Source organism: Gluconobacter sp., from assembly GCF_047723935.1.
Taxonomy (GTDB): Bacteria; Pseudomonadota; Alphaproteobacteria; order Acetobacterales; family Acetobacteraceae; genus Gluconobacter.
In genome coordinates, this window is sequence record NZ_JBDOBO010000004.1 from 1 (window position 1) to 57,671 (window position 57,671).

Genomic DNA, 57,671 nt, shown 5'->3' on the forward strand with positions numbered 1-57,671 from the left:
ACCCACATACGCGGATTTGCAGTCCGCTACATCACCATTCTGCCACCGGACCTCGGAGGAGACAGGGGCTATATCGTCTTTCAGGACATTTTGGTCAAGAGAGATATTTCAGTCCCGATGAGGATTTTTCTTCTGGGAGGGATCAGGCTATTAAGGGCTGATTCACGAAACGCTGCGATACAGTGTTCAGATGGCAGGATATCTCATGACTTCAGGATGCAACGGCACAAAGGCTCTATCCGGTCCCCTAGGGCTGGGTCTTCTGAGCTTTCTCCTGAGCGGAACAGCCCTGGCTCAGAAGTATGATGGGAGCGGGTCCCCAACTTTCGTTCCGCATACCCTGCAGGAAGCACTTGCCACTGCCTATCTGACCAACCCCACGCTTCGTGAAGAACGTGCCCACCTGCGCGCAACCGACGAACAGGTTCCGACGGCAATGGCTGGATGGCACCCGACCATTCAGACGTCCATGAATCTGACCTACTACGACGGTCGTACAAATTATGCGGCTTCCGGAGGCTCCCTCGGAAGTGGCTCTACCTATCAAACTCCCGGCTACAACGGGCAAGTGAATATTACCCAACCGCTTTACGAAGGCGGAAAAACAGTCGCCGGTATCCATGCTGCGACCAATCAGGTCATGGCCGAACGCGCCAAACTGATTTCAACTGAACAAAGCGTTTTTACCAGTGTCGTCAATGCCTATGTAGGCGTTGTCGAGGACGAACAACTTCTTCAACTTGCCATTAATAACGAACGAGTTCTCCAGCAACAGGTTCAAGCGACACAAGAACGCTTTCGGGTTGGTGAAATAACGAGAACCGACGTTGCTCAGGCACAGGCCGCACTGGCGAGCGCATCGGCCCAACGCCAACAAGCTGAAGGAACGCTGCAAGGCGCGCAGGCCACATATCTGCAAATTATAGGCATTTCTGCGGCTCCGAATATTGAGCCCCCACAGCCACTTAAACTACCAGTTTCGAGCGAACGCGAGGCAGTTGCCGCGGCTGTGCAGAACAATCCCGACGTCGTTAATGCGCTCTTCACCGAGGCCCAGCAAAAAGACAACATTTCGGTGCAAATCTCGGCGATCATGCCAAAAGTCTCTGCTGACCTCAGCTATCAGCATACTGTCAACCAAGGCTACAGCCGCACGTTGATGGATAACAAGTACGGAATGCTCTCTTTTCAGGTTCCCATTTATCAGGGGGGCTCTGAATATGCGGCTATTCGTGGCGCACGCCAGCAGGCTCAGGCGGCTCATCGCGAAGTGGATGTACAGCGTCGCACTGCACTCCAGAAAGCAGCGTCCAGTTGGCAACAGATGGTAGCGTTCAAGCAGTCCATCAATAGTGACCGGGTGGCGATATCTTCCAACGTGATCGCGCTTGACGGCGTAGAACGTCAGGCTCTGGTCGGAACCAGCACGACACTAGCTGTTCTCCAGCAGCAGCAGACACTCCTGCAGGCCCAGCAGACACTGGTTCAGCACCTATCTAACCTGGTCATCTCCTCGTATGCGGTCGCAGCGTCGATCGGAAGACTGACGGCATCTGACCTCAAACTGGGTGTCCCGCTCTACGATGAAAAAGCCTACTATAATGCGGTCAAGAACAGACTGTGGGGCACCAGCGACTACGCGATCAATCAGCCTGGACGCTAATGCTTTTCCTGTAATGCTCAAGATGCCCCATACGTCATGACCTCTCCATCTCCGGAGCCGCAGCGTGGCTCCGCTGAGGATACAATCGACACCGTCCTTAGCTCGATCCGCCGGAACCTGCATGACGACAAGACTTTGAACACAACAGTGGAGAGCACACTCGTGACGTCAGCTATTGAAAATGACGAACTGACCCTTGAACCATCCATGATGGTGTCGCCTGCAAAGACAGAGCACGGCAACTCCGCGCTGCAGGATGATCTCATGGGCGCACAAACCATTGCTGCTGCAGAGCACTCGCTCAATGACCTGCAGACCGCATTCACCAGTAACGGAAAATCAATCCCGTCTGATACCGTCGTGAGCGGAAGCAGCGGCATGACGATTGAAGACATGGTTCGCACTGAAGTGCGCTCCATGGTACGGACATGGCTGGATGCTCACCTGCCTTCGCTTGTAGAAATTCTGGTGCGCGCCGAGATTGCGCGTCTGCGCCCGAATAACTGATTGCCTTCTTTTACCAACATTTGCCGCTGAACTTTCTGGATTATCATGCTCGAAAAAAGTTTTGTTCCCGCTGATCATGAAACGTCTCTCTACGAAAGCTGGGAGAACAACGGGGCTTTCCGTGCCGACCCGAGTGCACCGGGAACGCCATTTTCGATCATGTTTCCGCCGCCAAATGTCACGGGCACGCTGCATCTTGGCCATGCCCTGACATTTACGCTGCAGGACATTCTGATCCGCTGGAAGCGTCAGGAGGGCTGCAATGTCCTGTGGCAGCCAGGAACTGACCATGCTGGCATCGCTACGCAAATGGTTGTCGAACGCTCGCTCGATAAAGAAGGCGTCAGCAGAACCGCTTTAGGTCGTGAAGGCTTTCTTGAGCGGGTGTGGAAGTGGAAAGAGCAGTCCGGCGGGGAGATCGTCCAGCAGCTTCGCAAACTTGGTGCTTCGGCAGACTGGGACCGCGAACGCTTTACCATGGACGAGGGGCTTTCACGCGCCGTCCGCAAGGTCTTTGTACAGTTACACCAGGAAGGGATCATTTATCGTGATCGCCGACTGGTAAACTGGGATCCGAACTTCCGTTCCGCGATCTCCGACCTTGAGGTTGAGAACCGTGAAACCAAGGGATCCATGTGGTACATCCGTTATCCGATCGAGGACGGACGGACGATAACGGTTGCAACCACGCGCCCTGAAACGATGCTGGCAGACGTTGCCGTTGCCGTTCACCCTGAAGATGAACGCTACGCCGACATGGTGGGCAAGTTTGTTACGCTCCCGCTAACGGGTCGCCGTATTCCTGTTGTGGCAGATCTCTATTCCGACCCTGAAAAGGGAACCGGCGCCGTAAAAATTACGCCTGCTCACGACTTCAATGACTTTGAAGTGGGCAAAAGACACAATCTGTCTGCGCCCACGATGCTGGATGAAACAGCCCATATCTGGCTTGAAGAAATCCGTGCCGAACTGGCTGATGTCGAGGGCCTGGCGTCAGTAGCGTTTGTGGAATCGCTTGCGGGCCTAAGCCGGGAAGAAGGACGTAAGCGCATCGTCGCCGAACTCGAACGCCTTGAGTGGCTTGAAAAAATCGAACCACATAAGCTTCAGGTCCCTTATGCCGAGCGCGGTGGAGCGGTTGTCGAACCGCGCCTGACCCTGCAGTGGTACTGCGATGCAAAAAAGCTTTCAGGCCCAGCAGTAGAGGCCGTGGAAAGTGGTAAAATCGTTTTCGAGCCCAGACAGTGGCAGAATACGTTCTTTGCCTGGATGCGAGACATTCAGCCATGGTGCATCAGCCGCCAGCTCTGGTGGGGGCATCGTATTCCGGCCTGGTATGGGCCGGATGGCAGCACATATGTCGCTAATACCGAAGCTGAGGCTCAGGCGCAGGCCGGTGATGGCGTTCCACTGACGCAGGACGAAGATGTTCTCGACACGTGGTTTAGCTCTGGCCTCTGGCCCTTCACAACTCTCGGCTGGCCGGACAAGACGCCCGAGCTTGCGCACTACTACCCGACGAGCGTCCTCGTCACGGGCTTTGATATTATCTTCTTCTGGGTTGCCCGGATGATGATGATGGGCCTGCATTTCATGGACGACGTGCCTTTCCGAACGGTCCTGATCCACGGCCTTGTCAGGGACGAAAAAGGCCAAAAAATGTCCAAGTCCAAGGGGAATGGGCTGGATCCTCTGGACCTCATTGCAGAGTTTGGTGCTGATGCAACGCGCCTGGCAATCTGTGCGGGCACAGGCCCAGGCCGCGATATCAAGCTCGGTCGCAAGCGCGTTGAAGAGCACCGTGCATTCGTCACGAAACTCTGGAATGCATCCCGCTTCCTCGAGATGAATGGTGCACGGCCGGTCGCGAACTTTGACCCAACGACTGTGCAGAGCAGCTTGGGGCGCTGGATCCTTTCAGAAGCGAACACTGCAATTGCGGACGCACAGCAGGCTCTCTCGAACTATCGGTTCGATGAGTACGCTAACTGTTGTTATCGCTTCGTCTGGAGCTGCTTCTGCGACTGGTTCGTAGAGTTCTCCAAGCCCGTCTTCGCGGCCGAAAATGATGAGACAATCGAACTCCGCGCCGTCAGTGCCCATGTTTTAGGACTGATTCTGCGCCTCATGCAGCCTGTGACACCATTTGTAACAGCCACTCTCTGGAAAGAACTGGGTTATTCGGGGGACTTCACCTCAATCCGCTGGCCTGAAAAGATGCCTGTCCAAAACGCAGAGGAAGCCCGTGCAGAACTGGATTGGGTTGTACGCCTGATCAGCGAAGTTCGTACGCTGCGCTCTGAAATGAACATCCCCCCGGCACAGAAAGCACCGCTGATTTTCCGCGATGTTTCGCCCGAAAATCTCACTCGTGCAAAGACATGGGCTGAAGCCATCGGCCGCATGGCGCGTGTCTCTGAAGTCGATATTTTCCAGGGGGAGATACCAAAGAATGCCGCTCAGATCGTGCTTGATGAAGCGACAATCTTTATCCCGCTGGAGGGCCTGATTGATCTCGATGCAGAACGGGGGCGCCTTGCAAAAGAGATCAGCAAGAACGAAAGTGAAATCATCAAGGTCCGTCGCAAACTGGACAACGCTGATTTTGTTGCACGTGCAAAGCCGGAAGTGGTTGAAGAAAACCGTCAGCGTCTTGAGACCTTCGAGCATGATCTCGAACGCCTCAAGGCAGCCCTTGCGCGGCTTGGCTAAGCCTCCAAAGCTTTTCCTGATTGCTCTGGCAATGGTGGTCTCACAGATCCCCATTGCCAGAGCCACAGAACTTCCTGTCGGATCGAGCTCTCAGAAAGCCACTCTGTATGGTCGATCTCTGGACATAGACACGTTCCGACCAGCCGATTGCCGTCTACGTGTCATCCTGTTCGTAATGGCCGCCAAAGACCGTGATAACGAGGCATATCGCGATCAAAGTATTCCGCTTGCACGCGCAGTCTGCGGAGTTGTCTTTGCGCCGTCTTTTCCTCTGAAGCAGTTTCCTACTTGGCAATATCAGCGCGGTGGTTTTCCTGTACGCCAAGGCGAACTGCCCGCAGCGACCCTGATCAAGCCCATGGAACAATGGGCATGGGACGAAACCCAGCAGCCCAATCTTCCCATCATTCTGATCGGACATTCAGCCGGCGCACAGTTTCTGGACCGTGTGGCGGCATATGCTCCGGCAAATGAAGTCGAAATCATCCTCATGAATCCGGCAACATATGTAGAGCCGGAAGCTGAGAGCCCGGTCCCTTATGGGTTCAATGGCTGGCCGGAAAATACTCAACAGCAATCCATCAAGCGTTATCTGGCTGAGCACCTCACCATTTTGCTTGGCTCGGATGATGTGGAAACGACTCTTGAAGCTGGTCGTATTGCAGAGGCCATGGGTCAGGGCCGCAACCGCCTGGAGAGAGGGCAATGGGCCTATGCCCAAGCCAGAGAAGAAGCCTACAGGCTTGATGTCCCGTTTAACTGGGACATCGATATCGTACCCAACACAGGGCATGACGGGCCAAAAATGTTGGCCTCTCCCGAATTGAGAGAGGCCGTAGAGCGGGTTATCAGCCGCGTGTCTTCACGATGATCTGAGAAAGATCACGAACAGCACCGTTGGCAGCACTTGTTGTCATCGCTGCATAAGCCTGCAAGGCACGGGATACAACGCGCGTACGGTTCGGCTTCCAGGCATTTTCGCCACGATTATTCATAGCCTCGCGACGGCTCGAGATTTCGGCATCTGAAATATCAAGACGCATCGTCCGGTTTGGAATGTCGATCACGATGCGATCACCATCTTCTACCAAGCCGATCACACCGCCTTCAGCAGCCTCCGGCGAGACATGCCCAATGGAGAGGCCTGAGCTACCACCCGAGAAACGGCCATCCGTCACCAGAGCGCAGACTTCAGCCAACCCTTTGGATTTTAGATAGCTGGTCGGGTACAGCATTTCCTGCATCCCTGGACCACCGCGCGGCCCCTCGTAGCGGATAACAACGACATCGCCAGCAACGATCTTGTTCCCAAGAACAGCGGCAACAGCATCGTCCTGACTTTCAAATACACGCGCCGTACCCGTGAAGGTCAGAATGTCTTTGGCCACGCTGGCAGTTTTCACAATCGCGCCGTCTTCCGCGAGGTTGCCGTACAGAACGGCCAGCCCACCATCCTGCGAGAAGGCATGAGCACGGCTTCGCAGGACGCCATTCTCACGATCCGTATCCAGTTCATGGTACTGGCTGGACTGTGAGAAGGCATGAACGGTGCGCACTCCGCCAGGAGCAGCCTTGAACATTTTAACCGCTTCTTCGCCGCCATTCATGATGTCCCACTTCTGAAGGGCATCGGCCAATGTGGAAGCATGAACGGTTGGAAGAGATGTTTGCAACAGCCCTGCGCGATCGAGTTCGCCCAGAATGGCTGGAACACCACCCGCACGATGCACGTCTTCCATGTGAACGTCTGCTTTGGCAGGCGCGACTTTGCAAAGATGCGGCACCTTGCGGGACAGACGATCAATGTCTGCCATGTGGAAATCCACTTCACCTTCGCGGGCAGCAGCCAGCAGATGCAATACGGTATTCGTTGATCCACCCATGGCAATATCCAGCGCCATGGCATTTTCAAACGCACTCCGGGTTGCGATGCTACGCGGCAGAACGGAGGCATCGTCCTGCTCATACCAGCGACGTGCCAGCTCAACTGAGAGACGACCCGCCCTCAGGAACAGATCGCGACGGTCAGCGTGCGTTGCCAGCAGAGACCCGTTACCAGGCAGCGCAAGACCCAGCGCCTCTACAAGGCAATTCATGGAATTGGCCGTAAACATACCAGAGCATGAGCCACAGGTCGGGCAAGCTGAGCGCTCGATCTGTTCAGATTCACTGTCCGTCACGTTCGGGTTCGCCGCAGCAACCATCGAATCTACAAGATCCAGCTTACGCTCAACACCTGGCCCATTGAGCTTGCCCGCTTCCATGGGGCCACCAGACACGAACACAACAGGAATGTTCAGTCGCAGGGAGGCCATCAACATGCCCGGCGTGATTTTGTCGCAGTTGCTGATGCAGACGATGGCATCCGCACAGTGCGCGTTCACCATATACTCAACGGAGTCAGCAATCAGCTCTCGTGAGGGCAGGGAATACAGCATTCCGCCGTGTCCCATGGCGATGCCGTCATCCACAGCGATCGTGTTGAATTCTTTAGCGACGCCACCGGCTTCCTCAATGGCGGAAGCTACGAGAGAGCCCATATCTTTCAGATGCACATGCCCGGGAACAAACTGGGTGAAAGAGTTGGCAATCGCGATAATAGGCTTTCCGAAGTCACCGTCCTTCATCCCCGTTGCGCGCCAGAGCGCACGCGCGCCAGCCATGTTGCGGCCATGGGTCGTAGTGCGGGAACGATAGGCAGGCATCAGAACAGAACTTTCATAACAGAAGGAGCCATGCTCCATAGCGAATCAAATAAAAAAAGACCAGATCAGGAAAGATATGAAAAGCATTCTCTCCCGCTCTTGCTAGATGGGAACACACAAGGCCAAAATCCATCCAAAGATCAGGAGCCTTTTGTGAAACGTTATCTTCTCAGCCTTGGAACGGCTCTTTCCATTGCCTGTATCCCTGCCGCACTGGCTGCCCCGGCATCTGCTGGACCCGCCGTAACGCCAGACATGATCCAGACCGGAAACGACATTCCAGCTCATGCCGCCCTGCCAACTGATCAGCAGGACTACATCAAGCGTGACATCATGATTCCCATGCGGGACGGAGTGAAGCTCCATACCGTGATTGTCATTCCCAAGGGAGCAAAAAACGCACCAATCCTGCTCACGCGCACACCATATCATGCCAGTGAGCGCCTGAACCGAATTCCCAACGCGCCAACCATGCGTGAAATTTGCCCTCAGGGCGACGGTGTCTTCGTCGAGGAAGGATATATCCGCGTTTTCCAGGATATTCGTGGAAAGTACGGGTCCCAGGGCGACTACATCATGACCCGTCCGCCGATCGGGCCCCTCAATCCCACCAAGACAGACGACACCACCGATGCGTGGGACACGATCGACTGGCTCGTGAAAAACCTTCCCGAAAGCAACGGTCGTGTTGGCATGACTGGCTCTTCGTATGAAGGCTGGACCGTTGTGATGGCATTGCTGGACCCGCATCCAGCCCTCAAAGTGGCCGCTCCGGAAAGCCCGATGGTCGATGGCTGGATGGGTGACGACTGGTTCCACTATGGCGCGTTCCGTCAGCCTGGCCTCGACTATTTCACCATGCAGATGAGCGAAGCCGGCGAGGGGCCGACAATTCCTCGCGCAGATGCCGACGATTACACCAATTTTCTGCAGGCTGGCTCAACGGGGGCATTTGCAACCAAAGCAGGGCTGAACCAGTATCCGTGGTGGAACCGCCTGAAAGCACACCCATCTTACGATGCGTTTTGGCAGGAACAGGCGCTTGACCAGATCCTTGTCCGTAAGCCTCTGAAGGTCCCGACAATCTGGGAACAGGGCCTGTGGGATCAGGAAGACATGTGGGGGGCGATCCATTCCTGGATGAACCTCAAGGCTCACCACACACAGGTCCCGAATGTTCTCGTTATGGGACCATGGCGCCATAGTGGCGTTAATTATGACGGATCGACGCTAGGTCCACTTCACTTTGAAGGTGACACGGCCCTTTGGTACCGCTCCAACGTCATGCGTCCATTCTTCGATCATTATCTGAAGGATGGCGCTGACCCGCATCTTGATGAAGCGATTATCTACAACACGGGCGAAAATCACTGGGATCATTTCCGCAACTGGCTTGCAGAGTGTGACACGACCTGCATGATGCGTGGGGAGCGTCTCTATCTTCAGCCTGACCACGGCCTGTCATTCAAGCGGACGCTGCCTGGAACGGATGCTTATATCTCTGATCCTGCTCATCCTGTTCCTTTCATGCCGCGCCCCTACAACGCAGGGGATTCACGCTGGAAAGCATGGCTTGTTACGGACCAGCGCTTTGCCGAGAGCCGCCCGGACGTTCTGACTTACGAAACTCCCGTTCTGGACGCGCCCGTCCGTGTGTCAGGCGTCCCGACCGCCGATATTTTTGCTTCCACGACCGGCACGGACGCCGACTGGGTTGTAAAAATCATCGACGTGCAGCCTGGCGTTACGCCGGATCGTCCGGAAATGGGCGGGTATGAGCTTCCAGTTTCGATGGACATCTTCCGTGGGCGCTATCGCAATGACTTCGCGCACCCATCGGCCATACCCGCAGGACAGATTCAGGAATACAAGTTCACGCTGCCGGCGGTGAACCATGTTTTCCAGAAGGGCCATCGGATTCAAATCCAGATCCAGTCCAGCTGGTTCCCGCTTTATGACCGCAATCCGCAAAGCTTCGTTCAGAATATCTTCGACGCGAAAGCGTCGGACTATCACTCTGCAACCCAGACCATTCATCGCGGCGGCAATGCTGCAAGCGCAATCTGGTTACCAGTGGTGAAATAAGGAAGAGGCCTCCCCATATGGGGAGGCTATCGTCTCAGGAGACTCAGTTTATGAGTGCACACTCTTCCATTCTTCTTGGTGCAGGCTGTTTCTGGTGCGTGGAAGCCGTCTATACCGGCCTGCGCGGCATTATCTCGGCAGACCCGGGATACGCAGGCGGTCATGTCGATAATCCGTCCTACGAAGCTGTTTGCACCGGGAATACCGGACATGCAGAGGTCGTGAAGGTCGTGTTTGATCCAGCGGAAATTTCTCTGGCAGATGTCCTGCGGGTCTTTTTCACGACCCATGATCCCACGCAGCTCAATCGGCAGGGCAATGATGTCGGGACGCAGTATCGCTCTGTTATTTTCGGAGACGCGGACCAACAGCGTGTTGCACAGGAGGTAAAGGCCGAGATCACCGAAGAGCAGATCTGGCCCGCACCGATTGTCACGTCCATTGAAGGCCCGGCGCATTTCTGGCGCGCCGAGGAAAAGCACCTCGACTATTTCGCCCGCAATCCGGAAACGGCCTATTGTGCGGCTGTTGTCGCGCCCAAAGTTGCCAAGGCGCGCAAGCTATACCGGGACCGTCTCAAGACACCGGCCTGAAGGGTTTTCTGCTTCTGCTGAAGGGCAGAAGCAGATCCTATTCTTCCGTTTCCAGATGAAAGCGGTCTGACTCTTCATCATAATCGAACAGTTCAGCATACCGTGCCCAGCCGATAGCTGTTGTCAGTGTCTGCTGGGCATAATCGGGAGACATGTTCTCTTCGAGAGCTTTGCGAAAGCGATTGGCATCCACCACATGATTCGGCCGCTCATCCAACGTGCTTCGAATGACGCGAAGGAGCGGCAGATAATGCAGGAGCGCCGTGCGCATAATATCCCTGCGGGCATCGGCGTCTCCCTCGACGAATGATCGCCCATCATCCGTGAGAAGAATGTCTCCATCTTCCAGTTCTGCAAGATCAAGCAGTTGCAGGGACTCTCCCAGCGGCAGAAGATCATCGAGCGTCATCTGCAAACGCTGACCAAGTTCCGGAAGATCCGCGCGGCCTGAGAGCGGCTCTCCACTCAGAACTTCCATAAGACCAACCAGCACTTCAATCTGAAGGTCTGGCAATACAATGGACAGAGGCGGCAACGCAGCAGCCGACACACCGACCGTAGTATCGACTTCCGAGACAATCGGGGCGCGCCGTGTCATGAGGGTATAGATCTGATCCACGAAGCTTCGAAAATCAGCGCCTTCTCGATTTCGCGGATGAGGGAATGGAACGGAAATTTCGTGCGTCACTCGCCCTGGGCTGGACGAGAAAATCAGGATCCGGTCACACATCAGCACGGCTTCTTCAATACCATGCGTCGCGAGTATCATCGCATTGAGCGACGACAAGCGCTTTTCGGCCCAGAGTTCAATCAGGTCCGTTCTTAGATTTTCCGCACTCAGAACGTCGAGGGCCGAAAACGGCTCATCCAGCATGAGAAGAGAAGGTTGAAGCGCCAGTGCCCGTGCAAACGAGGCACGTTGGCTGAGGGCTTCAGATAACTCCTTGGGATAGGCGTTTTCGTATCCCTCAAGTCCCATGACCTCAATTGCGGCACTGGCACGCGTTTCCCGCTCGGACCGTGACAGACGCTGCGCTTCAAGCCCCAGCAGCACATTCTGTCGAAGGGTCAGCCATGGAAACATTGCACCCGACTGAAAAACTGTCGCCACCTTTTCCAATGGGCCGGCTACAGGCTTGCCCTCCCAATAAACCTTTCCCTCTACGGGAGGCGTTTGTCCGGACATGATCCGCAGGAGGGAAGACTTTCCGGAACCAGACCGGCCAAGAAGCCCAAGGATTTCACCAGGACGCACATCGAAACTGACCTGATCAAGCACCACAAGATCAGCATTGCTGTCCTTCTGGTAAATCTGGCGGCAGTCCTGAAGGCTAAGCAGGGAACAGATCATCGGATTGCATATTTCTGTGCGGCGTAAACCGCGAGGGGCTGAAGAACAAGACGATCAAGCAGCATGGAAAGAAGCGTGAGAAGCATAAGAATAACGATCTGTGCGCCGATTTGCCCCTGAAGCATATCGGCCAGGAGCGTCGCACCCAGTCCGCTATCAGAAGGCACAAACGCCTCAGCCACCATCACGGCATCCCAGATTGGAACAGCGGCCAAAAGCAGGCCTCCACACAGATCAGGTGCAATGGCTGGTAAGATCAGGCGCTTCCACAGCAGAACGCCTTTAAGCCGCAGTCCGCGCGCAACCTGCCTGAACGGCGCCGGAATAGCCTGAATGGCATCCAGTACCGTCCCACCCGTGAGCCAATGCGCACCAAGGAACAGAAGAACAGCGGTGGGAACGACATCCAGCCCACGGAAAGCAGGATAAAGAAGAACGGCCGGGAAAAGCGAGCCTGCCAGAATAATCATTCTGCTGCCCCGAAAAATACCGGCTCCAGCATCAAAGAAAAATAGAGCCAGCGGTAACCAGAGCACGATGCACAGAATAAGAGCCCCGCAAACATGCAGAAGCGTCAGAACACTCTCAAGCACATCATAGGGCAGACGTGTCGCCAGATGGCTCTGCGCAATGGCGAGACCCAGAAAGAGTAGGGAGGCCGCAGGAATAAGCCAGCCAGGCACCGGTAGGGATTCCGGGGAGGAGGGTTGAACGTAGCGCACCGTCCGGCCGATCCGGCAGTTACCGATCCCGCTAATGAGCGTGTGCAAACTCACGCTAACACCGTTCAGAAGACCTGTTTCTCTCCAGAACTGAAGCATCCAGGAGTGGGTACGTTTTTTCTGTGGCTGAGGACCATCCAGCCTGTACCGCTGCGCCCATCCGGTCATAGGTCTGATCAGACACTGGTCCATGATTACGATCAGAAGAACCGCGCAGACACCAGCCTCCAGAAACCAGCTCAGATGATGGGTTTCAAGCGCGATTAAAGCCTGCGCCCCGCACCCTCCGACGTCCCGCCGCATCAGAAGGGTCATAAGCCCCTCCACACACAGCAGGCGAAACCATAACCCCGGAATGGCCTGCACAGCACGGAACGTCACCAGTGGGATGGCAACCGGAACCTGCAACCGCCAGAAGTGCTGCCAGCCCGTCATACGCAGGCCTGTGGCGACTTCTTCAAGTTCGGCAGGAAGAGTGTCCTGAGCATCCAGAAGAGCTGTCAGAACGCGCCAGATCATGTTGAAAGCTGTTGCAGCCACAATCACCGCAAGGGGGGGTAAAAACAGCAGTAGAAGTCCCGTCAGACCAAGGCCCGGAACCGCACGCGCAACAGAGAGGGAAGGCACCAGAATGTTGCGAAACCGCGGAAACTGTCGTGCCATACCAGCCAGCACGAGCGAGACAATAACCACAGTTACTAGAGCAAGAGCAGCGTGAAGAACTGTCCACGCGACTTCCTGCCATATTGGGAATGCGGGATTGGTCGGAAGCGACAGGGTACCAGGAACCCAGACTGCGCTCTTCAGCAGGAAAAGACACAGACCCGTCATGGCAAACAGAATTGATAACTCTACGCCACTCATACGCTGTCGCCAGCGATGCATAACGCGAATGGGCATGGCCAGCGGGCTGCCCGTCATGATGACTGTTGTCCTCCCGGTTTCATGATGACCGAGAGTAAGGAAGGTTCTTCCGGAGGCTCAAGTGTTTTCTGCATGTCCTAAAGCGTCTCAGTGGCCTGTGCTGCCAAAACCGCGTGCACCGCGATTCGTTTCATCCAGAGAAGAAACTTCCTGCCACTTCAAACGGGACACCGGCGCCAAAACCCCCTGAGCAATGCGGGTGCCACGCTCTACCGTGAAGGGCTCACTCCCGGCATTCATGACAATAATACCAATTTCCCCGCGATAATCTTCATCAATCGTGCCAGGAGAATTTGGGAGTGTAATGCCGTGCTTCAGAGCCAGGCCAGAACGAGGGCGGATCTGAAGCTCGTAGGCAGAGGGCAGGGCAATGCATAATCCTGTGGGAACAAGTGCACGACCACCCGGTGCGATGACAAGCGGTTCTGCAATCGCAGCAACAAAGTCGAAACCAGCGGCACCAGAGGTGGCGTAAGCTGGCAGAGGCAGGCCCTCGGAATGAGGAAGGCGTGTAATCCGTACATCAATAAGATCGGTCATCATGAGGCCTTTCTTATCTTGGATTTTCAGGGGATTGAAGAGACGAAGACGTCAGAAATCCGCTGTACCAGTTTCCCGGCAACCTGAGACTTGTCCATTTCAGGCCAGGTTTCGATGCCCGTCTCAGTGATCAGGCTGACCAAATTTCTGTCTGCTCCAAAGACACCGCGACGCACATCATTGGCCACCAGCCAGTCACACCCCTTGCGCTCACGCTTGGCAACAGCATTGTCGAGCACGTCATCAGTCTCAGCGGCGAAGCCGACGATCAGTTTCGGCCTATTTGCCAGTCGACAGAGAGTTGCAAGGATATCCGGGTTTTCCACCAGTTCGAGAACAGGCGGCCCCTCATTGGTCTTTTTGATTTTACCCTGAGCCGCTGCCTTTGCGCGCCAGTCACTGACCGCGGCGGTGCAAACGGCGATTTCAGCAGGAAGCGCGGCTTCACACGCCCCTAACATCTCACGTGCTGTCTGAACCTTTACACAGACGACACCTGACGGGACGGGCAGAGCAACCGGACCACTGACAAGCGTTACTTTTGCGCCTCGCGCCGCAAGAGCGGCGGCAATCGCGTAGCCCTGCTTGCCAGAAGAGTGATTGGAGAGAAACCTGACAGGATCTAGGGGTTCAACTGTTGGTCCCGCAGTAACGAGAGCATGCCTGCCAGCCAAAGAATGATCGGACGCCAGCGCCTCCAGAATTGCGTCCCGAATGACGTCAGGTTGACTCAGACGGCCCGGACCAAACTCCCCACACGCCATATTGCCTTCATCGGGGCCTACGACCCGCACGCCACGCTCTTTCAGAAGGGCGAGGTTGGCCTGTGTCGCGGGATGCTCCCACATGCGCACATTCATGGCGGGCGCCAGCAGTATAGGCGTCGTGGTGGCTAAAAGGAGCGTTGTGGCCAGATCATCGGCCATGCCATGCGCCATACGGGCCATGAGATTAGCTGTAGCCGGGCAGACTACGACAAGATCTGCGCTGCGTGCCAGAGCGATATGGCCAATCTCGCTCTCCTGCGTGGGAGCAAAGAGCGCATCATGCACCCGCTCCCCAGACAGAGCTTCAAGGCTAAGAGGTGTAATGAATGCTTTTGCCGCATCCGTCATAACCGGTGTCACGGAAACATTGTCTGCTTTTAGCAGGCGCACCAGCTCCAGCGCCCGATAAGCAGCAATTCCTCCGCCAACAATCAGCAGAACGCGGCGCATCAATTACAGACGCCAACCGGAGTGAATGGCAGCAATACCGCCAGACAGGTTGCGATACTGAACACGCTCCAGACCTGCATTCCGCATCATCTGAGCAAGTGTTTCCTGGTCCGGGAACATACGGATGCTCTCGGCAAGATACTGGTAGCTCTCAGCGTCCTTGGCGATCAACTGTCCCATCTTGGGGAGAACCTTGAAAGACCACGTATCATAGACAGGCGAAAGAGCCGCAATTTCGACACGAGAAAATTCAAGACAGAAGAAGCGTCCACCGGGCTTCAGAACCCGACGCGCTTCACGAAGCACTGCATCCTTGTCGGTGCAGTTCCGCAGACCAAAAGCGATGGTCACGCGATCAACAGAACAGTCGGGCAGGGGAATCGCTTCGGCGTCGACGACACACACTTCAATCTGGCCGATCAGACCAGCCTTAATTGCGCGATCACGCCCAACGGACAACATCGCCGAGTTAATGTCAGAGAGAATAGCCGGGCCACCGCCTGCACGAAGCCAGCCGAATGTGATGTCACCTGTACCGCCAGCCAGATCCAGCAGCTTCATGTTCGGACGGGCACCGAGCATGCCCACGAAAATCCGCTTCCAGACGCGATGGATCCCCAGCGACATGACGTCATTCATGATGTCATATTTGCCAGCGACACTCTCGAACACCTCCCTGACCATGGTCTTCTTCTGGTTCCGCGGGACATTGCGGTAACCAAAATCCGTGGTGTCTCCGGTCTGCTCGGAAGACGGGAAGGGCGGGACGTTATGTTCAGCGCTATCGGTCATGGGGCAATCGATATATCTTTGTGACCAGTCATGCCAGAGCTTCCAGAAGTCGAAACCGTCATGCGTGGGTTCCAGGATGCCTTTCAGGGGCAGAGGATCCGTCACGTTACTGTCAACCGCCCTGACCTGAGGTGGCCATTTCCCTTGGATCTCCGGGAAAGGCTTGAAGGGCAGACAGTGCTCTCCTTTCATCGTCGCGCCAAGTATATCCTGATGCGCGTCGAGAACGGATGGAGCATGATGCTGCATCTGGGGATGTCCGGCAGACTGCTCCTTGGGCAGTCAGGCATGAATACGACTCCGCCAAAACATGAGCACCTTGTCCTGCAGACGGAAAACGGGGCACGCGCTGGCCTGGTTGACCCACGCAGGTTCGGCATGGTGGATGTGGTTCCCACACATCAGGAAAACGCACATCGCCTTCTGAACGGCCTGGGAATCGAGCCCTTATCCACGAATATGACTGGCACGTATCTTCATACGGTCATGCAAGGTCGCCGCACGCCGATCAAAACAGCGCTTCTGGACCAGAAGCTGATTGTGGGCCTCGGCAATATCTATGTGTGTGAGGCCCTCTTCCGAAGCCATATTCACCCCGCACGCGCGGCCACGACGCTGACAGAGGCAGAAGCCGACAGTCTTGCAAATGCCATTCGAACTGTTCTGGAAGAGGCCATCGCGTCAGGAGGCTCCTCTTTAAGAGACTACGTGCAGGCTGACGGGACGAAAGGGGGATTTCAGGATCTCCACCTTGTTTATGGGCGGGAAGGCGAGACATGCCGCCAGTGTGGGGCAGGCTCCACCATTTCACGCATCACCCAAGCGGGGCGTTCGACATTTTTCTGCGCAAACTGCCAGAAATAGTGGCCTCCGCCCTATTGGTGGCAGTGTGTATAAAATGTGTAAAACGCTTGACGCCGCCGCTCATGACGGGTAGAGGGCGCCAATCATTTTCCGCGACAAGACCGCTAACTGAACCGAAAGATCCATGGCAAATACAGCTTCTGCCCGTAAGCGCATCCGTCAAAACGAACGTCGCCGCGAGCGCAACGTCGCCCGCATGTCCCGTATGCGTACCTTCATCAAGAAGGTCGAACAGGCCATTCAGTCCGGTGACAAGACGGCTGCTGCCGAAGCATACAAGGTTGCACAGCCTGAAATGCAGCGCGCTGCCGGTAAGGGTGTCGTTGCAAAGAACACGATCAGCCGCAAGCTGTCCCGTCTTTCTGCCCGCATCAAGTCTCTCGCCACGGCCTGAGACCCTTTGCAGGGTTTGAACTGAAGAACGCGCTCTCTCACGGGAGCGCGTTCTTTTTTGACTATATGGCAACACCCCTCTGCAGCACTTCTGAACCTTTCGTGTTCCAGCTTGCTTCGGTCTGACCAGAAGCCTATCCTGACAGATCAAGTCAGTGCCAGAGGCTCTGTTTTCTCCGGGAAGCGTCAGCTTTTTCTGAAGCGCCATGCAGCTTGTGTGGTCACTTCCCGTTGAGGACGTATTCACCCTGCGCGCAGGGAATCAAGACAGACGCCCCGCAATTCCCGGGGCCGAAATGAAAGGGGGTACCATAGGTGGAAAACGCTCAGTATCTGGACGCCAGCGCCTCCGCCCCCGGCTCGTCGAGCCCGCTGGAAACTTCCTGGCACAGGGTTCGCGAGAAGCTGAAGGGCGAGGTCGGTGAAGTTGAATACCGCACCTGGCTTCGTCAGATCGTTCTTGGCCCACTGGAGGATGGTGAACTCATCCTTTATCTGCCGACGCGCTTTCTGAGAGACTGGGTTCGCAGCCAATACGAAGAGCGTCTCCAGACCCTGTGGCGCACCGAACGGCAGGACGTGCAGGGCATTGAACTGCAGGTCAAACGCGGCCTACCCGAAGTCCTTCCATCAGCTGAGACGGACGGTGACAGCGTCATCGAGGAAGTGACAGCGCAGGTCGCGACCAGTCATGAGGTTCGCAGCGATCTTGCTGTTCCGCTGGACCCACGCTTTTCTTTCGATACGTTCATCGTCGGCAAGCCAAATGAATTTGCATATGCCTGCGCACGTCGTGTGGCCGAAAAGCCATCCAGCCCAGGTTTTAATCCGCTCTTCCTGTATGGTGGCGTCGGCCTCGGCAAAACGCATCTTATGCATGCCATTGGGTCTGAACTGACGAAAACGGGCAATGTCTCGGTTGCCTATATGTCAGCTGAGAAGTTCATGTACCGCTTCATCGCGGCGATCCGTTCGCAGTCCACCATGGAGTTCAAGGAACAGCTTCGTTCCGTGGACGTGCTGATGATCGACGATCTTCAGTTCCTGATCGGCAAGGACAATACGCAGGAAGAGTTCTTCCATACGTTCAATGCCCTTGTTGATGCCGGACGTCAGATCATCGTCAGCGCCGATAAAAGTCCGTCTGATCTGTCGGGGCTTGAAGACCGCCTGAGAACGAGGCTCGGCTGCGGCATGGTCGCAGATATTCATGCCACCACCTTTGAATTGCGTATTTCCATTCTGGAAGCCAAGGCGAAAGCGTCAGGCACGCATGTTCCGTCAAAGGTGCTTGAATATCTTGCCCACAAGATCACATCGAACGTTCGTGAGCTTGAAGGCGCACTGAATCGCCTTGTCGCGCACGCCGATCTGGTCGGGCGCCCTGTCACACTGGATACGACGCAGGATGTCCTCAAGGACATGCTAAAAGCGCATGATCGTCGCGTCACAATCGAGGAAATCCAGCGCAAGGTTGCCGAGCACTGGAATATCCGCCTGACGGACATGTCCTCCGCGCGCCGAGCACGTGCTGTTGCTCGCCCACGGCAGGTGGCAATGTTCCTCGCAAAGCAGCTTACAAGCCGCTCTCTTCCCGAGATCGGACGCAAGTTTGGCAATCGTGATCACACAACCGTCATGCATGCGGTCAATCGCGTTGGTGAACTGATGGAGCAGGATCCGTCCTTTGCAGAAGACGTCGAACTTCTGCGTCGGATGCTCGAAGGCTAAGGAAGACGACAAGTCGCCTTCGGTGCCTTTCACCGGAGGCGGCTGTCTGCTAAGAAACGGCAAAACTTAAAGATTGCCGACCCAGGGAAAAAAACGATGAAATTCAAGGTTGACCGCACCCTGCTGCAACGGGCCCTGGCGCATATTCATGGCGTTGCAGAAAAGCGGAACACCATTCCCATTCTGGCGAATGTTCTCTTGTCCTATGAAGGCGATGTGCTTCGCCTCACGGCCACGGATATGGAAATTGCGGTCGTCGAAGACGTTCCGGCAGCAGGTGAGCGTCTGGGTTCCACCACAGTCCCCGCAGCCGTACTTTTCGAAATCGTACGCAAGCTGCCAGACGGCGTGGAAATCGAGTTCGATCATCCGGAGAGCGACGCGCCCCTCGCATTGCGTGCGGGCCGTTACGCGACGAGCCTCAACGTTCTTCCAGTTGATGATTTCCCGGCCATGGTTGCTGGCGACCTCCCGCACCGCTTCCGCATTCCTGCGGGAACGCTACGTGGCCTGATCGACCGGACGAAATTTGCGATTTCCAACGAAGAAACGCGTTACTACCTGAACGGCATCTATCTGCACGTTACCGAAAGCGGCACCATCCCGATGCTCCGCGCCGTCGCAACGGATGGACATCGCCTTGCGCGCGTCGAGACCGAGCTTCCGGAAGGCGCACGTGGCATGCCGGGCGTTATTATCCCGCGCAAGACCGTTGCTGAACTTCGCAAGCTGCTGGACGAAGGCGCTGCGGATCTGGAGGTTTCCCTTTCGGATACGCGTATTCAGTTTCAGGCTGGACCTGTCCTGCTGACGTCCAAGCTGATTGACGGCACGTTCCCGGAATATGAGCGCGTGATCCCCAAGGGCAATGACCGCATCCTGCGCATCACGAAGAAGGACTTCGCTGCTGCAGTAGGTCGCGTTGCTGCCATCAGCCAAGAGCGCTCCCGCCCAGTCAAGCTCTCTGTCACGCACAACATGCTGACATTGTCGGCCATCAGCCCCGATCAGGGCGTGGCACAGGAAGAGTTGGACGACAGCACGGTCACGTATGACGCGCCTCCGATCGAAATTGGCTTTCAGGCACGGTACCTGACGGACATTACGGATCAGATCGATGTTGAAGTCGAATTTGCGTTTGCAGACAGCTCAGCTCCAACGCTGGTTCGTGACACAGCATCACCTTCTGCATTGTATGTTCTGATGCCGATGCGGGTCTGATCGGTCCGCATTGAGACTAACGCGCCTTGCCCTGACGGATTTCCGGAATTACCGGCACTCCGTCTGGAAGCCTGAGACAAATATCTCCGTCCTGACCGGCCAGAACGGCTCCGGAAAGACCAATCTTCTGGAAGCCGTTTCTCTCTTGGCTCCTGGGCGAGGCCTGCGAGGCGCGCCTCTTCAAGCGCTGTGCCGCACAGATGCCGCTCACTGGGGCGTTGCTGCAACGCTTTCTCACGGGATCGACCAGACTATTCTCGGGACTGGAGCAAACCTTTCCGAAAACGGCCGGCGTTCATTTCAACTTGATGGCGCCTCAGTTCGGTCTCAGGCAGAAATTGCTCAAATCTTCTCCTGCGTCTGGTTAACGCCACAGATGGATCGGATTTTTCTTGAAGGCGCGGGCGGCAGGCGGCGCTTCCTTGACCGTCTGGTCATGGCGCTTTCTCCAGATCATGCCCGGCAAATGACCGCTCACGAGCGATCAGTTTCCAGTCGTAACCGCTTGCTGTCGGAAAGACCGGACGAGGGGCTCTGGCTCACGTCGCTGGAAGATTCCATTGCCCGTCATGCGGTCGCCGCATCAGCCGCTCGGCTGGCGCTTATGGAAAGCATGAATACGCACCCCTTCGACAGTTCCGATTTTCCAAAAAGCCGCCTGCATCTGGATTGCGACATCACCCAGCAACTGATGGTCAGTCCTGCCTTGCAGGTAGAAGACTGGCTTCGGGCACGATTAAAGGATAGCCGACGAGAAGACCGTCTTAAAGGCAGCACGTCTTTAGGTGCCCACAAAGCGGATTTTCTTCTTTTTGATCAGACCACAGGACGCTCTGCCGAACTCTCAAGCAGCGGGCAACAAAAAGCCATGCTTTTGGGGGTCGTTCTGTGCCATGCTGCATTGATCGAACAGAGCAGGGGTGATGCACCTGCCATTTTGCTGGACGAACCACTTCTTCATCTGGATGAGCCCAGACGGGACGCGCTTCTGTCCAGTCTAAGCAAGCTGAAAACGCCGGTTCTCCTGACCGGAACAGATCCTGATCCGTTTTCCAGCCTGATCGAAAAAGCGGGCTTTTTCAGTGTTCAGGATGGCCATATCCAGCCCGTATGATGTGTGTGCTCTGGCCTCACGGCCTGTGACACGCTATAGTCATACAACAGTTTTTCAGAGTTCCACGGAGACCGCCTCGCGCATGTCAGAGACCCAGAACCAGCCGGAGATTCCAGGCGCAGACGGTGACGATTACGGCGCCTCCTCGATCTCGGTACTGAAGGGACTGGACGCTGTCCGCAAACGCCCCGGCATGTATATCGGTGACACCGATGATGGCTCCGGCCTGCACCACATGGTGTTCGAAATCATCGATAATGCCGTTGACGAAGCCCAGGCCGGACACGCCACCCGCTGCATCCTGACACTCAACGGAGACGGCTCCGTTTCCGTACGTGATGATGGCCGCGGCATCCCAACAGACATGCACGCGGAAGAGGGCATCAGCGCTGCTGAAGTCGTGCTGACCAAGCTGCATGCTGGCGGCAAGTTCAACCAGAATTCCTATAAGGTTTCCGGCGGCCTGCATGGCGTGGGCGCGGCCGTGGTGAATGCTCTGTCCGAATGGATGGAAGTTCGCATCTGGCGGAATGGTCTGGAGCACAAAATCCGCTTCCAGCACGGTGAACGCGATGAAGCCCTGACGGTTGTTGGACCGTCAGACGAGCCACGCGGTACACTGGTGACATTCAAGCCGAGCAAGCAGACCTTTACAAAGGTCGATTTCGAGCTTTCCATTCTGGAACGTCGCGTTCGCGAACTGGCATTCCTGAATTCGGGGCTGGAAATCATCCTGCGCGATGAGCGTCACGCTGAAAGCAAGGAACTTCGGTTCTTCTACGAAGGCGGCCTGAGTGCTTTCGCGGAATGGCTTGATGCTTCCAAGACGTCCATTGTTAACCCGCCGATCACCGGCCTCATTGACCATACTGAAAGCGGTATCCGCGTCGAGTTCGCTCTGACGTGGAACGACAGCTATCACGAGACAATGCTGTGCTTCACCAACAACATTCCGCAGAGAGACGGCGGCACCCATCTGGCTGGGTTCCGTCAGGCACTGACGCGTGTTGTTGGCAAATATGCAGAAAGTGTTGCCAAGCGTGAAGCAGGCTCGCTGACGGGTGAGGACATGCGTGAAGGCATGACCGCCATCCTGTCCGTCAAGGTTCCGGACCCGAAGTTCTCGTCCCAGACGAAGGACAAGCTGGTGTCGTCCGAGGTTCAGCCGGTCGTTCACGCAACGGCAGCTGACTCGATTTCGCATTGGTTTGAGACGCACCCCAAGGAAGCCAAGGCGATTGTCGCCAAGATCATTGACGCAGCCAGCGCCCGTGAGGCTGCCCGTCGTGCGCGTGAACTGACGCGCCGTAAGGGTGTGCTCGACGTTTCTTCGCTGCCTGGCAAGCTGGCTGACTGTCAGGAGCGTGATGCGTCCAAAGCAGAAATCTTCATCGTTGAGGGTGACTCTGCAGGTGGCACAGCCAAGCAGGGGCGTGACCGTCGCTTCCAGGCCATCCTACCGCTGCGCGGCAAGATCCTGAACGTTGAGCGCGCGCGTTTCGACAGAATGCTTGGGTCTGCGGAAATTGGCACACTCATCACGGCGCTCGGTACGGGCATTGGTCGTGGTGAAGTCGATCAGGGTGGCTTCTCGGCTGCCAAACTGCGCTACCACAAGATCGTCATCATGACAGACGCCGACGTGGATGGTTCCCACATTCGGACGCTGCTTCTGACGTTCTTCTTCCGCCAGATGCCAGAGCTGATTGAACACGGGTATCTTTACATCGCCCAGCCGCCACTCTACCGGGCCAAGCGCGGCCAGGAAGAGCGCTATCTGAAGGATGATGCTGCGCTGGAGCAGTATCTGCTCGACAAGGCCCTGGCAAATGCTTCGCTACGCTTCGGTGACGGCCTTGAGCTCACGGGAGAAGAGCTTCGTGAAGAAGTCCGCTTCCTGATTGCAGCGGCACAGAATCTGAAAAATATCGCAACCAAAATCCCAGTGTGGATTTTGGAGCAGGCGGCTGTATCCCGCGTACTTGATATTGATCCAGCAGCTATCAGCGATCGTATTCCAGAGTTCCAGCGCCACCTGGAAGAAGCGTCGCCTGCCAATGAACGTGGCTGGAAAGTTTCACTCTCCAGCACGGGCATTGAGTGTGCGCGCTCTGTTCGTGGCGTCAGCGAGATCTACCGTCTGGAGCAGAGCATTCTAAAATCTGCTGAAGCACGCTGGCTTGCTTCGGAAGGTGAGCGTCTGGCACGTGACTTCATGACGCCAGCCATACTGCGTCTGGACACGCAGGAGTATCCGCTGTTTGGCCCGTCCAATGTCATGGACCGGATTTTTGCTCAGGGTCGTCGTGGCCTGACAATCAATCGGTTCAAGGGCCTTGGCGAAATGAATGATGAGCAGCTCTGGCACACCACACTTGATCCGTCGACCCGCACCCTGCTGCAGGTCAAGGTTGGAGATGTCGAAGAAGCGGGCCAGGTGTTCTCCACGCTGATGGGCGACGTGGTCGAGCCACGCCGAGACTTCATTGTGGGTAATGCCCTCAAGGTTGCCAACCTTGACGTTTAAGGGCCTCCGCGCGCTGGCCGCAGCAGGAATGCTGCTGGCTGGCTTCGCGCCTGCAGCCCAGGCGGCTGGGCAGGTCAACACAACGTTCGCTATTTATATGCGCGGACTTCATGTGCTTGACGCAGATGCCTCGTATCAAATCGAGCCCTGGGGCTACGGCGGAACGACGCATATCAGACCGGCAGGCCTGATCAGTTGGTTCGTGACGATGGACATTCATTCCCGCGTCGAGGGCGACTTCGTTCCGGGCGGAAATGTCAAACCCATCCGTTATGACAGCGGTGGGCTATCCCGGGGCCAACATCGGCGCGTCCTGCTAACCTACAATGGCAACACACCACATGTAGACATTCTGGAGCCTGCGGAAACCGATCGCGACCCTGTCTCGGACAGTAATCTGCCCCACACCATTGATACGCTCAGCGGAATGGCCCGACTTCTTGAAACCCTGACGCAGACGAAAAGCTGTGAAGGGTCCGCTGTGATCTTTGATGGTATTCGCCTGACAAGAATGACGGTCCATGGTCCGACCACATCCGACATTCCCCAAACCCACAAGCAGGCCTATTCCGGTCCGGCACTTCGGTGCGACTTTGTCGGACAGCAGATTGCAGGATTTGTAAAAGATTCTCCAAATCGTGCAAAAATGGCCGCACCACAGCCCGGGTCAGCCTGGTTTAAAGAGATCGATGGTGTTGGACTTGTCCCGGTGCGGATCGAATTCAATCATCCTAAGCTCGGGCATGTCACTGTTGTCATGCAACAACCACTTCCACCGTCGAAATCAGCCGCGGTCATTTCGCAATAAATGGCAATCGGAAGTGATGGAGCCTAACTCAACCATCGTTTGACGGATTGGCGTGGTTTGGATACCCGGAACGGAACATGACCAATACCGCACGCCACACCACAGCCATCATCCTTGCAGCGGGCCTCGGCACGCGGATGAAATCACGTCTTCCCAAGGCTTTGCATCGCCTTGGAAACCGCCCGATGATCACACATCTCATCGATACGGCCCGAGAAATCTTTGACGACGTCGTTGTAGTCGTCGGACCGGATATGGCTGAACTGGAAAAAGCCGTTCAGCCATATCGAACAGTCGTTCAGACCGAACGTCTGGGCACCGCACACGCGACCAATACTGCAAAAGACCTGTTCGGAGACGGCGACATCGCAGTTCTCTACGCAGACAACCCGCTGATCACAGCCGATACAATGCGTCGTCTGACGGTAGCCCGGCAAGACGGAGCGAGCCTCGCACTTCTTGGGATGCGCCCGGCTGATCCAGGTCGTTATGGACGTATTGTTGAAGAGCAGGACCGCGTCAGCCGAATTGTAGAATACAAAGACGCAAACGAGCAGGAACGTGAAATCGCACTCTGCAATGCAGGCGTCATGTGCGCAGGTGCCGCAGATTTCCGACGGTGGCTGGCCGCTGTTGGCAACGACAATGCGCAGGGTGAGTATTATCTGACCGATGTTGTCGCAATGGCCGCGTCAGAGGGACGGGTCCAGTGCGTAGAAGCGCCGGAGACTGAGCTGGCTGGGGTCAATTCACGTGTAGAGCTTGCCCAGGCAGAAGCCACGCTTCAGCAGCGCCTGCGCATTTCTGCGATGGAAGGCGGCGTCACACTTGTCTCCCCAGAAACCACATTCTTCAGCACCGACACCTGCCTGGAGCCGGATGTCGTCGTTGAACCAAATGTCTTTTTTGGACCAGGCGTCACGGTTCGCAGCGGTGCCTTGATCCGTGCATTCTCTCATCTTGAAGGCTGCACGGTGGGCGAGGGCGCCATGATCGGCCCCTATGCGCGACTAAGACCCGGAACAATCTGCGCTGCTGATACCCATGTCGGTAATTTCGTGGAACTGAAGAATGTCGATCTAGGCCCTGGCGCAAAAGCCAATCACCTGACCTATCTGGGTGACGCCTCCGTCGGTGCACAAACCAATGTCGGAGCAGGGACCGTTACCTGCAACTACGATGGATACTTCAAGCATCGCACGACGATCGGCGCCCGCAATTTTATCGGCTCTGATGCCATTTTGGTGGCCCCTGTCACAATTGGCGATGACGCGTTGATCGCTGCGGGAAGCACCATCACGGAAGACGTTCCGGCCGGAGCACTTGCTTTTGGGCGCGCTCGCCAGACAATCAAGCCAGACCGCGGACTTAAAATCAAACAGACCCTTAAAGCCAAAAAGGAGCAGGGCTGATGTGTGGAATTTGTGGCGTTGTAGGCCATCGTCCAGCCACCCCAATCGTCTTTGAAGCTCTCCGCAGGCTGGAGTACCGCGGATATGACTCCGCAGGCATCGCCACGCTTACAGCCAACGGCACGATTGACCGACGACGCGCTGCTGGCAAACTTGATAATCTTGAGGCTGTTCTAAAGGCCGATCCGCTAACCGGCACCACAGGCATCGGCCATACGCGTTGGGCCACACATGGCGCACCGACAGAAGCCAATGCCCATCCCCATGCGGCAGGCCGGGTTGCCATCGTGCATAACGGCATTATCGAAAACTTCGCGACACTGAAGGCCGAGCTTGAAAGTGAAGGCCGAATTTTCCTGTCCGACACAGATTCAGAAACAGTCGCCCATCTCGTCGATTTCTACCTTGATCAGGGCAAAGCACCGCGTGATGCCGCTTTCGCGGCCATCAAGCGTCTTGAAGGCGCTTATGCCATTGCCATCATCTTTCAGGGTCATGATGGTCTGCTCATCGGCGCACGCCACGGTGCGCCTCTCGCTGTAGGTTACGGCGACGGCGAGATGTTCCTTGGCTCCGACAGCCTCGCCTTGGCACCCCTGGCAAGCCGCATCACCTATCTGGATGATGGAGACTGGTGCGAACTGACGCCCGGGAATGTCATCATCTTCAACGGGGACGGTCAGGAAGTCAGCCGTCCAATCCAGAACATTGCGTTCATGGCAGGGCAGGTCGGCAAGGATGGCTATCGCCATTACATGGAGAAGGAATTGCACGAGCATCCGGTCGCCATTGGCCAGACGCTTCAGCGCATTACGGACCCAGCGTCCAAGACAATTGCCCTGCCGAAAATGCCGTTCGATCCGGCACAGGTACCCCGTGTCACAATTACAGCCTGTGGGTCTGCTTTCTATGCGGGCATGGTCGGGCGCTACTGGCTTGAATCACTCGCTCGCGTTCCGGTGGAAATCGATGTGGCGTCTGAAATGCGCTATCGCGATGCACCGCAACCAGACAAGGGCGTGGCACTGCTGATTTCCCAGTCTGGAGAGACGGCAGATACGCTTGGCGTCCTGCGCAGCCTCAAGAAGGCAGGACAGAGCATTGTGTCGGTCCTGAATGTCGAACATTCAACGATGGGTCGCGAAAGCGATCTCGTCCTGGGCATGGTTGCTGGTCCAGAAATTTCTGTAGCCTCAACCAAGGCTTTTACGGCGCAACTCTCTGTTCTTGCAGCTCTTTCTATTGACTTTGCACGAGCTCGCGGAACGATCGACAAGGCACGGGAAGAAACCCTGACAGCAAGCCTGCTTGATTTGCCGTCCCGGGCCGCAGAAGTGTTCACACGCGTTGAGGCCATTCAGGAAATGGCGCGTATTGTCGCAGAAGCTCGCGATGTTCTGTATCTGGGTCGTGGTATCTGCACACCGATCGCGTTCGAAGGCGCTCTAAAACTCAAAGAAATCAGTTATATCCATGCCGAAGCTTATGCGGCCGGTGAACTGAAGCATGGTCCGATCAGTCTGATCGATAGAACCGTTCCGGTCGTCGCGATCGCTCCGTCAACCATCCTGTTCGACAAGACGCTTTCGAATCTTCAGGAAGCCAAGGCTCGCGGTGGCCGTATTCTGGCCTTTACAGATGCCGCCGGCGCCAAACGTCTGGAAGGCGTTGCGGAGCATGTCGTCATCCTGCCGGACGTCGATGCGTTCGTTGCCCCCATCCTCTACGCCATCCCGGTGCAGATTCTGGCGTATGAAGTTGCTCTTCTGAAGGGTACGGACGTGGATCAGCCTCGCAATCTGGCGAAATCTGTCACGGTGGAATAAGGACATTTTCTTTCCGTGAGGAGGACTTTCCAAGACGCTTCATTTCGTCGAGGATAGTCTTCCAACACGCTATACGACCGGGGAGAAACGAACATGGGTGGCGATGCAGATCTGACAGGTGTGGCCGGACGCTCCAGCCTCTATCTTGCCGCATCTGAATTGCACATCCGCGATGTTTTCCTCGCCAGACTGGCTGCCGAAGGCTTTGAGGGGGATATCACGCCTCAGGTCTCTGCCCGATTAGTCGGAGCGACAGACAACAGCATTTACCAGCGCCTTCCACTGGCCGTCATCTATCCCCGAACAACCGAAGACCTTAATCGTGCCGTGCGTGCGGCAGAAGACGGCTCCCTTACACTCGCCATGCGTGGAGGCGGCACAGGAACCAACGGTCAATCCCTGACTGCGGGGATCGTCGTTGATGTGGCCCGATATCTGGATCGCATTCTGGATTTTGACCCTGACACTGGGCACGTAACCGTCGAACCCGGCGTTGTTCTGGCCAGACTGAATGCCTTTCTTAAGCCCCACGGTTATTTTTTCCCGCCTACAGTTTCAACTGCGACCCGCGCCACGATCGGCGGAATGATTGCGACCGATGCTTCCGGCAAGGGCTCTCGCATTTACGGCCGCACATCTGACTACATTGAAACCATGGATGTGGTACTATCGGATGGCAGTAATCTCCATGTTGAAAAACTGGCCAGCGACGCTCTTGAGCACAAGAAGACTGGTAGCGATCTCTCCGCACGGGTCTATCGCGAAGTGTACCGTGTAGTGACGGAGCAGGCGGACGAGATCCGTCGGGTCTTTCCAGACATGAACCGGGGACTGACCGGGTATAACCTCGAAAACGTTCTTCTTGAGAACGGCCAGTTCAGTCTGGCTCGCCTGCTGGCGGGTTCAGAGGGAACGCTGGCCCTAACGAAGCGTGTTGTGCTGCGCGTTCGGAAGCTTCCGAAATATCGTCAGCTTCTCGTCGTGCGCTACGCCAGTTTCGACAGCACCCTCCGAGACGTCCAGACCATTCTTCCAGCCAATCCTTCAGCAGTGGAAGTGCTGGATGACCGGGTGCTGGAGAAAGCGTCACAGGATATTGTCTGGCAATCCCTGGAAAGCGTTCTTGGTGCCCGTTCAGAGCAACCCGTCCGGGGGATGAGTTTTGTTGAGTTCGTGGGAGATGACGAAGGCCATCTCCATCAACAGATGCAGGAAGCCGTCACCCTTCTTGAAAGCTCTCCTTACGAAGTCATTGATTATAAACCTGTATCTGATCAGGCAATCATTAATCAGCTCTGGACCTTGCGTGAAAAATCCGTAGGGCTTCTCGGCCGTCCGGATGGCCGCAAACAGGGCGTGGCTTTTGTCGAAGACACAGCCGTTCCACCGGAAGCCCTAGCTGATTATGTATCTGAGTTCCGGGGCATTCTCGACGGATACGGATTGTCTTACGGCATGTTCGGGCATGCCGATGTTGGCTGTCTGCATGTCCGTCCTTTTCTGGATATGCTGTCTGAGCATGATCGAGCCCTGATCCGCCCGATCTCCGATGCCGTGGCCAACCTGACCAGACGCCATGGTGGGTTGTTGTGGGGCGAACATGGGAGAGGTTACCGCGGAGAATTCTCGCCTCTCTTCTTTGGGGAGACGCTCTTCGCAGAGCTCTGCCGCATCAAGGAAGTCTTTGATCCCAGAGATATTTTTAATCGCGGGAAGCTTGCGCCCGTTGGCGTCAAATATCCAGTAGACCGGATAGACGGCATCCCGTTCAAAGGCCAGTTTGACGAGCAGATTTCCTCAGATCTGCGAGATGACTTCAGCCTCTCCGTGAGCTGCAATGGAAATGGGGCCTGCTATAATCGCGAACCTGACATGGCCATGTGTCCATCTTACAAGGCTACCAAAGACAGGCTTCAGTCACCAAAAGGCCGAGCGACCTTGCTGCGAAGCTGGGCGCGACTGAATTCGCTCCCAGATACCGCCTCTGACAAAAGTGCGCTTCCCGAGCTAACAGCCGAGCTCAAAGCCAGCCTGGACACATGCCTGTCCTGTAAGGCCTGTGCCACGCAATGTCCGATCCGGGTGGACATTCCCTCCATGCGGTCAAAGTTTCTGGACCTTTATTTCCTCAAGCATCGCCGCCCGGTGAGGGACTATCTCGTGTATTGGCTCGAGCCTCTCCTAAAGGTCGGCCGACAGATGCCGACGCTCGCCAATATTCTGATGCAGAACCCGATCTCGACTATGTTTCTCAAGAAGCTGGGGCTTGTCGATCTTCCGAAGATCAGCCCCGCAAGACTGCCCAAAATCACGCAGGTCAGCACAGAATGGCTTGAACAAGCAGGAAACAATGACCGCTCTGTTGTTCTGATCCAGGACTCGTTTACGGGAAGCTTTGATGGCGGTGTCATCGAAAGCGCATACACGCTTCTCAAATCTCTTGGGATGGACCCGCGCGTCACGTCCGTGTGGGATAATGGCAAGGCCAGGCATGTACGAGGATTTCGTAAAGGGTTCTCAGCAACTGCTCGCAAAACCCTGAAGCAGCTCAAGAATATCGCTCGTCACGGCGTACCCGTTATTTCTCTGGATGCCGCTACAGGTCTGATGTTTGAGCAGGAATATCGGGATGTCGCAGGGTCCGAAGCCATCCCAACCGTGCTTTCACTGGAAGCCTTCCTGAAACGCCAGATCACCAAGGGCATCATACCTTCAAATGCGGTCAAACCTGACACAGCAGCATTGACCATCATCTCACATTGCACAGAGCAGGCTGTACGCCCGGGAAGTGCTGAGGACTGGACGGTCATTTTGCGACATTTGGGCGTTCAGGCAGATGCGGGCAAAGCCGGTTGCTGCGGGATGGCTGGCCTGTTCGGCCATGAGAAGGAACACGCCGATCTGTCCGCCAGCATTTTTGCCCAGAACTGGGCCAGCAAGGCGGAAGGCAATATTCTGGCAACGGGCTTCTCCTGTCGTTGCCAGACGAAGCGTCTTGCCGGACGGCGGCCTGCTCATCCAGTCGAAATACTCGTATCTCACCTTCAGTTAAAAATTGAGAAAGCCGTCTCAACTCAATGATATCAAAAACATTTCTTGGAAGTTTTTCTTTTAGAAACGGCTATTTTATTGCCTCGGTCATAGGGCTAACGCTTTATCTCGTTCTAGCGGTTTACGTCTGTTCGCTGTGGCCCAAGACATCGGATCAGGCGTCCTATTTCCTTGCCGGACTGGATGTACTGCATGGAAACTGGCGCCTGCATGACTGGGTTCTGACCCCGCCGGATTTCTGGACGTCCGATATCCCTCTCAGCGCCCTCCTGAGTGGACTATGGCACCTGTTAGGCAGACCGGCAGGCAGCCCATTTCTTCTGATGGTGCAACCCGCAATCCTATGGGTCGGCGTTGTCGCGTCAGCTTTCTCGGTGGTTTTTCTGCGCTTGCGAGGCATTGAGGAACGCCTCGGCGCAGCGACCCTGCTTTTGCCAGCGCTTGCCTTTCCCCTGATGCGCTCTCCAATGGCGTATTTCATCACACTGTCTGCGATCCATATGGGCGCTCTGATTTACGGTCTTTGGGCACTTCACTGGGCTGACCGGTTTCTCTCATCGGGCTCCTACCGGTCACTGGCGGCCTTGGCAGTGCTACTGTGCCTCGGGGTGATTGGAGACCCGTTACTCGCAGTGACAGGAGCGGGGGCGATCATCGCCTACGCTTTTCTGGCTCAGCACTTTACTCTTCGCCAACGTGGGCTTTTGGTCCTCGCCTCAATGGCAGCAACCGTGCTGGCCAAAGCCATTCTGCACATCAATGCCGTGACCGGCGGCTTTGTCACGGAGCCGTTGGAAACCCGATTTGCACCATGGGAACAACTGGGCAGCAACTTCGGGACATCCGTTCGCTCCATTCTTCTTCTCTACGGAGCAGAACCCTTCGGGCAGGCCGTAGCATCCACAATACCGGAATGCCTCCGGCTTCTTCTTGTCGGCCTCGCTCTCGCTGCGGCTCTCAAGATTGCCCGATCAGGATGGCAGAGCAGGGGCCAGATTGCCGCATTCCCCATGATGCTGCTTCTGTCCGCCGCCCTGAATTTCGTGGCGCTCGCTCTTAGCAACCGCATCGCTCTGGATGGCAGCCCCATTGCTGTCGCGCGGTATCTTTTTCCGCTTTGGATTGATCTGGCCTGCCTCACAGCGCTTGTCTGGCCGAAGAAAGGCGTAGCCGTGAGTCTGGCAGCCATGATCCTGGTCGTCACACTCATTACGGACTACCGGAACCTCCCAGCGCATTCGACGGGACTTCTAAGTTCCGATGATAACCAGCTTCTCAGCCGACTTGAGCGCGATCTCCCTCCGGATGGTGTTGGTTCCTGGTGGAGTTCCGGCAACCTGGAAGTGGCCTCTCTCGGAAAAATACACATTTACCCCGGGATGAAGCAGGGAGACGGCACGGTTGCGCCGTTTGTGCACATTCGCAAGAAAATGGATTGGCATAGCTTTGATGGAAAAGCCTTTTTCGTCCTGATCCCACACCCGGAAGAAACCTTCGGGGAAGCCGAGGTGCTGCGAACATTCGGCACTCCGGCCAAACGTCTGACGGAAGGGCGCTATACGATCTTTGTGTACGCAGCCGATCATCTCCCCGTGCGTGCCTCCTGACCAAACAGACAAGCCATGTTAAACACGTTCCGCTTTTACGAGGAGGACATGGATGACTGGACCTCGCATTTTGGTTCGAGGCGCCGGCGTAGCCGGAATGGTCACCGCTGTGGCTTTGGCAGAACACGGCGCACAGGTCACGGTTCATGACACGGGCGGCCGGGTTGGCGCTGGTGCCTCATGGTTTGCGGGCGGAATGCTGGCCCCTTGGTGTGAGGCAGAATCAGCACCAGATGAAGTCACGCAGGACAGTCTGACATCGCTCCATTGGTGGAAATCCCACGTTCCGGACGTAGTTCAGGCAGGCAGCCTTGTTGTCGCTCCGCCTCGCGATACGCCAGAGTTAAACCGCTTTGGACGCCGCACCAGTCACTTCGAAATCCTCAACGCGCCCCAGATTGATGCGCTGGAGCCAGATCTGGCAGGCCGTTTCGACAAGGCGCTCTTCTTTGCGGAAGAAGGTCATGTCGACCCTCGCAAGGCCCTGCTGGCCCTTGCACACCGCCTCAAGCAACAAGGCGGCCAGATCCTGACAGTTCAGGCGATTAGCGATGATGAATTCGACTGGGTTGTTGACTGTACGGGCGTAGAGGCCCGGACCACGCAAAATGACCTTAGAGGCATGCGCGGGGAGATGGTTCTGCTACGCTGTCCGGAAATCAGCCTTCACCGGCCTGTTCGTATGCTGCATCCCCGCATTCCGGTCTATATTGTACCGAGGGCAGACGCCGTGTTCATGGTCGGGGCCACTATGGTTGAGAGTGATGATACGCGCGGCATTACGGTGCGCGCCGTGACCGAACTGCTCAATGCGGCCTATACGCTGCACCCAGCCTTCGCGGAAGCAGAGCTTCTGGAGGCCAATGCTGGCCTCAGACCAGCCTATCCTGACAATGTTCCGAGGGTCAGGCAGAACGGGAAGAGCATCTCCCTCAATGGCATGTATCGTCACGGTTTCCTGCTATCGCCCGCGCGTGCACAAGAAGTCTGTGACATCATTTTCGGAACGGATCGGGCCTGAGACCCTTTCTTCCTCTTATACCCCTGGATGGGAGAGACATCATGCAGATCACCGTGAATGACGAACTCCATGAAGTTCATGCGCGAACACTTGGCGCGGTCCTTGATGAACTGGGTTACGGCAAGGCGCGTGTCGCGACGGCCCTGAACGGTTTTTTCATTCCAGCCACCCAGCGGAGTGCACAAACAGTGGAAGAGGGCGCCGTGCTCGAAATTCTTGCCCCCATGCAGGGAGGCTGACATGCAGTTCTACGGCACTGAACTCTCTTCAAGGCTGATGCTGGGCACGGCCCAATATGACAGCCCCGCCATCCTCGCAGACGCGGTAAAGGCCGCTCAGGCGGGTGTTGTAACCGTGTCTTTGCGTCGCGAAGCTGCGGGCGCTCAGGCAGGACAGGCATTCTGGTCTCTGATCCAGAGCCTGAACGTCCCCATTCTCCCTAACACCGCAGGTTGTCATGGGGTGCGGGAAGCGGTCACCACAGCACAGATGGCTCGAGATGTTTTTGGAACAGACTGGATCAAGCTGGAAGTGATCGGCCAGGGCGACCTGCTTCAACCCGATGTCTTTGGGCTGGTCGAGGCCACACGGATCCTGACGGAAGATGGCTTCAAGGTCTTCCCATACACAACGGAAGATCTGGTTGTGGCTGAACGGTTGCTCCGTGCGGGTGCTGAGGTGCTGATGCCATGGGGCGCACCAATTGGTTCGGGCAGGGGGCTGAACAATCTTTTCGGCCTCCGCGCATTGCGCAGCCATTTCCCGGACATCCCCATGGTCGTGGATGCCGGCATTGGAAAGCCCTCTCACGCCACGGCAGCCTTTGAACTCGGATACGATGCCGTTCTGATCAACACGGCCGTCGCCAAAGCAGGAAACCCGGCCCAGATGGCCACCGCGTTTCGCCTGGCGTGCGAAGCCGGGCTTGCCGGATTTGCTGCAGACCCTATGGAAGAACGCGATATGGCGGTGCCCTCGACCCCGACCCTTGGTCTGGCCCGCAGCCTCGGTGGAGAAATGCTGTAAATGTCCCGTCTGCCTTCGAAAATCTATCCTGTCGTTGATCATCCTCGTTGGGTCGAACGCCTCGGCGGAGCAGGGGCGCGTTTCATTCAGCTGCGCCTCAAGGACATGCCGTCGGAAGAAATCCGGGCGCAGGCTGAAACAGCTCAGGAACTGGCCGCCCGCCATAATGTCGCCCTCGTGCTGAACGATTATTGGGAACTGGCAATCGAACTGGGCTATGAGTGGCTGCATCTGGGGCAGGAAGATCTTGAGACCGCAGACCTTGAGGCCATCCGCCAGACGGGCATTCGCCTCGGCATCTCGACCCATAGCCATGAAGAACTGCAGCGTGCGCTGGCCTGCAAGCCCGATTACGTTGCACTCGGTCCGATCTGGGAAACGAAACTGAAGAAGATGGCGTTTGGTCCGCAAGGTGTTGAGCGCCTGACCGAGTGGCGTGAGCTCAGTGGCGATGTCCCTCTGGTGGCCATTGGTGGCATCACGCTCGATCGGCTGCCGTCCTGCCTGAAGGCAGGGGCAGACAGCGTTGCCGCCGTAAGCGATTTCATTCGTGCCGAAGACCCGGAAAGCCAGGTCAGACAGTGGCTTGCCGCCGCTGACACATAATTTGCAAGACAGAGCTATCGTGGGGCGGCAACCGTCTCTAGGATGGTTTTCGAACCAAGGGAGTACGGAATACAATGATGGTGACAGGCCTTGCAGCCGTTCTTCTCGCGATTGCGTTCCTGCTCACGCTCGTCAGCATCATTCAGCCTCTGGCCAAACGGCTTGAGATTTCCGAAACGGTTCTGCTGGCCCTTGCTGGCATCGTTCTGGGTGGCGCTGCGTCTCTTGTTGTTCGTTCTTCCGCAACGGACCTGCTGGATGGCGCCGCCGAAGCCCTGATCTATTTCCCGATCAACAGTGAAGCCTTCCTGTTGATCTTCCTGCCCATTCTGGTGTTCCAGGGCGCCATGGGTATTGACGTTCGTCGTCTGGCCCATGAAACGGCAACAGTACTTCTGCTGGCAGTTGTGGCGGTTGTTGTCTCCACAGCCACCATTGGTCTGGCGCTTTACCCATTCGCCAATCAGAGCCTGGTGGTCTGCCTTCTCCTCGGATCCATTGTCGCCACGACTGATCCGTCAGCCGTGGCAGGCATCTTCCGGGAGATCGGCGCGGCGTCACGTTTGACGCGCCTTGTTGAAGGTGAGGCGCTGCTGAACGATGCCGCCGCGATTGCGATTTTCGCCATCCTGCTGGCCTCCGTCACCTCCCACCGGCACATCCATCTCGGTGAGGCGGTCGTTGATTTCGCGTCGGCTTTTGGTGGCGCCATTGTTGTCGGCGTCTGCCTTGGCCGCTTGACCCTGCTGCTCATCGCGGGCCTGGGGGGCGCACCGGCAGCAGAAATCACCCTGACCCTCGCTCTGCCATACACGGTCTATATTCTCTGTGACGAAATGCTCGGCTTTTCCGGCGTTGTCGCCACGGCAGCCGCAGGCCTGACAGTCTCAGCTTACGGACCGTCCACCTTCCGTCCGCAAGTCTGGCGCTTCCTGAACGAGCTGTGGCAGCAGCTCGTTTTCTGGGCAGGCTCTCTGGTGTTCCTTCTTGCCTCCATGCTGGTTCCACGCCTCCTGATTGGCATGACCAAGTGGGACTGTGTGCTCATCCTGATCGCGAGCGTGGCAGGTCTGGTCGCGCGCGGTGCCGTTGTGTTCGGTATGCTGCCGATCCTTGCGTTCACGAAGCTTTCGCCACCTGTTCCAACGCCTTTCAAGGCTACCATGGTCTGGGGTGGCCTGCGTGGCGCCATCACTCTGGCGCTCGCACTGGCCGTAACCGAGAACCAGAGCGTCTCAAGCCCCGTAGCGCACTTCATCGGTATCATCGCGACAGGCTTCGTGCTGATTACCCTACTGGTTAACGGGACGACCCTGCGTTCACTTGTCCTGTTCCTGAAGCTTGATCAACTGTCACCGATCGATCAGGCGATCCGCCAACAGATCCTTGGGATTGGCCTTGGTGAAGTCGCGGAACGGACGCGCGTGATGTCTGATGAGCTGGGCTTTAGCGAACAGACGCGCATTGGTGTCATCAGCCGGATCGAGAAGCGCGCTGAAAAGGAGAGGGCGGCCAATAACTTTGAATCTGCCCTGAGTGACCGCGCTCGCGTGAATATCGCGCTCATCACGATTGCCAATCAGGAACGCTCACTTCTGCTGGACCTGTTTCGCATTCAGGGCCTGTCGCGCCGTGTCATGGAAACGCTCCTGCGGACGGCTGAAGCCATGGCCGATGGCGCGCGTCTTGAAGGGCGTTATGGCTATGTCCGCGCCCTGAAGCGCCGACTACAGCCTCCAGTGAGGTTCCGGGTTGCTCAGGAACTGCACAGCCGCTTCCATTTCGACGAACCTCTGATGTACGCGATGATGGAACGCTTCGAGATGCTGATCATCGCGCATCTTGTGTCACTGTCGTTGCAGCGCTTTGTACGGCAGCGCATGGAGCCAACCCTCGGTCCGCGTATTACGGAAATCGTGTCCGAGGTTCTGGGACGTCAGCGCAAGCTTCTGGACGATGCTCTGGAAACACTCCGTCTGCATTATTCCGGTTACTCGGAAGCTCTCGAAAGCCGTATTCTCCGTCAGATCGCGCTGCGCCTGGAAGACGAAGAATACGATGCGCTTCAGGCTGACAATCTCATTTCCGAGGAGCTGCATCGGGAACTACACCGGGATATTGAACGCCGGAGCGCGCGCCTTGAAGCTCCTCTGCGCTTTAATCTCAAGAGCGGCATTGAACAGCGGTTGCGAGCTTTCCCAGCTTTCAATGGCGTGCCTGACAGTGTTCTGCACACATTGTCCCGGAAGGTCGCGATGCGTTTCGTTTCACCGGGCGAAGTGCTTTTTAAGCGTGGGCAGAAAGCCAGGGTTGTGTATGCGCAGGTTGCAGGCTTGGCCGAAGTGCATCTTCCAGAGCGTGAAATTCTGTTTGGCAGCGGAGATCTGATTGGTGCTGCCTCTGTCATTCGCGGCGAGAGGCTACAGGGCACAGTCCGGTCGCTTCAGTTCAGCCATCTTCTGGCAATCCCCAAGCCGGTATTCGAAAAACTGATCACCGACTACCCGATTGTCCAGCGTCTCATCATCGCTCGCAGCAATAAGCGCGCAGACGGCCTTCTGGACCCATACGTCGTGAAAACGGCAGAAGGCGTGAGGCTTGCTCCCGCTCAGGGGCTCAAGGGCATTGCGTCTTCCTGAGCCTCATTCTGGTCTATACTACTTTCTCAATTACGAGGCTCTTTTCTCGGGCGCCAGCAGATCCCGCCAAAGGAAAGAGCATCCCAATAGAATACAGGCTGCCACTAGGCATGCCCCGCTGTGAATAAGCCAGAACGGAACATCTGCGACATGGCCGATCAGGGTTGAAAGCTTCCCGATCATCAGGTTTGCCAGAAAAAGATGCAGGGTGAAGCAGGCGACAAGGATAGTATTGAGGCTCGCAGGAGCAGCACGGGAATATAACGCCATACCGATCGCGTAGCTCATACTGAAGCCGATATCGTTGATCGTATGAAAAGCAATCCCCCATAGCAGACTGACCTGATGCGGCGCAGGATAAAGCCACGATGCAAGGGCCAGAACGAGCGGGCCACACGACGCGATAAAGGCCCCGATGGCAACCTTTGTGATTTCCGCTGGGTCCGGGCGGCGGCGATTATAGAGCTTCCAGAAACCAAGAACAGAAATCGTGCAAACGGTACTGACAAGACCATCCAGTGACACAAGGCTGCTGACCGGGAACGGGTGCCCCAGAAGTGTCAGTTGGTAATGCTCACGCCCCCATAACAAATAACCATCGAAAATTTCGGAATTTGGCAGAGCGCTCAGTGCCAGAACTGGCAAAAGCGCCAAAAGCAGAACTGTTGTTTTCTTTTCCGCAGAGGTCAAAGATGGGCGAGGGGCGATTGCTTTGGAATTGCCGTCCTCCGGCAGCCAGCGCCTGCCCAACATATAGACGAAAAGCCCCGTCAGCATCCCTAGACTGGCTGCCAGAAAGCCCCAGTGCCAGGCCTTGATGGCAAGATAAGCGCATAGGGCAGGAGCTGCGATGACCGCAGCCTGAACACCCAACGAATAGATCTGATAGGCCTCTGAGCGTCGTGGATCGTCCAGTGCATAAAGAGCGCCAACCTGCGCGCGTAGACCACCAGCCGCTCCAAGCCCTAACAGGAGCGTGGTGATGGCGATGACAAAACTCCAGTCAAAAGACATGAGAACATGCCCGACTGTCATAAGGATCGCACCGAGGAAAATCGTTCGAGTTCGACCGAGAAACCGGTCAGCAACGATACCGCCGAGAAGAGGGGTTGCGTAAATCAGTGCCAGAAAAAGGCCGGTAATCGCACCTGCGGTAGCCTGCGTCCCGACTGGTGCGTAAATCGCACTAAGGAAAGACTTTAGCGCGCTCATACCCAGAACATGATCCACATGCCCGGGTTGGAGCAGGTAGTCCGCCAGATAGAGCACCAGAATGGCCTGCATGCCGTAAAGCGAGAATGCTACGCAGCCTTCAGTCAGCACCAGGACCCAAAGCCCTCTGGGATGCCCAAACAAATCCCTGGAAGACGGCACTTTCACGGCATCGACCACAGGGTCGTTCGGAATCACTTCGGTCAAAACAGTCTCACATCCTGAAGAGAGGAGAGACCATGGGTAAAGGCCAATCAGACCATGGGTAAAGAGGCTGAAAAGTTTAGTGGCAAAATGCCATGATGATTGATCGCAACCCGTTGATGGCATTTTGCCACTAAATGAAAATTCGCACTCGATGATATGCCAGAGAGCCACAAGCATCAGACAAAGTGGCAAAATGCCATAAATCACTTAACTCAATGCAAAGAACGTCAAACCAGGCCAAAAACGTGGAGAATAAGCCGATTTCAGTCTCCAAGGCTGGGTTTTCAAATACAGAAGAGGCTCAATATTTCGCTTCACACGTATGTCGTATAATATATATTATGCCAACTTATATATCAAAAACCGCCTGAAAACTCACATATCCGTGATACACGATGACTTGTTGCGAAGAATGTCATTTTAGGCGCTAACGTGAAACGAAGATCAATTCTTCTGGTGCACGAACCCATTGTCGTGAACCGGATCCTCCGCTGGAGCGGTTGTTGCATGCCACGCCTTTCATTGCGCCAGATTGCTTTTCTGAGCTGCGTTTTTTCTGTTGGGTCTCTCACGGTTCTTCCTGCAACCGCACACGCCGACGATTACACTGAACTTCTGGATATCCTTCGGGCCAAAGGCAGCCTGACACACGGAGAATATAACAGTCTTCTGGCACACCATCTGCGACACAGCCGATCCGAGGCATCTTCCAACCAGGATGGCACCTCAAGCCCCCCGGCAAAACGCAACCTATACCGCCGCTACAATCCAACTCAGTATGACGGCAGCCTTGAGCCCCCCGACGTCACAACCATCGCTGCCGCTCAGGCCGCACGCCGTGCAGCCAGTGAAGCTGCGGCTGATGCACGCGACACACGCTCCATGCTCCGCCAGGCGCGCGCGAGCTACGATCCAGATAGCGTTGTGCGCGTCAAACCTTATGTCGCAGGCAAAGGCGTAACCGTTCAGGCCGGCCAGATCGAGATCAATCTCTCAGGCTTCGTCAACGGATTTTACACGTATAACAGCCCTGGTGGCGGCAAGCCCGTCGCAGGTGGCGTCTCCACCGGGTCCAGTGGATTTGATTCCTCATCCGTCAGAAACGGCCTGCTTCCTGGTGGGCTCATCCTGAAATTGAATACGGTTCAGGACGGTATCAAACTTGGCGCGGTCTTCGGAATGTATCCGGGACTGAACAACGCAGATGTCGGCGCGTTCAACGCCAACTCCGGTGGCAGCCCCGTGGGTCTCGGAACAGCGGGCGTTGATTTCCGTCAGGTGTACATGACAGCTGGCACCGACAGACTTGGTACGATCAAGATCGGTCGTGACATTGCCCTGTTCGCATCTGATGCCATTCTGAATGATGCAACACTGCTGAGTGTCGGCAGTACGGGCAGTAATGCCAATCCGGCCAATACGTCTCTGGGCCGCATTGGTGTAGGTTACGTCTACACGGACTGGCTCCCACAGATCACCTACATCTCCCCAAAGTGGCATGGTCTTCAGGGATCTGTCGGCATCATGACGCCGCTGGATCCGTTCAACTATGCTGGCGGTGGACTGTCTGCGACAAGCACGCAGCACAGTTCGCCAATGGTTCAGGGTAAAGTTACCTACGACGCAAAAATTGCAGGTTTCACCACACGCCTCTGGGCCAGCTTCCTGACCCAGCACGTCCAGAACCTGACAAGCTCAACCTTGGGTACAGACAGCCGCAAAGGCGCGACCGTCGCTGCAGGCGATGTTGGCGTCAAGCTCTCCCGCGGACCTTTTGAAGGCGTGGCTTATTACTATTACGGTAATGGTTTGGGCACGACCGGCCTGCTGTTTGACGGCATTTCCCAGTCCGGCCGTAAACGAAACTCGGAAGGCTATTACGTTCAGGCCTCCTACAAGATCCTGCCACGCCTGAAGCTGGTTGGAAGCTATGGCGTCAGCAATCTTTATCAGGCTGCGGGCGAAGACAATCCATCGCTAGTCCGTCGCAATCAGTCCGAAGTCGGGGCACTTTATTACACACTGACAGACTGGATGTTCCTTGTGGGTGAATATGCCCATACGGAATCCGATGCCCATGGCCCGAACCATGAGAGCGATCACACCATGTCAGCAGGCGCGATGATCACCTTCTGAGCCCAGAAAAACCGGGCAGACCACCCTGCCCGGTTTTTTCAGAACGTCAGAACCATTCCATCATAAGCCGGACGCACATCCGGCGGCAGTGTCTGGCATAGAATGTCGTAATCCATGTCCGTGCCCATATGAGTCAGGATTGTGCGCCCTGCCCTGATTTTCGTGCGCCATTCCAGCACACGCTCCAGCCAGGCATGTGCTGGATGTGGCTCATACTGGAAGCAATCCACAACCCACGTATCCACACCATCCAGAAGCGTCAGAGCGTCTTCGGACAATGTTTCAACATCCGTGGAATAGGCAAATTTTCCAAAGCGCAGCCCCAGAGACGTGATCCGCCCATGACGCTGCTCGAAAATACGCCCTTCCAGACCGGGAAAATCGACGTCTTCGCCAGCCGTAACGACCTGCTCATTGAAAACCGGACGATAAAAATCCGGGCCTTTCCAAGGCGCAAACGCATAGGCAAACCGCTGCCGAAGCTCTTCCAAAGTGCTTTGCGCAGCCAAAAGCGGAAGTGGCTTGTCAATTACACGGTTGATGGCCCGCAGATCATCAAGCCCTGCAATGTGGTCACTATGCGGGTGCGTATAGAGCACTGCATCAATGTGGCTCAGGCCACAATTCAGCATTTGAGAGCGGAAGTCCGGCCCGGAATCAACCAGAAGCCGAAACCCGCCCTCACCTTCAACCACAATAGAAGAACGCGTACGCCTGTTCTTGGGGTTCTGCGGATTACAGTGCCCCCAGATCCCCGTTTGTGAGCCGTTCTGACCACCAAGCATTGGCACGCCAGCAGAACCTCCACATCCAAGGATTGTGACTTTCACAGGCGTGTCCTTGCAAAAAGACGATGTACGTTTTCGGTGGTGATATCCGCGATTTTTTCAGCAGAAACCCCCCGTTCCTGCGCCAGTCGCGCAGCTGTGTGGGCCACATATCCCGGCGTATTCGGCTTACCGCGCTTTGGAACTGGCGCAAGAAACGGACTGTCCGTTTCAACCAACAGCCGATCCTCCGGAACGATCCGCGCAACGTCCCGGATTTCCTCACATTTCGGAAACGTCAGAAGCCCGGAGAAGCTGATATAGCCCCCGAGTTCGAGCGCAGCCTCAGCAAGCTTGGGGCCCGAGGCAAAGCAGTGAATCAGGAAAGGAAACGCACCCTTCCCGCTCTCTTCGCGCAAAATCGCGATCGTATCGTCGTCTGCCTGTCTCGTATGAATGACGACCGGCAAACCTGTCTCACGAGCAGCAGCAATATGCGTGCGAAATGCAGCGTGCTGCGCCGGTTTCGCTTCATCTCCACTGTGGAAATAATCCAGACCGGATTCACCAATGGCCACCACGCAGGATGGCTCGGCTTTCTGAACCAGCTCTTCTACAGAAGGAAGGCGCTCTTCACCCACATGATCCGGATGCGTGCCGATGGCACACCAGACGCGAAGATCTGGCGCGTCAAAGCGCGTCAGACCAATCTGTGTCTCGGCCTGTGAAAAGCGCGTCCCGATCGTAATCATGCCAGCCAGACCAGCCTCGCGCGCAACATCAAGGGCAGCGGGGACATCGTCCAGACGATCAAGATGGCAATGACTGTCGATCAGTCCCGTCATTCTGCGTCCTCAACGACGAAGCGCGGGAACAGCCCTTCCGGCTTTGGCAAGGTGCGACCACCTGGAAGCGGCGTTTCAAGAGCTGCAAATGTCCGCTCGTTCTCTTCCACACCAAGCTGGGTCAGCATCTTGTCCATCGTATTGGGCATATATGGCTGAAGCATCGTCGCAATCGCACGGATCACATCCAGCAGCACACGCAGAACATGCGCCATCCGCTCCGGATCAGTCTTCTTCAGCGCCCACGGAGCCTGACGGTCAATGTAGGAATTGGCCGCACGGATGATCTTCCAGACTTCCTCAAGCGCATCCGTAATGGCTTTGCGCTCGATCTGCTCGCTCATCAGAGACGGCAAAAGCTGCGCCGTGGCCAGAATGGCAAGATCGTCTTCTGTCTGTGCCCCGCGTTCCGGGACAACGCCACCAAGATTGCGCGCCACGAGGCTCAGCGTCCGCTGGCACAGATTGCCGAGATCGTTCGCCAGTTCGACGTTCGTGCGCGTAATCATCGAACGACGGCTGAAGTTTGAATCACCACCAAACGGCACTTCTCGCATCAGGAAGAACCGCAGCGCATCCAGACCAAACTCATCAGCCAGCGCCTTCGGGTCCAGAACGTTGCCGAGAGACTTGCTCATCTTCTCGCCTTCGACCGTCCACCAGCCATGGGCGAAGACGCTCTTCGGCAGTTCGATACCCGCAGCCATCAGGAACGCGGGCCAGTACACGCAATGGAAGCGGGCGATTTCCTTGCCAACAATATGCAGGTCAGCCGGCCAGAACTTCGCACGCGGATCATTCAGATCCGGGTAGCCCACAGCCGTCAGATAGTTGGCGAGCGCATCGAACCAGACATACATGACGTGATCCGGATCGTTCGGAACCGGAATGCCCCATTTGAAGCTGGTGCGGCTGACGGAAAGATCCCTCAGCCCCTGCTTCACGAAGCTTTCGATCTCCCGACGCGGTCCATGCGGACCAATAAACTCGGGATTGTCTTCATACAGCTTCAACAGACGGTCCTGAAACTCGGACAGTTTAAAGAAGTAGGACGGCTCCTTGACGCGCTCTACTGGCGCACCGGATGGAGCAACCATCGTGCCATCTGGCTTCTTGACCAGTTCATCTTCACCAATGAACGCTTCATCGCGTGTGGAGTACCAGCCCTCATACGCGCCGAGATAGATGTGACCATTAGCCGCAACTTTTTCCCACAACGCACTTGCAGCAACCTTGTGGCGCTCATCCGTCGTTCGGATGAATTCATCCGTGGAGATCGCCATGTCCTGCTGCATCTGGCGGAAAGACGCAGAAATCTTGTCGGCATAGGCCTGCGTGTCCATGCCCTGAGCGGTCGCGGTCTGCTCGACCTTCTGGCCGTGCTCATCCGTGCCGCTGACGAACAGAACGTCTTCACCATTCAGGCGATGGAAACGGGCCAGAACGTCAGCCGCGATGGAAGTATAGGCATGCCCGATATGCGGAGCGCCGTTCACGTAGAAAATCGGAGTTGTAATGGTGAAGCGCCGCGTCATGTCCACTCGTCTTGTCATGCCTGAGCCATTCACGTTCCGGCAGCGAGTTCCACTGCCTGACGGATGGCCTGGGCCTTGTCCAGATTAAAACCGTCTGTCTGCCGCCTCAGTGTATCAAGATCCGAACACTGACGGGCAGAAGAATCAGCAACAGGCAGGTCGCCACGTCGTGCTGCCGAGCGTGCACGGTCTGCCAGTCCCTCGCCTAGCAAATCACAGAGCAATGCGAAACCTTCCGTCTCACGGGCAATCCGGTCAATGAGAGGAAGCATATCAGCCGTAAGCGTCTTCCCCGCCAGTATTTCCGCCACAAACGCAGCAATCGCTCCATCCCGATCCTGCGCAAGAAACAATGCGCGCCCTGGAGAACCATGAGACCGCGCAAGAACATCCTCCGAAACATCAGGAACCAGCACGCGCATATCCGCGTCAGGCAGAGGCGAAAGGGCAAGCGCGCGACATCTGCTGCGGATAGTCGGAAGTAGCCGTCCCGGAGACGCGGTTGTCAGCAGCAGGATAGCTTTGGGGGGCGGCTCTTCCAGAATTTTCAGGAGCGCATTTGCTGCAAAACGGTTCAGATATTCCGCGCCGTCCACGATCACGACACGCCAGCCACCTTCCGTGGCTGTGTGGTGCAGGAAAGATTGCACCGGCCGCACATCCGCAGCCGTGATTTCTCCCCGCAAACGACCCTTTTTCTCGTCCACAGCACGAGAGATTTCCAGAAGATCCCCATGCGTCCCAGCCGTAATACGCCGTGCAGCTGCAGAGGCTGGATCTTCTCCATTCAGCAGTATCCGCGCCAGTCGAAACGCGAGCGTCGCCTTTCCAATCCCGGCAGGGCCGGAAATCAGCCATGCATGGTGTAATCGCCCAGATGCAAGGGCAGCACGAAACGTCTCTTCAGCCGCTTCGTGGCCTCGCAGGTCGAATGTGTGCCGTGGATCCGTCACGCGTCAGACGCGCACGCCGTATGACCGAGCTTCTCCGACACAGCATTCAGAAGGGATCGGCTAACAGCTTCAGGAGTGCGGCCAGCGTTAATACGCTTCACGCGCTCCGGTTCTGCCTTGGAAATCGCATCGAAGCCAGAAAGGACACGCTGATGAAAAGCCTCAGCCTGTCCTTCGTATCGGTCTGTCCGGCCTCCACGACTTTCCAGCCGCTCCAGCGCCTGTTCGCGTGGCAGTTCAAGCAGCAAGGTCAGATCAGGCTCTCGCCCGACAAGACGTCGTGCGCCAGTAATGAAGTCCAGACGTTCCGTTGATCCACGCCCAACACCATAGCCCTGATAAGCCAGTGTCGAATCATGGAAACGATCACAAACCACAACTGCGCCGCGCTGAAGAGCCGGAAGGATGAGATTATCCAGATGGTCACAGCGGGCTGCCATATGAGCCAGCACCTCTGCCCGCCAGGACAGCTCTTCTTCTCCGAACAGCAGAAGATGCCGGATTGCTTCTGCGCCCGGCGTTCCGCCCGGTTCACGCGTCAGAATGGCTTCGTACCCTAGCCCACGAATGTGGTCTGCCAGAAGGCGCGCCTGCGTGGATTTCCCCGCGCCCTCGCCACCTTCCAGCGTAACGAACAAACCGTTTTTAATTTGCAGGGCCATGACCAAGGCGCGCCATCGCACGTCCAACCAGTCCGAGTTTTGCAACGGATGCACCAGCCTGAAGCGGCACACGAATGTCACCCATGCCCGGCGCTGAAATTACGATCGCACCACAGGCCTGACCTTCAACGACCGGTGCAATCACTGGTGACGCATAATCCACTGCAATATGGGAGCGCTGCTGCCAGCCCACCGGCATGGTCATTACAATGTCAGCACCCGCGACTAGCGGTACAGCCTTGTGTTCACCCATCCAGACCGGCGCATGATCCACAACCTGTCCCTTGCGGAACAACGTGGCATTTTCGAAATTTGCAAATGCCCAGGACATAAGGCGTTCACCTTCATGCGCGCGCTCATTGCTGGACGCTGTCCCGTTAATCACGACAATCACGCGATTTCCGTTCCGGCTGGAGCTGGCACAGAGACCAAACCCACCCGCATCGGTGTGGCCCGTCTTCAGGCCATCAGCCAGTCCCTTGTCGACCAGAACGTTACGGTTGCCCTGACGGATCTTGTTGAACGTGAATTCCGTCTCACCGAAGAAATGGTAATATTGCGGGAAGTCACGGATCAGGTGCATGGCCACGGTCGCGACGTCATGCGCGGACATGTAATGCCCTTCAGCAGGCAGACCGGTCACGTTCATGAAGTGGGAATTTGTCAGACCGATCTTCGGAGCTTCTTCGTTCATCATGGCGACGAAGCGCTCTTCAGAGCCGGCGATCCCTTCTGCGAGCACAACGCAAGCGTCATTGCCTGACTGAATGACCATGCCCTGGATCAGTTCAGAGACAAGTACGCTCTCGCCCAGCGGCACGAACATCTTGGAGCCCTGCGTCCGCCAGGCTTTCTCACTGACCGGAAGCCCCTGCTCCAGGTGCAGACGCCCGGTCGCCAGCATGCCGAACACGATATAGGCCGTCATCATTTTCGTCAGGGACGATGGTGCCATCCGCTCATCTGCAGATTTATCCAGCAGAACTGCACCCGTGCTGGAATCCACAATGTAAGCCCAGCGCGCAACAGTATCGAACGGGCCAATCGGCGTATTGGCAGGCGTCCCAACCGGAGCAGCCGAAACATCAGAAGCGGCGGCAGCGGCTTTTGCATGAGCTGCGGCATGATGGTGCGGGCGTGCCAACGCACTCAGCGGCCCGCCAAAAGAAGCACAGGCTGCAAAGCCCGCAACACCACCGAAAAGAGAGCGTCTAGTCCGCACGTTCGTCCCCAGTTGTTCGGCCTTTGTTACGGCCGTCATTCCACAATGATCCGCGCGCCCTCTACCCCGCACGCATGGGTCCGGTCCAGTGCCGCATCGGCCTGGGCGGTATCGGTATAGGGTCCGGACCTTACGCGCCAGTCCAGCCCTGCTCCATCTGGCACACGCTGAACCTCGCCGGAACAGCGCACAGCCACACTCGCGGCGGCCCCATGCCCGGAAAATTTTCCAAGAAGAACATATAGCCCCTGCGGACCTGTCATTCCCTGAGACCACGTTACAGGCAACGGCGTGAGCGCAGCGGACGGCTGGCCGCCCACAGACGAGTCGCTGCCATAGACTTTTTTCGAAGCGCCACCATCAAGCGACTCTGCGCGAACTTCCCCAACCGGAGCAGACTGCACATCCAGATGCGGCGCACCCGTCAGTCCCTCCATAACGGAACGGCTCGCGGTTTCGTCTTCAACAATCTCAACAGGCGTATCAGACGTCATGCCCAGCAGATCTGCGGCCTTTGGGGACAACGCGACAACACGCCCTGCACTTTCCGGCCCCCGCCGGGTCAGCCGGATCCGAACCACCCGCCCATTCAACAGATTTCGGACCGTCACGATCGACGGCAGTTGAAGGGTTTGGTGTGACCCGGTCATTCCACCTGATGACCAAGCCTCTCCGTCAGAAGCCAGTTGCCCATGTAACGGCACCTCACGTGTCGCCAGACCCGTTGCCCGATAGTCGAACTGCTCATTGGGATAAAACCAACCCTGCGGGCCGTGCCACGCATTCCCCAGCTCATAGTGGGGATGCGGCGCAATAGCAGGCTCATCATCCTGATGACACGCCCCAACCAGGGGCAAGAACGCCAGAAGTGGCGCGAAATTACGGAGAAACAATGCCGGTTCCCAGAAGACCTACGCCCAGCGCGTAATAATCAGACGGGTTGTAACGACGGATCACGTTGAAATTATGGTAAACCATGAAGGCCTGCGTCCCCGGACCATCCGGCTGCACAATCGCGCCTTTTACGTCCGTACGGGAGAAACGCGCGCCATCTGCCCGCCGCACGCCGCGAGACATCCACTCTGCCAGTGACCTGGTATTGGTCCGGCCAATCTCACTTTTATCTAACGCGCTGGCCAGTGTGACTTCCTGTCCCCATGGCTCGTAAGGCTGCCAACCGCATTTCCCGAGATAGTTCGCGATAGACGCAAACACATCGGGCTGGGACGTCCAGATATTACGCTTGCCGTCTCCATCACCGTCAGCCGCATACCGCAGATACGCGCTCGGCATAAACTGAGCCTGCCCCATGGCACCGGCATAGCTGCCCATCATGGCTTCCGGTGCGATATCGCCATCATTCAGGATCTGGAGCGCCTTCATCAGCTCTCCACGGAAGAACGTTGAACGCCGTCCATCGAATGCCAGAGTCGCAAGGGCGTCTACGACGGAGAAAGTGCCGGTATGCGCACCAAAACCCGATTCGAGACCCCAGATCCCCATCACGCCCCGATCGTCACATCCAAAGCGCTCACTGACGGGTGCCATCACGCTCTCCACGCCCGAATAGACAGTCCGGCCCTTCTGAAAACGCGACTCCGGCAGCACGCGATCACGATACTGCGCCCATGTCAGGGTGAACTCCGGCTGATGCCGATCGAGCTTGAGAACCTTGGCATTGGGCTCTCGCGTCAAAGCCAGAGCACGGGAGACGATGCTGGAAGAAAGCCCCTGCGCCAGTGCCTGCGATCGGACACCGGCGAGAAATGCACCGTAGTCCTGAGCTTCAGCAGAGCGGATCCCCATCGCAGCCGCTCCGGCAACAGAGGAAAAGGCAGCAAGAAGATGACGTCTTTTAAGCACGGGAATATCAGCCCCCAGAGGGTGGTTCATTTGAAGCGCACGCTAGCAACCTGTGATGCTCCCTACCAGTCTTCCGCAAAACCTTTCGAGCATTCTCCGGTCAAAACGCCCGGCGTGAGATTGTCGCCAGCGCGCTGACATGCGACATCAACGTTCCATGATCATGGAACATCCCGCGGCATGATAGCCATTGGCCCCGCCCTGGCGTCACAGCCTGCCTGGCTGAAAGCAGTCAGCATCATTGTGGGGACCTTTATCCTCGAAGACGTGGCAACCGTTCTTTCCGGAGTGGCTGCACGTGCGGGGCATGTCAGCATCGCTCTGGCCCTGGGTGCACTCTGGTTTGGCGTCGCAATCGGTGATCTCGGGCTATATGGCCTAGGGGCCGCTGGTGCACGCTGGCCCCGTCTTCGCCGCTTCCTGACGCTTCCCAAGCAGGAACGAACGCAGGACTGGTTTTCCAAGAACGTCATCCGCATCGTCGCCATCTCCCGCTTCGTGCCCGGCGCGCGCCTCCCGCTCTATACAGCCTGCGGCTTTTTCCACGCACCGTTCCTGCGCTTCGCCCTGACAGCAGTGCTCGCCACCCTTGTGTGGACAACACTGCTGTTCCTGCTGGCCATGCGCATTGGCGGCTGGCTTCTGGCGCATCAGGGAGGCTGGCGCTGGGCCGGACTGGCGGGATTTGTTCTGTGTATTGTTATTGTCGGGCGCCTGATCGCCCGTATCCAGACCGTGAGCCAGTAACCGAATGTCCAAGACAGAGACCGAACAGAACCCCCTCTCGCTTTTCGAGTTCTGGCCCGGTTCCATCTTTTACACGCCCATCGTCCTGTACTGGATCGCAATGGGTCTGAAGTACCGGGACCTCAGCATTCCGACGGCCGCCAATCCGCGCATCGAGACCGGTGGTCTTTGCGGAGAGAGCAAGTCTTCCATTCTCGACATGGCTGGCCCAATCGCTCAGGAGGCTATTGCCCCTTACGCTGTTTTTGCGAGTGGCGCTGGCGCGTTGGATCGTGCGCTAGCCGCGATGGAACGAAAGGAGCTGTCATTTCCGGTAGTGGTCAAACCCGATATTGGCTGCAACGGAACAGGCGTGAAACTCGTCCGCTCCCGGGAGCAACTCGAAAGCGTTCTCCCTCAGTTCCCGAACGACGTTGACCTGATGGTACAGGAACTCATCGACTGTCCGGTCGAAGCCGGCCTGTTTTACATCCGCCATCCCGATCAACCGCAAGGCCGCATCACGTCGGTAACATACAAGGAAGCCCCGGTTCTCACTGGCGACGGACATTCCACCATCGAGGAACTCATCATGAGTGATCCTCGCATGGGTCAGGTTCCGCAAATCTATCTTCCGCGTCTGGTAGGTCGGGAAAAGTCGGTTTTGGCAGAAGGGGAAGTTCTACCCCTCGTGTTTGCTGGCAATCATTGCAAAGGGTCTGTCTTTCGCGATGGCCGGGCCGATACCACCCCAGAGCTGACCGCGCGCCTGGACGCCATCATGAAAGATGTACCGGACTTCTATTTCGGCCGTGTAGACGTGAAGGTTCCGTCGGTTGAAGCGCTGCAGCGCGGAGAAGGCCTTCGCATTATCGAAATTAACGGTGTCGGCTCCGAAGCAATCCATATCTGGGACCGCCGCACGACCCTGTGGGAAGCATATCGGGCGCAGTTCTCACACTATCACCAGACCTTCCTCATCGGCGCTGCCAACAAGGCGCGTGGATGGAAGACATCAGGCGCTTTCGGAATGCTGCACTCCTGGCGCAAGCAGCGCCGGCTGCTGGCGTCCTATCCGATGAACGACTGAGAGAACTCAGTTTCCGAGTTTACCACCGCCAAAGATATAATTGCTGACCTGCTGCTCCAGCGAAAGCTGGTCGCGGGTGTCCTTGATGACCCCGCCAGCAGACAGCGTCTTAGGGTCTTTCCCCGGTTCAATCTGAAGCGCGTTATCAGCCGTCATGCTCGGCGCACCAATACCGACAGCCGTATCAACCGGAAGATTGAGCTGCTGATCAACGGAAAACGTCACGTCAGCCATCTGGGTCTGTGGGTTGAGGCTGATCGACTGGACACGCCCCACCGTCACCCCGGCGAGATCAACATCAGCGCCAGCTTTTAAGCCATTCGCTGAATTGAACTGCGCATGCATGACGATGCTGTGCTGAACCGGCCCCTTGCGAAGCTCACCGCCATAAACAAGAAAAGCCCCGGCAACAAGAAGGACAAGACCGCTTGCCAGAATGGCGCCACCGCGCCCGCTGTATCCTGCCTTCATGTGGTGCCTCAACTTTCAAAAAACCCGGTAAGCTGGCGAGTTAGTCTTCCCCCACAGCACGGTCAAGGTTGCGTCCCTTCGCGCCATCAGGCAAGTGACTTCCTTTTCCGCCCATCCGTGCAGGCTCCATGACGCTTTTTCAGGCCATCATTCTCGCCATCGTTCAGGGCATTACTGAGCCCTTCCCCGTCAGTAGCCTCGGCCATGCCGTTCTGCTGCCCGGTATCCTTCACTGGAACCTGGACGAACATTCGGAAATGTTCCTGCCATTCCTGACAATGCTGCACGTCGGAACCCTTGTGGCTCTGGCCGGCGTCTTCTGGCGCGACTGGATGGCCATCCTTCGCGGGATGCTCGGTCTGCACGGCCGATACAACCAGCTTGAATCGATTCGGGTTTTTGGTCTTCTCGTCATTGCGACCATCCCGGCCGTCATCTTCGGTGGGCTTTTTGAACATAGCCTGCGCTCCATTTTCGGGGCACCTCTGGCCGTCGCAGGCTTCCTGGTTCTGAATGGCCTGCTGCTTCTGGTCACGGAATGGCTCCGCAGACAGCGCGGACAGGCGGATCACCGTCCGATTTCTTCCCTGTCTCCCAAGGATGCTCTGATTATCGGGTTCTGGCAGTGTCTTGCCCTGTTCCCTGGTCTGTCGCGTTCAGGCGCCACCATGAATGGCGGTCTTCTGCGCGGACTGGATCACGGCACCGCCGCCCGTTTCTCGCTGCTCATGGCCCAGCCAGTCGTTCTGGCAGCGACCGTCAAGGAAGGCTGGCAGATGCGGCATATGACGATTGCCCACGACGTGATGTTTCAATGCGTCGTGGGGGCCATCGCTGCCGGGATCACAGCTCTGATCTGTTCTCTCCTGATGTTGCGCTTTTTCCGCAATCATGACGAATGGGCTCTCAAGCCTTTCGGCATCTACTGCATTGCTGCCGGTCTGCTGGCAGGCGTTCTCATCGTTCTATAAACCTTTCCAGACGCCGCTTTTCCCGGCAGATTAGGGATCATGCCACTTCCGATACAATCCAGCCCATCCGCCTCAGCCACGGCTGCCCGTCGAAAGAGTCTCGAACAGATCATGTCCGAGAATGAGGCGCATGGATTGAAGCGTAGCCTCACAGCGACGCAACTTATTCTTCTAGGTGTCGGCTCCACCATTGGCGCCGGTATTTACGTCATGACGGGAACGGCTGCTGCCGAATATGCTGGCCCCTCTGTTCTTGTTTCGTTCGTGGTGGCCGCCCTCGCCTGCCTCTTCACCGCTTTCTCGTATGGTGAGCTTTCATCCACGCTCCCGGTCTCTGGCTCCGCATACTCCTACGCCTACATCTCCATGGGCGAGAAAGTGGCCTGGATCGTGGGGTGGCTGCTCCTTCTGGAATACGGAATTTCCTGTGCAGCCGTCGCCGCCGGACTGTCCGGTTATGCGTCGTCTCTCCTTGCCGTTTTTGGTATCCATATTCCTTCCAGCCTTACTCAGGCGACGTTGCAGCCTGTCCCTGGTTCGGATGGCACAGCCATTAGCGCTGGCTGGCGACTGGATCTTATCGGCCTGACGGCCGTCTTTCTGGTAACCGGCCTCTTGGTGCGTGGCATTGAGGAATCTGCCCGCGTTAATACGCTGATCGTTATCCTGAAGGTTGGTGTTCTTGGTTTGTTCGTTGCCTTCGGCATCCATGCCATTCACCCGGCAAACTGGCATCCCTTCATTCCGCCCAGCGAGGGTGGCTTTCACTATGGGGTCAAAGGGATCTTCCGGGCAGCGTCGATCATCTTCTTCGCTTATGTCGGGTTTGAGGCGGTCTCAACCGCTTCAGCGGAAGCCAAAAACCCAACACGTGATGTCCCCATTGGAATTATCGGTAGCCTGCTGATCTGCACGATTGTCTATATTATCGTTGCCGCCGTGCTTCTGGGGATCGTGCCTTATCGGGAGCTTGATGTCCCGGACCCACTGGCCATCGCAGTCCGCGCCATGAACACCCCCTGGCTGTCGATCTTCATCAATGTTGGCGCAACCATTGGTCTATGCTCAGTTCTGATGGGGCTGATGTATGCCCAGTCGCGCGTGCTCCTGACGATGAGCCGGGATGGTTTGATCCCTTCTCTGTTTGGAAAAGTGCACCCTAGCTTTCGTACGCCGTGGCTGGGAACGATCGTTCTGGGAATCATCGTTGCCATTATGACGGCAACACTTCCCATCGACATCATCAGTGATCTGGTCTCAATCGGTACAGCCGCAGCCTTTGGCATCGTCTGCTTCACAGTCATCTGGCAGCGGAACACACGCCCGGACATTCAACGCCCCTTCAGTGTCCCTCTGGGAGGCTTTCGGATCCGTGGTTTCTGGATTGGCATCACACCACTCCTCGGCATCATTTTCTGCCTGTTCATGACCATTCCGCTCGTCACGGACATGATTCACTCCGTTGCCAATGGAAATCCTGTGCCGATCATCCTGCTAACGAGCTACGTCATTCTTGGCGTCGTCACATACGTCTTTTACGGACGTCGCAATTCCACAATGGCAGGTTGAAAATCACACCCTACGGAAGAACAGCGTTTAAACAGCAGCGCTTTCTTCCGTAGAGCCGTAGCGTCCCAGTGCTTCGCCAAGGGACTGCCCAGTACCATTCTTCCATTCAGACCATCCATTGGCAGATCGTCCGAGCAAATAGGCGGCTGATGAACTAGGAGACTTGTAAAGCGTGTCACGCGTATAGATGACACGCTCTCCTTCCACACGAAGAACGCCCTGATCAATCAACTCCTGACGCTTCTGGTAATATCCGTTTTTCAGAAATGCCTCGGAAACCTCTGTTCTTCCGTACGATCCCGCAAGAACAACAAGCCCTTCCTCAGTGTAACGGGCTCGGCCGTTCACACCCCCTGCTCTGCAATAAAATTCCTGTTCCGCATCTTCCGATGCCACAGGATTATAGGTGTGATGCGGAGTGATGACTGGAGTTTGAACAACACGAGCCCTGATCAATGGATCAAAGAGCGGATAGCCCAGCGTCGTCAGCAAAATATCGAATGTTTCAAAGATTTCCCGGCATTCGGCTTCCATCGCTGGTGGCGTATGCGGCTTGGTACCGATCGTACCGTTATCCAGCTCAAAGCGCTGAGCTTGCGCTGCGCGACTGATGGACAGCCATTCCAGATAGTAAGCATGCGTGAGCGTCAGGCTCTGCGTCAAAGACAATGCCACGACGGCTCGGTTCCAGAAATCCTTCTTCTCATTGTGCTGCTTCAAGCGCGCGCCCAGATTTCCCGTTTGCCCAATATAACCCATGGGTGCGGAAGTCTGTTCATTCTCGCCGAAAAGAACATAAACCCCGACGAACCCTGCTTCAGGCATCGCCAAAAAGGACTCAAGACGCACTCGTGGAATTTCAACAACCTGCACAATGCGCGTTGTGATGGCTGCTGTACGAATACCCTGAGGATCACCGGAAGGAAGAAAGATCTGAATGGTCTGAGGATGTTCCGACATATTTTCTTCAGTCCTGCACAAGATCCGGCATTCATGCTTCAGCCAGAAACACTCAAGTCCGACGTAACAGCCATACGCTAAGCCGGCCAGATGCAGGCCACCCCTGCCAGCCACTTTCCTCAAACAAAAAAACCACCGCCAAGGCGATGGTTCTTGTGTCAGGCTCCCGGTGTTCCAGGCCCCATATAACTCCCCGGTGGCGGCCGATCGATTTTTGGAGACAAAAGCTCGCTTGGCCAGGCCTCAGCCCCCGGCCGGGGTGGCATCATGGCAAAACGTGCCCGCGGCAGAGCCTCCGGGCATTCTTCCCTGATCCGCGCGATAATCTTTTCCCGGATATCACACCTCAAATCCCAGCTCTGAAGAGCATTGCGCGCACTGGCGATAATACGGATCGACATCACCTGAGAGTTACAGTCCGCCACCTGCGCATCAAAAACCTTACCGTCCCAAAGTGGGCATGTGCGGATGATCTCATTCAGCATCTCCCGGATGCGATCCATTGGCGCCTCATAATCGAGCCATAGGAACACAACACCGATGATCGCCGCAGAATTATGCGTCCAGTTTTCGAACTGGTTCTCCAGGAAGTAAGAAATCGGTACAATATGACGGCGCCAGTCCCACACCCGCAGCACAACATATGTCGCGTTGATTTCCTCAACCCAGCACCAGTCACCATTGATGATGACGAGATCTTCCATACGAATGGGCTGGGTCACAGCAATCTGCACGCCTGCAATCAGATTGGTCAGCAAGCCACGCGCAGAAAGACCCACAATCAGTGATGCGGCTCCAGCCGAAGCAAAGAGCGACACACCATACTGTTTCACGGACGGGAACAGCATGAGGGCAGACGCCACGGTCACAATGCCCACCATGATTTCCGTCAGCCGCCTCAGAACGCGGATCTGCGTCTGGTGCGTACGGATCATGATGTCGTCGGTCTGTTCTCTCGAAGAAAGCCGATTGAGATACGCTTCCGTCATGATCCGGAAAACGATAATGGCAGAAAAGCCAAACGTCAGAACCAGCAGGAACAGGAAAAAGAGTCTGAGGTTCTGTTCAGTCTCATAGGCAAAGCCTGTCACGGCAGGCAAAGCCGCAATCATCGCAAGCAGTGCGATCATAATCCGTGTTGGACGCCGGAGCGCAGCCACGATCCGGCGGATCAGGGCACCACTTCGTGAACCGGGGATCCGCAGCGTCAGGGACGTTACGAGATTACCGCAATAAAAAGCCAGAATACCCACGACCGCGAGCATCAGAACAGAAACAACGGCTGCCGGAAGCCACGTAAAATAAGATCTTACGGCAAACAGCGTGCTGACGAAGTGCTGCGTCACTAGGCAGGAAGCTCCATATCAAGAGAGAATTGAGGGATTCAGAAAACCATACCAGATATGGCCATTGTAAAAAATGCGGCGACTAAAATCCTGAATTTTCCTTCTGATAACGTGTTGACACACCAACAGATCCCCCTTAAAACCCCGCCTCAACGCCGGGTTGCCCGGTGGGATGGCGGTGTAGCTCAGTGGTAGAGCAGGGGAATCATAATCCCTTGGTCGGCGGTTCAAATCCGTCCACCGCTACCATCCATAATTTCCTAAAATTAAATAAAAATCTTTCAGGTATCTGATCTGAAAGCATTTTTGTATCATGTTGACATGATCAAGAAGCCTCTTGCCGTCGTCACCATGGCCTATAATGAGCCAGAACATCTTCAGATCTGGCGTCGGCATTATGGCGCTCAGGTCGGTGAAGCGTCATGTTACGTTATTGACCATGGCTCCAATGACGGATCGACGGATCATCTTGGTCAGGTCAACAGGATCCGAATTCCCCGCTCTCCTCAGGATGACGAACGACGTACGCGTGCCGTTGGCGCATTCTGTGCCAGTCTTCTCGAATGGTATGACAGCGTCATTTACAGTGATGTGGATGAGCTTCTCCTGACAGATCCTGCCATCTACCCGTCCCTCACCCATTTTGCTGTTGCCAATAGTAGCCCTGTTGTCACAGCCACGGGGCTAGACGTCATCCATCTGCCCAACAGCGAAACTGACTTCGATTATAGTCGGCCGGTTTCAATCCAGAGGCAGCATTTACGATTTTCGAGTGCGATGTGTAAGCCGGTACTCATCCGCGCCGCGGTGACGTGGGCTCCGGGCTTTCATTGCTGCAAAGAAGTCAGCCCTCAGCTGACAGCACCGCTGTTTCTTTTCCACCTGCGTTACGCCGACCTTGCCTCAGGCCTCAGGCGTCTGAACCGAACCCGAACGCAGCCCTGGAGCTCAGAAAATGCCGGCCAGCACCAGCGCCTCCTTGATCAGGACTGGGAGAACATGCTCCGCAACATGGCAGGCCTTCCGATAGTGCACACAACATTCGATCAGCAGGACCAGCGGCTAAAGAACTGGCGCCAGGCCGTCGAACAAAGCGCAATCGGTCGTGATCGTGACCAGTACAGGCTTGACCTTCACATCAATGGAACCGAGCTCTGGCACCTCCCCGAACGGTTTGTAGGGCGGATATAAAAAAGAGCCGGACCTTTTCAGGACCGGCTCTTTTTCAAATCTTATTCAGCGTCGGCTGAAGCGTCCTGAGGCCGCTGGGCCTCGAAGGAAGGTTGTTCGCCACCTTCACGGTCGCCGCCCTGATAATTTTCTTCGCCATGTGGCTCACGACGATCTTCATAAGCGCGCTGACGCTGCGCCTGACGCTCGTTGCGCTCCTGCTGACTCTGCTGGGCCGCCTGATTCATCGCATTAAGAATGCGGAAATAGTGCTCGGCATGCTGGAAATAGGCTTCCGCAAGAATACGG

At 56.3% G+C, this 57,671-nt stretch carries 47 protein-coding genes and 1 tRNA gene (1 of these 48 running past the window's edge); 29 read left to right on the top strand and 19 right to left on the bottom strand.

The features are described from left to right. Positions 1 to 205 precede the first annotated feature (205 nt). From ABF979_RS03660 to ABF979_RS03675, 4 genes are read left to right on the top strand one after another with little or no spacing between them, the layout of a single operon-like run. The gene (locus ABF979_RS03660) at positions 206 to 1,663 is read left to right on the top strand and encodes a TolC family outer membrane protein (protein ID WP_202207416.1); all 1,458 of its coding nucleotides are present in this window, start codon (positions 206 to 208) and stop codon (positions 1,661 to 1,663) included. A 36-nt stretch (positions 1,664 to 1,699) separates the two neighbouring features. After that, positions 1,700 to 2,170 (top strand): DUF2497 domain-containing protein, encoded by a 471-nt coding sequence (locus ABF979_RS03665; RefSeq protein ID WP_415557869.1) that lies wholly within the window; start codon positions 1,700 to 1,702, stop codon positions 2,168 to 2,170. Between the two features lie 45 nt (positions 2,171 to 2,215). Next, a complete protein-coding gene (locus tag ABF979_RS03670) occupies positions 2,216 to 4,882 on the top strand; it encodes a valine--tRNA ligase (protein ID WP_415557871.1) in 2,667 nt (888 codons plus the stop codon). Beyond that, entirely contained in the window at positions 4,839 to 5,753 is a 915-nt protein-coding gene (locus ABF979_RS03675) for a hypothetical protein (protein WP_415557873.1), read from the top strand. Before ABF979_RS03670 ends, ABF979_RS03675 begins: the two co-directional genes overlap by 44 nt. On the opposite strand, the gene ilvD is transcribed toward ABF979_RS03675, so the two are convergent. Beyond that, positions 5,731 to 7,587 (bottom strand): dihydroxy-acid dehydratase, encoded by a 1,857-nt coding sequence (gene ilvD / locus ABF979_RS03680; RefSeq protein ID WP_415557875.1) that lies wholly within the window; start codon positions 7,585 to 7,587, stop codon positions 5,731 to 5,733. The genes ABF979_RS03675 and ilvD overlap by 23 nt on opposite strands. Before the next feature lie 153 nt (positions 7,588 to 7,740). Here ilvD and ABF979_RS03685 point away from each other — a divergent pair, with 153 nt between their 5' ends. Both ABF979_RS03685 and msrA read left to right on the top strand, forming a co-directional pair. Beyond that, the gene (locus tag ABF979_RS03685; RefSeq protein WP_064273462.1) at positions 7,741 to 9,672 is read left to right on the top strand and encodes a CocE/NonD family hydrolase; all 1,932 of its coding nucleotides are present in this window, start codon (positions 7,741 to 7,743) and stop codon (positions 9,670 to 9,672) included. Positions 9,673 to 9,722: 50 nt separating this feature from the next. Further along, entirely contained in the window at positions 9,723 to 10,265 is a 543-nt protein-coding gene (gene msrA / locus ABF979_RS03690; protein WP_215768747.1) for a peptide-methionine (S)-S-oxide reductase MsrA, read from the top strand. A 37-nt stretch (positions 10,266 to 10,302) separates the two neighbouring features. Here msrA and ABF979_RS03695 read toward each other — a convergent pair whose 3' ends face one another. The 5 genes from ABF979_RS03695 to ABF979_RS03715 form a co-directional block, all read right to left on the bottom strand. Next, positions 10,303 to 11,616 carry an AAA-associated domain-containing protein gene (locus ABF979_RS03695; protein ID WP_415557877.1) on the bottom strand — a complete coding sequence of 438 codons (1,314 nt, stop codon included), beginning with the start codon at positions 11,614 to 11,616 and terminating at the stop codon, positions 10,303 to 10,305. After that, positions 11,613 to 13,259, bottom strand: a complete 1,647-nt coding sequence (locus ABF979_RS03700) for an ABC transporter permease subunit (protein WP_415557879.1) — start codon at positions 13,257 to 13,259, stop codon at positions 11,613 to 11,615. The genes ABF979_RS03695 and ABF979_RS03700 overlap by 4 nt, the downstream gene beginning before the upstream one ends. Positions 13,260 to 13,349: 90 nt before the next feature. Further along, a complete protein-coding gene (gene dut, locus ABF979_RS03705; protein WP_415557881.1) occupies positions 13,350 to 13,805 on the bottom strand; it encodes a dUTP diphosphatase in 456 nt (151 codons plus the stop codon). A gap of 23 nt (positions 13,806 to 13,828) precedes the next feature. Beyond that, a complete protein-coding gene (coaBC, locus tag ABF979_RS03710) occupies positions 13,829 to 15,019 on the bottom strand; it encodes a bifunctional phosphopantothenoylcysteine decarboxylase/phosphopantothenate--cysteine ligase CoaBC (RefSeq protein ID WP_415557883.1) in 1,191 nt (396 codons plus the stop codon). A gap of 3 nt (positions 15,020 to 15,022) precedes the next feature. Then, the gene (locus ABF979_RS03715) at positions 15,023 to 15,811 is read right to left on the bottom strand and encodes a class I SAM-dependent methyltransferase (protein WP_064273224.1); all 789 of its coding nucleotides are present in this window, start codon (positions 15,809 to 15,811) and stop codon (positions 15,023 to 15,025) included. Positions 15,812 to 15,841: 30 nt separating this feature from the next. Between ABF979_RS03715 and mutM the strand changes: the two genes are divergently transcribed. From mutM to ABF979_RS03795, 16 genes are all read left to right on the top strand, one after another. Continuing rightward, positions 15,842 to 16,675, top strand: a complete 834-nt coding sequence (gene mutM, locus ABF979_RS03720; protein ID WP_415557885.1) for a bifunctional DNA-formamidopyrimidine glycosylase/DNA-(apurinic or apyrimidinic site) lyase — start codon at positions 15,842 to 15,844, stop codon at positions 16,673 to 16,675. Positions 16,676 to 16,799: 124 nt separating this feature from the next. Further along, complete coding sequence (gene rpsT, locus ABF979_RS03725) at positions 16,800 to 17,069, top strand: 30S ribosomal protein S20 (RefSeq protein WP_046901507.1); 270 nt, start codon at positions 16,800 to 16,802, stop codon at positions 17,067 to 17,069. Between the two features lie 314 nt (positions 17,070 to 17,383). Beyond that, positions 17,384 to 18,799: a chromosomal replication initiator protein DnaA gene (gene dnaA, locus ABF979_RS03730; protein WP_211500732.1), complete on the top strand. Its 1,416-nt coding sequence runs from the start codon at positions 17,384 to 17,386 to the stop codon at positions 18,797 to 18,799. A gap of 96 nt (positions 18,800 to 18,895) precedes the next feature. Continuing rightward, positions 18,896 to 20,020 (top strand): DNA polymerase III subunit beta, encoded by a 1,125-nt coding sequence (gene dnaN / locus ABF979_RS03735; RefSeq protein ID WP_215750894.1) that lies wholly within the window; start codon positions 18,896 to 18,898, stop codon positions 20,018 to 20,020. A gap of 10 nt (positions 20,021 to 20,030) precedes the next feature. Beyond that, positions 20,031 to 21,134: a DNA replication/repair protein RecF gene (gene recF, locus ABF979_RS03740; RefSeq protein WP_415557887.1), complete on the top strand. Its 1,104-nt coding sequence runs from the start codon at positions 20,031 to 20,033 to the stop codon at positions 21,132 to 21,134. An 82-nt stretch (positions 21,135 to 21,216) separates the two neighbouring features. Then, positions 21,217 to 23,661 (top strand): DNA topoisomerase (ATP-hydrolyzing) subunit B, encoded by a 2,445-nt coding sequence (gene gyrB / locus ABF979_RS03745; RefSeq protein ID WP_415557889.1) that lies wholly within the window; start codon positions 21,217 to 21,219, stop codon positions 23,659 to 23,661. Continuing rightward, positions 23,651 to 24,469, top strand: coding sequence for a hypothetical protein (locus ABF979_RS03750; protein ID WP_415557891.1), 819 nt, complete (start codon positions 23,651 to 23,653; stop codon positions 24,467 to 24,469). Before gyrB ends, ABF979_RS03750 begins: the two co-directional genes overlap by 11 nt. 77 nt (positions 24,470 to 24,546) lie before the next feature. Beyond that, positions 24,547 to 25,881 carry a bifunctional UDP-N-acetylglucosamine diphosphorylase/glucosamine-1-phosphate N-acetyltransferase GlmU gene (glmU, locus tag ABF979_RS03755; RefSeq protein ID WP_415557893.1) on the top strand — a complete coding sequence of 445 codons (1,335 nt, stop codon included), beginning with the start codon at positions 24,547 to 24,549 and terminating at the stop codon, positions 25,879 to 25,881. Next, positions 25,881 to 27,707 (top strand): glutamine--fructose-6-phosphate transaminase (isomerizing), encoded by a 1,827-nt coding sequence (glmS, locus tag ABF979_RS03760; protein WP_415557895.1) that lies wholly within the window; start codon positions 25,881 to 25,883, stop codon positions 27,705 to 27,707. The genes glmU and glmS overlap by 1 nt, the downstream gene beginning before the upstream one ends. A gap of 93 nt (positions 27,708 to 27,800) precedes the next feature. After that, complete coding sequence (locus ABF979_RS03765) at positions 27,801 to 30,788, top strand: FAD-binding and (Fe-S)-binding domain-containing protein (protein ID WP_415557897.1); 2,988 nt, start codon at positions 27,801 to 27,803, stop codon at positions 30,786 to 30,788. Then, positions 30,785 to 32,365, top strand: a complete 1,581-nt coding sequence (locus tag ABF979_RS03770; protein WP_415557899.1) for a hypothetical protein — start codon at positions 30,785 to 30,787, stop codon at positions 32,363 to 32,365. Before ABF979_RS03765 ends, ABF979_RS03770 begins: the two co-directional genes overlap by 4 nt. Positions 32,366 to 32,417: 52 nt before the next feature. Next, positions 32,418 to 33,386, top strand: a complete 969-nt coding sequence (thiO, locus tag ABF979_RS03775) for a glycine oxidase ThiO (RefSeq protein ID WP_415557901.1) — start codon at positions 32,418 to 32,420, stop codon at positions 33,384 to 33,386. 41 nt (positions 33,387 to 33,427) lie between these two features. Beyond that, positions 33,428 to 33,625, top strand: coding sequence for a sulfur carrier protein ThiS (thiS, locus tag ABF979_RS03780; protein ID WP_046901497.1), 198 nt, complete (start codon positions 33,428 to 33,430; stop codon positions 33,623 to 33,625). 1 nt (position 33,626) lies between these two features. Continuing rightward, positions 33,627 to 34,412, top strand: coding sequence for a thiazole synthase (locus tag ABF979_RS03785; protein ID WP_046901496.1), 786 nt, complete (start codon positions 33,627 to 33,629; stop codon positions 34,410 to 34,412). Continuing rightward, complete coding sequence (locus ABF979_RS03790) at positions 34,413 to 35,018, top strand: thiamine phosphate synthase (protein ID WP_046901495.1); 606 nt, start codon at positions 34,413 to 34,415, stop codon at positions 35,016 to 35,018. 74 nt (positions 35,019 to 35,092) lie between these two features. Beyond that, the gene (locus ABF979_RS03795; protein ID WP_099212391.1) at positions 35,093 to 37,657 is read left to right on the top strand and encodes a cation:proton antiporter; all 2,565 of its coding nucleotides are present in this window, start codon (positions 35,093 to 35,095) and stop codon (positions 37,655 to 37,657) included. A gap of 30 nt (positions 37,658 to 37,687) precedes the next feature. Here ABF979_RS03795 and ABF979_RS03800 read toward each other — a convergent pair whose 3' ends face one another. Further along, positions 37,688 to 39,067: a peptide MFS transporter gene (locus ABF979_RS03800; protein WP_415557986.1), complete on the bottom strand. Its 1,380-nt coding sequence runs from the start codon at positions 39,065 to 39,067 to the stop codon at positions 37,688 to 37,690. A 516-nt stretch (positions 39,068 to 39,583) separates the two neighbouring features. Here ABF979_RS03800 and ABF979_RS03805 point away from each other — a divergent pair. After that, positions 39,584 to 41,212 (top strand): porin, encoded by a 1,629-nt coding sequence (locus ABF979_RS03805; RefSeq protein ID WP_415557903.1) that lies wholly within the window; start codon positions 39,584 to 39,586, stop codon positions 41,210 to 41,212. A 38-nt stretch (positions 41,213 to 41,250) separates the two neighbouring features. On the opposite strand, the gene ABF979_RS03810 is transcribed toward ABF979_RS03805, so the two are convergent. From ABF979_RS03810 to ABF979_RS03845, 8 genes are read right to left on the bottom strand one after another with little or no spacing between them, the layout of a single operon-like run. Next, on the bottom strand, positions 41,251 to 42,042 hold the full coding sequence (locus ABF979_RS03810) for an MBL fold metallo-hydrolase (RefSeq protein WP_046901492.1): 792 nt from the start codon (positions 42,040 to 42,042) through the stop codon (positions 41,251 to 41,253). Then, positions 42,039 to 42,824 carry a TatD family hydrolase gene (locus ABF979_RS03815; RefSeq protein WP_415557905.1) on the bottom strand — a complete coding sequence of 262 codons (786 nt, stop codon included), beginning with the start codon at positions 42,822 to 42,824 and terminating at the stop codon, positions 42,039 to 42,041. Before ABF979_RS03815 ends, ABF979_RS03810 begins: the two co-directional genes overlap by 4 nt. Then, the gene (gene metG / locus ABF979_RS03820; protein ID WP_415557907.1) at positions 42,821 to 44,359 is read right to left on the bottom strand and encodes a methionine--tRNA ligase; all 1,539 of its coding nucleotides are present in this window, start codon (positions 44,357 to 44,359) and stop codon (positions 42,821 to 42,823) included. The genes ABF979_RS03815 and metG overlap by 4 nt, the downstream gene beginning before the upstream one ends. 29 nt (positions 44,360 to 44,388) lie before the next feature. Further along, positions 44,389 to 45,312 carry a DNA polymerase III subunit delta' gene (locus ABF979_RS03825; protein ID WP_415557909.1) on the bottom strand — a complete coding sequence of 308 codons (924 nt, stop codon included), beginning with the start codon at positions 45,310 to 45,312 and terminating at the stop codon, positions 44,389 to 44,391. Continuing rightward, a complete protein-coding gene (gene tmk / locus ABF979_RS03830; RefSeq protein WP_415557911.1) occupies positions 45,309 to 45,974 on the bottom strand; it encodes a dTMP kinase in 666 nt (221 codons plus the stop codon). The genes ABF979_RS03825 and tmk overlap by 4 nt, the downstream gene beginning before the upstream one ends. Continuing rightward, positions 45,958 to 47,235, bottom strand: coding sequence for a D-alanyl-D-alanine carboxypeptidase family protein (locus tag ABF979_RS03835; RefSeq protein WP_415557912.1), 1,278 nt, complete (start codon positions 47,233 to 47,235; stop codon positions 45,958 to 45,960). Before ABF979_RS03835 ends, tmk begins: the two co-directional genes overlap by 17 nt. Further along, on the bottom strand, positions 47,232 to 48,089 hold the full coding sequence (locus ABF979_RS03840; RefSeq protein WP_046901486.1) for a septal ring lytic transglycosylase RlpA family protein: 858 nt from the start codon (positions 48,087 to 48,089) through the stop codon (positions 47,232 to 47,234). The genes ABF979_RS03835 and ABF979_RS03840 overlap by 4 nt, the downstream gene beginning before the upstream one ends. Then, entirely contained in the window at positions 48,076 to 49,059 is a 984-nt protein-coding gene (locus tag ABF979_RS03845; protein WP_415557988.1) for a lytic murein transglycosylase, read from the bottom strand. The genes ABF979_RS03840 and ABF979_RS03845 overlap by 14 nt, the downstream gene beginning before the upstream one ends. A gap of 180 nt (positions 49,060 to 49,239) precedes the next feature. Between ABF979_RS03845 and ABF979_RS03850 the strand changes: the two genes are divergently transcribed. Beyond that, complete coding sequence (locus ABF979_RS03850; RefSeq protein ID WP_046901485.1) at positions 49,240 to 49,806, top strand: DedA family protein; 567 nt, start codon at positions 49,240 to 49,242, stop codon at positions 49,804 to 49,806. A 4-nt stretch (positions 49,807 to 49,810) separates the two neighbouring features. Beyond that, positions 49,811 to 50,875: a D-alanine--D-alanine ligase gene (locus ABF979_RS03855; RefSeq protein WP_415557914.1), complete on the top strand. Its 1,065-nt coding sequence runs from the start codon at positions 49,811 to 49,813 to the stop codon at positions 50,873 to 50,875. 6 nt (positions 50,876 to 50,881) lie between these two features. Here the strand turns inward: ABF979_RS03855 and ABF979_RS03860 are convergent, their stop codons facing one another. Further along, positions 50,882 to 51,346: an MlaD family protein gene (locus ABF979_RS03860; RefSeq protein ID WP_046901483.1), complete on the bottom strand. Its 465-nt coding sequence runs from the start codon at positions 51,344 to 51,346 to the stop codon at positions 50,882 to 50,884. A gap of 128 nt (positions 51,347 to 51,474) precedes the next feature. Here ABF979_RS03860 and ABF979_RS03865 point away from each other — a divergent pair, with 128 nt between their 5' ends. Both ABF979_RS03865 and ABF979_RS03870 read left to right on the top strand, forming a co-directional pair. Continuing rightward, positions 51,475 to 52,317 (top strand): undecaprenyl-diphosphate phosphatase, encoded by an 843-nt coding sequence (locus ABF979_RS03865; protein ID WP_202207388.1) that lies wholly within the window; start codon positions 51,475 to 51,477, stop codon positions 52,315 to 52,317. 39 nt (positions 52,318 to 52,356) lie between these two features. Then, complete coding sequence (locus tag ABF979_RS03870) at positions 52,357 to 53,886, top strand: amino acid permease (RefSeq protein WP_415557917.1); 1,530 nt, start codon at positions 52,357 to 52,359, stop codon at positions 53,884 to 53,886. A 27-nt stretch (positions 53,887 to 53,913) separates the two neighbouring features. Here the strand turns inward: ABF979_RS03870 and ABF979_RS03875 are convergent, their stop codons facing one another. Both ABF979_RS03875 and ABF979_RS03880 read right to left on the bottom strand, forming a co-directional pair. Continuing rightward, on the bottom strand, positions 53,914 to 54,846 hold the full coding sequence (locus tag ABF979_RS03875) for a GIY-YIG nuclease family protein (RefSeq protein ID WP_415557918.1): 933 nt from the start codon (positions 54,844 to 54,846) through the stop codon (positions 53,914 to 53,916). Between the two features lie 158 nt (positions 54,847 to 55,004). Next, positions 55,005 to 56,192: a mechanosensitive ion channel family protein gene (locus tag ABF979_RS03880; RefSeq protein ID WP_064273188.1), complete on the bottom strand. Its 1,188-nt coding sequence runs from the start codon at positions 56,190 to 56,192 to the stop codon at positions 55,005 to 55,007. A 174-nt stretch (positions 56,193 to 56,366) separates the two neighbouring features. Between ABF979_RS03880 and ABF979_RS03885 the strand changes: the two genes are divergently transcribed. Together ABF979_RS03885 and ABF979_RS03890 are read left to right on the top strand one after the other, a co-directional pair. After that, positions 56,367 to 56,441 (top strand) — tRNA-Met (locus ABF979_RS03885). A gap of 72 nt (positions 56,442 to 56,513) precedes the next feature. Beyond that, a complete protein-coding gene (locus ABF979_RS03890) occupies positions 56,514 to 57,383 on the top strand; it encodes a glycosyltransferase family 2 protein (protein WP_415557920.1) in 870 nt (289 codons plus the stop codon). A gap of 41 nt (positions 57,384 to 57,424) precedes the next feature. Here ABF979_RS03890 and ABF979_RS03895 read toward each other — a convergent pair whose 3' ends face one another. After that, positions 57,425 to 57,671, bottom strand: partial view of a DUF4167 domain-containing protein gene (locus ABF979_RS03895; RefSeq protein WP_373321848.1) — the 3' portion only. It continues 188 nt past the right edge of the window; only the last 247 of its 435 coding nucleotides appear in the window; the start codon falls outside the window, past its right edge — the gene reads right to left on this strand; its stop codon occupies positions 57,425 to 57,427.

Excerpts from the sequence above, each read along its gene's own strand:
- msrA (WP_215768747.1), top strand. The coding sequence starts at position 9,723 with ATGAGTGCACACTCTTCCATTCTTCTTGGTGCAGGCTGTTTCTGGTGC.
- ABF979_RS03855 (WP_415557914.1), top strand. The coding sequence starts at position 49,811 with ATGTCCAAGACAGAGACCGAACAGAACCCCCTCTCGCTTTTCGAGTTC.
- coaBC (WP_415557883.1), bottom strand. The coding sequence starts at position 15,019 with ATGCGCCGCGTTCTGCTGATTGTTGGCGGAGGAATTGCTGCTTATCGG.
- ABF979_RS03835 (WP_415557912.1), bottom strand. The coding sequence starts at position 47,235 with ATGACGGCCGTAACAAAGGCCGAACAACTGGGGACGAACGTGCGGACT.
- ABF979_RS03790 (WP_046901495.1), top strand. The coding sequence starts at position 34,413 with ATGTCCCGTCTGCCTTCGAAAATCTATCCTGTCGTTGATCATCCTCGT.
- dut (WP_415557881.1), bottom strand. The coding sequence starts at position 13,805 with ATGATGACCGATCTTATTGATGTACGGATTACACGCCTTCCTCATTCC.
- ilvD (WP_415557875.1), bottom strand. The coding sequence starts at position 7,587 with ATGCCTGCCTATCGTTCCCGCACTACGACCCATGGCCGCAACATGGCT.
- ABF979_RS03850 (WP_046901485.1), top strand. The coding sequence starts at position 49,240 with ATGATAGCCATTGGCCCCGCCCTGGCGTCACAGCCTGCCTGGCTGAAA.
- rpsT (WP_046901507.1), top strand. The coding sequence starts at position 16,800 with ATGGCAAATACAGCTTCTGCCCGTAAGCGCATCCGTCAAAACGAACGT.
- ABF979_RS03865 (WP_202207388.1), top strand. The coding sequence starts at position 51,475 with ATGACGCTTTTTCAGGCCATCATTCTCGCCATCGTTCAGGGCATTACT.
- ABF979_RS03890 (WP_415557920.1), top strand. The coding sequence starts at position 56,514 with ATGATCAAGAAGCCTCTTGCCGTCGTCACCATGGCCTATAATGAGCCA.
- thiS (WP_046901497.1), top strand. The coding sequence starts at position 33,428 with ATGCAGATCACCGTGAATGACGAACTCCATGAAGTTCATGCGCGAACA.
- ABF979_RS03695 (WP_415557877.1), bottom strand. The coding sequence starts at position 11,616 with ATGATCTGTTCCCTGCTTAGCCTTCAGGACTGCCGCCAGATTTACCAG.
- ABF979_RS03795 (WP_099212391.1), top strand. The coding sequence starts at position 35,093 with ATGATGGTGACAGGCCTTGCAGCCGTTCTTCTCGCGATTGCGTTCCTG.
- ABF979_RS03815 (WP_415557905.1), bottom strand. The coding sequence starts at position 42,824 with ATGACGGGACTGATCGACAGTCATTGCCATCTTGATCGTCTGGACGAT.
- ABF979_RS03770 (WP_415557899.1), top strand. The coding sequence starts at position 30,785 with ATGATATCAAAAACATTTCTTGGAAGTTTTTCTTTTAGAAACGGCTAT.
- ABF979_RS03700 (WP_415557879.1), bottom strand. The coding sequence starts at position 13,259 with ATGACGGGCAGCCCGCTGGCCATGCCCATTCGCGTTATGCATCGCTGG.
- thiO (WP_415557901.1), top strand. The coding sequence starts at position 32,418 with ATGACTGGACCTCGCATTTTGGTTCGAGGCGCCGGCGTAGCCGGAATG.
- ABF979_RS03875 (WP_415557918.1), bottom strand. The coding sequence starts at position 54,846 with ATGTCGGAACATCCTCAGACCATTCAGATCTTTCTTCCTTCCGGTGAT.
- ABF979_RS03870 (WP_415557917.1), top strand. The coding sequence starts at position 52,357 with ATGCCACTTCCGATACAATCCAGCCCATCCGCCTCAGCCACGGCTGCC.
- dnaN (WP_215750894.1), top strand. The coding sequence starts at position 18,896 with ATGAAATTCAAGGTTGACCGCACCCTGCTGCAACGGGCCCTGGCGCAT.
- metG (WP_415557907.1), bottom strand. The coding sequence starts at position 44,359 with ATGACGCGGCGCTTCACCATTACAACTCCGATTTTCTACGTGAACGGC.
- ABF979_RS03805 (WP_415557903.1), top strand. The coding sequence starts at position 39,584 with ATGCCACGCCTTTCATTGCGCCAGATTGCTTTTCTGAGCTGCGTTTTT.
- glmS (WP_415557895.1), top strand. The coding sequence starts at position 25,881 with ATGTGTGGAATTTGTGGCGTTGTAGGCCATCGTCCAGCCACCCCAATC.
- ABF979_RS03765 (WP_415557897.1), top strand. The coding sequence starts at position 27,801 with ATGGGTGGCGATGCAGATCTGACAGGTGTGGCCGGACGCTCCAGCCTC.
- ABF979_RS03670 (WP_415557871.1), top strand. The coding sequence starts at position 2,216 with ATGCTCGAAAAAAGTTTTGTTCCCGCTGATCATGAAACGTCTCTCTAC.
- glmU (WP_415557893.1), top strand. The coding sequence starts at position 24,547 with ATGACCAATACCGCACGCCACACCACAGCCATCATCCTTGCAGCGGGC.
- tmk (WP_415557911.1), bottom strand. The coding sequence starts at position 45,974 with ATGGCCCTGCAAATTAAAAACGGTTTGTTCGTTACGCTGGAAGGTGGC.
- ABF979_RS03860 (WP_046901483.1), bottom strand. The coding sequence starts at position 51,346 with ATGAAGGCAGGATACAGCGGGCGCGGTGGCGCCATTCTGGCAAGCGGT.
- ABF979_RS03675 (WP_415557873.1), top strand. The coding sequence starts at position 4,839 with ATGATCTCGAACGCCTCAAGGCAGCCCTTGCGCGGCTTGGCTAAGCCT.
- mutM (WP_415557885.1), top strand. The coding sequence starts at position 15,842 with ATGCCAGAGCTTCCAGAAGTCGAAACCGTCATGCGTGGGTTCCAGGAT.
- ABF979_RS03665 (WP_415557869.1), top strand. The coding sequence starts at position 1,700 with ATGACCTCTCCATCTCCGGAGCCGCAGCGTGGCTCCGCTGAGGATACA.
- gyrB (WP_415557889.1), top strand. The coding sequence starts at position 21,217 with ATGTCAGAGACCCAGAACCAGCCGGAGATTCCAGGCGCAGACGGTGAC.
- ABF979_RS03715 (WP_064273224.1), bottom strand. The coding sequence starts at position 15,811 with ATGACCGATAGCGCTGAACATAACGTCCCGCCCTTCCCGTCTTCCGAG.
- ABF979_RS03660 (WP_202207416.1), top strand. The coding sequence starts at position 206 with ATGACTTCAGGATGCAACGGCACAAAGGCTCTATCCGGTCCCCTAGGG.
- ABF979_RS03785 (WP_046901496.1), top strand. The coding sequence starts at position 33,627 with ATGCAGTTCTACGGCACTGAACTCTCTTCAAGGCTGATGCTGGGCACG.